This is a genomic window from Pseudomonas sp. LRF_L74 (genome assembly GCF_965644255.1).
Classification (GTDB): domain Bacteria; phylum Pseudomonadota; class Gammaproteobacteria; order Pseudomonadales; family Pseudomonadaceae; genus Aquipseudomonas.
Genome location: NZ_CBFFRH010000001.1, coordinates 311,108 through 368,374 on the forward strand (window position 1 = coordinate 311,108; position 57,267 = coordinate 368,374).

At 65.0% G+C, this 57,267-nt stretch carries 46 protein-coding genes, 1 tRNA gene, 2 pseudogenes and 1 CRISPR repeat array (1 of these 50 running past the window's edge); of the genes and pseudogenes, 31 read left to right on the forward strand and 18 right to left on the reverse strand.

Annotated features, from left to right (window positions below):
* Window positions 1–248 precede the first annotated feature (248 nt).
* A complete protein-coding gene (locus tag ACSZPK_RS01505; RefSeq protein ID WP_437879633.1) occupies window positions 249–794 on the forward strand; it encodes a cytochrome c oxidase assembly protein in 546 nt (181 codons plus the stop codon).
* Window positions 795–804: 10 nt separating this feature from the next.
* A complete protein-coding gene (locus ACSZPK_RS01510) occupies window positions 805–1,692 on the forward strand; it encodes a cytochrome c oxidase subunit 3 (RefSeq protein ID WP_437879634.1) in 888 nt (295 codons plus the stop codon).
* A gap of 9 nt (window positions 1,693–1,701) precedes the next feature.
* Here the strand turns inward: ACSZPK_RS01510 and ACSZPK_RS01515 are convergent, their stop codons facing one another.
* Window positions 1,702–1,905, reverse strand: coding sequence for a twin transmembrane helix small protein (locus ACSZPK_RS01515; RefSeq protein ID WP_437879635.1), 204 nt, complete (start codon window positions 1,903–1,905; stop codon window positions 1,702–1,704).
* Between ACSZPK_RS01515 and ACSZPK_RS01520 the strand changes: the two genes are divergently transcribed.
* The 14 genes from ACSZPK_RS01520 (at window position 1,904) to ACSZPK_RS01585 (ending at window position 18,046) form a co-directional block, all read left to right on the forward strand.
* Entirely contained in the window at window positions 1,904–2,680 is a 777-nt protein-coding gene (locus tag ACSZPK_RS01520; RefSeq protein ID WP_437879636.1) for an SURF1 family protein, read from the forward strand. The two genes, ACSZPK_RS01515 and ACSZPK_RS01520, sit on opposite strands and share 2 nt — an antisense overlap.
* Window positions 2,661–3,227, forward strand: a complete 567-nt coding sequence (locus tag ACSZPK_RS01525) for a hypothetical protein (RefSeq protein WP_437879637.1) — start codon at window positions 2,661–2,663, stop codon at window positions 3,225–3,227. Before ACSZPK_RS01520 ends, ACSZPK_RS01525 begins: the two co-directional genes overlap by 20 nt.
* Before the next feature lie 277 nt (window positions 3,228–3,504).
* Window positions 3,505–4,560: a COX15/CtaA family protein gene (locus ACSZPK_RS01530; RefSeq protein WP_437879638.1), complete on the forward strand. Its 1,056-nt coding sequence runs from the start codon at window positions 3,505–3,507 to the stop codon at window positions 4,558–4,560.
* A gap of 31 nt (window positions 4,561–4,591) precedes the next feature.
* Complete coding sequence (gene cyoE / locus ACSZPK_RS01535) at window positions 4,592–5,479, forward strand: heme o synthase (RefSeq protein WP_437879639.1); 888 nt, start codon at window positions 4,592–4,594, stop codon at window positions 5,477–5,479.
* A gap of 43 nt (window positions 5,480–5,522) precedes the next feature.
* On the forward strand, window positions 5,523–6,158 hold the full coding sequence (locus ACSZPK_RS01540; RefSeq protein ID WP_437879640.1) for an SCO family protein: 636 nt from the start codon (window positions 5,523–5,525) through the stop codon (window positions 6,156–6,158).
* Window positions 6,159–6,292: 134 nt separating this feature from the next.
* Window positions 6,293–6,796, forward strand: a complete 504-nt coding sequence (locus ACSZPK_RS01545) for an RNA polymerase sigma factor (protein WP_437879641.1) — start codon at window positions 6,293–6,295, stop codon at window positions 6,794–6,796.
* A 68-nt stretch (window positions 6,797–6,864) separates the two neighbouring features.
* Window positions 6,865–7,857: a FecR family protein gene (locus ACSZPK_RS01550; protein ID WP_437879642.1), complete on the forward strand. Its 993-nt coding sequence runs from the start codon at window positions 6,865–6,867 to the stop codon at window positions 7,855–7,857.
* Window positions 7,858–8,150: 293 nt separating this feature from the next.
* Window positions 8,151–11,171 carry a TonB-dependent hemoglobin/transferrin/lactoferrin family receptor gene (locus tag ACSZPK_RS01555; protein WP_437879643.1) on the forward strand — a complete coding sequence of 1,007 codons (3,021 nt, stop codon included), beginning with the start codon at window positions 8,151–8,153 and terminating at the stop codon, window positions 11,169–11,171.
* A gap of 106 nt (window positions 11,172–11,277) precedes the next feature.
* Window positions 11,278–11,847, forward strand: a complete 570-nt coding sequence (locus ACSZPK_RS01560; RefSeq protein WP_437879644.1) for a heme acquisition protein HasA — start codon at window positions 11,278–11,280, stop codon at window positions 11,845–11,847.
* A gap of 164 nt (window positions 11,848–12,011) precedes the next feature.
* Window positions 12,012–13,805 carry a type I secretion system permease/ATPase gene (locus ACSZPK_RS01565; RefSeq protein ID WP_437879645.1) on the forward strand — a complete coding sequence of 598 codons (1,794 nt, stop codon included), beginning with the start codon at window positions 12,012–12,014 and terminating at the stop codon, window positions 13,803–13,805.
* 20 nt (window positions 13,806–13,825) lie between these two features.
* Complete coding sequence (locus ACSZPK_RS01570; RefSeq protein WP_437880257.1) at window positions 13,826–15,121, forward strand: HlyD family type I secretion periplasmic adaptor subunit; 1,296 nt, start codon at window positions 13,826–13,828, stop codon at window positions 15,119–15,121.
* The gene (locus ACSZPK_RS01575; RefSeq protein ID WP_437879646.1) at window positions 15,118–16,458 is read left to right on the forward strand and encodes a TolC family outer membrane protein; all 1,341 of its coding nucleotides are present in this window, start codon (window positions 15,118–15,120) and stop codon (window positions 16,456–16,458) included. Before ACSZPK_RS01570 ends, ACSZPK_RS01575 begins: the two co-directional genes overlap by 4 nt.
* 621 nt (window positions 16,459–17,079) lie before the next feature.
* Entirely contained in the window at window positions 17,080–17,673 is a 594-nt protein-coding gene (locus ACSZPK_RS01580; protein ID WP_437879647.1) for a biliverdin-producing heme oxygenase, read from the forward strand.
* A complete protein-coding gene (locus tag ACSZPK_RS01585) occupies window positions 17,666–18,046 on the forward strand; it encodes a YbaN family protein (RefSeq protein ID WP_437879648.1) in 381 nt (126 codons plus the stop codon). The genes ACSZPK_RS01580 and ACSZPK_RS01585 overlap by 8 nt, the downstream gene beginning before the upstream one ends.
* A gap of 13 nt (window positions 18,047–18,059) precedes the next feature.
* Here ACSZPK_RS01585 and ACSZPK_RS01590 read toward each other — a convergent pair whose 3' ends face one another.
* The 3 genes from ACSZPK_RS01590 to ACSZPK_RS01600 form a co-directional block, all read right to left on the reverse strand.
* Entirely contained in the window at window positions 18,060–19,160 is a 1,101-nt protein-coding gene (locus ACSZPK_RS01590; RefSeq protein WP_437879649.1) for a polyamine ABC transporter substrate-binding protein, read from the reverse strand.
* 25 nt (window positions 19,161–19,185) lie between these two features.
* A complete protein-coding gene (locus ACSZPK_RS01595; protein ID WP_437879650.1) occupies window positions 19,186–20,214 on the reverse strand; it encodes a histone deacetylase family protein in 1,029 nt (342 codons plus the stop codon).
* 114 nt (window positions 20,215–20,328) lie between these two features.
* Entirely contained in the window at window positions 20,329–21,315 is a 987-nt protein-coding gene (locus ACSZPK_RS01600) for an AraC family transcriptional regulator ligand-binding domain-containing protein (RefSeq protein ID WP_437879651.1), read from the reverse strand.
* A gap of 124 nt (window positions 21,316–21,439) precedes the next feature.
* Between ACSZPK_RS01600 and ACSZPK_RS01605 the strand changes: the two genes are divergently transcribed.
* Genes ACSZPK_RS01605 through ACSZPK_RS01615 form a run of 3 tightly spaced genes read left to right on the forward strand, consistent with a single transcriptional unit; the run spans window position 21,440 to window position 24,663 of the window.
* On the forward strand, window positions 21,440–22,726 hold the full coding sequence (locus ACSZPK_RS01605; protein WP_437879652.1) for an NAD(P)/FAD-dependent oxidoreductase: 1,287 nt from the start codon (window positions 21,440–21,442) through the stop codon (window positions 22,724–22,726).
* 18 nt (window positions 22,727–22,744) lie between these two features.
* Entirely contained in the window at window positions 22,745–23,302 is a 558-nt protein-coding gene (locus tag ACSZPK_RS01610; RefSeq protein WP_437879653.1) for a helix-turn-helix domain-containing protein, read from the forward strand.
* A gap of 17 nt (window positions 23,303–23,319) precedes the next feature.
* Window positions 23,320–24,663, forward strand: a complete 1,344-nt coding sequence (locus ACSZPK_RS01615) for a glutamine synthetase family protein (protein WP_437879654.1) — start codon at window positions 23,320–23,322, stop codon at window positions 24,661–24,663.
* Window positions 24,664–24,705: 42 nt separating this feature from the next.
* Here the strand turns inward: ACSZPK_RS01615 and ACSZPK_RS01620 are convergent, their stop codons facing one another.
* The 4 genes from ACSZPK_RS01620 to ACSZPK_RS01635 form a co-directional block, all read right to left on the reverse strand.
* Complete coding sequence (locus ACSZPK_RS01620; protein ID WP_437880258.1) at window positions 24,706–25,113, reverse strand: type II toxin-antitoxin system HicB family antitoxin; 408 nt, start codon at window positions 25,111–25,113, stop codon at window positions 24,706–24,708.
* Between the two features lie 65 nt (window positions 25,114–25,178).
* Entirely contained in the window at window positions 25,179–25,361 is a 183-nt protein-coding gene (locus tag ACSZPK_RS01625) for a type II toxin-antitoxin system HicA family toxin (protein WP_437879655.1), read from the reverse strand.
* Between the two features lie 108 nt (window positions 25,362–25,469).
* On the reverse strand, window positions 25,470–26,855 hold the full coding sequence (locus ACSZPK_RS01630) for a sensor histidine kinase (protein WP_437879656.1): 1,386 nt from the start codon (window positions 26,853–26,855) through the stop codon (window positions 25,470–25,472).
* Entirely contained in the window at window positions 26,848–27,519 is a 672-nt protein-coding gene (locus ACSZPK_RS01635) for a response regulator (protein WP_437879657.1), read from the reverse strand. The genes ACSZPK_RS01630 and ACSZPK_RS01635 overlap by 8 nt, the downstream gene beginning before the upstream one ends.
* Window positions 27,520–27,718: 199 nt before the next feature.
* On the opposite strand from ACSZPK_RS01635, the gene ACSZPK_RS01640 reads away from it, so the two are divergent.
* From ACSZPK_RS01640 to ACSZPK_RS01660, 5 genes are all read left to right on the forward strand, one after another.
* Complete coding sequence (locus ACSZPK_RS01640; RefSeq protein WP_437879658.1) at window positions 27,719–28,972, forward strand: OprD family porin; 1,254 nt, start codon at window positions 27,719–27,721, stop codon at window positions 28,970–28,972.
* A 40-nt stretch (window positions 28,973–29,012) separates the two neighbouring features.
* Window positions 29,013–29,984 carry a Bug family tripartite tricarboxylate transporter substrate binding protein gene (locus ACSZPK_RS01645; RefSeq protein ID WP_437879659.1) on the forward strand — a complete coding sequence of 324 codons (972 nt, stop codon included), beginning with the start codon at window positions 29,013–29,015 and terminating at the stop codon, window positions 29,982–29,984.
* Between the two features lie 63 nt (window positions 29,985–30,047).
* Complete coding sequence (locus ACSZPK_RS01650; RefSeq protein ID WP_437879660.1) at window positions 30,048–30,503, forward strand: tripartite tricarboxylate transporter TctB family protein; 456 nt, start codon at window positions 30,048–30,050, stop codon at window positions 30,501–30,503.
* Between the two features lie 4 nt (window positions 30,504–30,507).
* Window positions 30,508–32,022: a tripartite tricarboxylate transporter permease gene (locus ACSZPK_RS01655; protein WP_437879661.1), complete on the forward strand. Its 1,515-nt coding sequence runs from the start codon at window positions 30,508–30,510 to the stop codon at window positions 32,020–32,022.
* Window positions 32,015–33,040, forward strand: a complete 1,026-nt coding sequence (locus ACSZPK_RS01660; RefSeq protein ID WP_437879662.1) for an AbrB family transcriptional regulator — start codon at window positions 32,015–32,017, stop codon at window positions 33,038–33,040. The genes ACSZPK_RS01655 and ACSZPK_RS01660 overlap by 8 nt, the downstream gene beginning before the upstream one ends.
* A 186-nt stretch (window positions 33,041–33,226) precedes the next feature.
* Here ACSZPK_RS01660 and ACSZPK_RS01665 read toward each other — a convergent pair whose 3' ends face one another.
* Window positions 33,227–34,723 (reverse strand): acetyl-CoA hydrolase/transferase family protein, encoded by a 1,497-nt coding sequence (locus ACSZPK_RS01665; RefSeq protein WP_437879663.1) that lies wholly within the window; start codon window positions 34,721–34,723, stop codon window positions 33,227–33,229.
* 197 nt (window positions 34,724–34,920) lie between these two features.
* On the opposite strand from ACSZPK_RS01665, the gene ACSZPK_RS01670 reads away from it, so the two are divergent.
* On the forward strand, window positions 34,921–35,823 hold the full coding sequence (locus ACSZPK_RS01670) for a peptidoglycan DD-metalloendopeptidase family protein (RefSeq protein WP_437879664.1): 903 nt from the start codon (window positions 34,921–34,923) through the stop codon (window positions 35,821–35,823).
* A gap of 153 nt (window positions 35,824–35,976) precedes the next feature.
* Here the strand turns inward: ACSZPK_RS01670 and gabT are convergent, their stop codons facing one another.
* Together gabT and gabD are read right to left on the reverse strand one after the other, a co-directional pair.
* The gene (gene gabT / locus ACSZPK_RS01675; RefSeq protein ID WP_437879665.1) at window positions 35,977–37,257 is read right to left on the reverse strand and encodes a 4-aminobutyrate--2-oxoglutarate transaminase; all 1,281 of its coding nucleotides are present in this window, start codon (window positions 37,255–37,257) and stop codon (window positions 35,977–35,979) included.
* A 230-nt stretch (window positions 37,258–37,487) separates the two neighbouring features.
* Complete coding sequence (gene gabD / locus ACSZPK_RS01680) at window positions 37,488–38,939, reverse strand: NADP-dependent succinate-semialdehyde dehydrogenase (RefSeq protein WP_437879666.1); 1,452 nt, start codon at window positions 38,937–38,939, stop codon at window positions 37,488–37,490.
* Between the two features lie 449 nt (window positions 38,940–39,388).
* On the opposite strand from gabD, the gene ACSZPK_RS01685 reads away from it, so the two are divergent.
* Window positions 39,389–39,465: transfer RNA gene (locus ACSZPK_RS01685), tRNA-Arg, on the forward strand.
* A gap of 68 nt (window positions 39,466–39,533) precedes the next feature.
* On the opposite strand, the pseudogene ACSZPK_RS01690 reads toward ACSZPK_RS01685, so the two are convergent.
* The 7 genes and pseudogenes from ACSZPK_RS01690 to recC all read right to left on the reverse strand — a co-directional run.
* Window positions 39,534–39,693 (reverse strand): annotated as a pseudogene (locus ACSZPK_RS01690) (transposase); the annotation flags it as partial.
* A 30-nt stretch (window positions 39,694–39,723) separates the two neighbouring features.
* Window positions 39,724–40,032: pseudogene (locus tag ACSZPK_RS01695) on the reverse strand (helix-turn-helix domain-containing protein); the annotation flags it as partial.
* A gap of 292 nt (window positions 40,033–40,324) precedes the next feature.
* Window positions 40,325–41,080 (reverse strand): hypothetical protein, encoded by a 756-nt coding sequence (locus ACSZPK_RS01700; RefSeq protein ID WP_437879667.1) that lies wholly within the window; start codon window positions 41,078–41,080, stop codon window positions 40,325–40,327.
* Window positions 41,081–41,249: 169 nt separating this feature from the next.
* Entirely contained in the window at window positions 41,250–43,100 is a 1,851-nt protein-coding gene (gene rmuC, locus ACSZPK_RS01705) for a DNA recombination protein RmuC (protein ID WP_437879668.1), read from the reverse strand.
* A gap of 163 nt (window positions 43,101–43,263) precedes the next feature.
* The gene (gene recD, locus ACSZPK_RS01710) at window positions 43,264–45,297 is read right to left on the reverse strand and encodes an exodeoxyribonuclease V subunit alpha (RefSeq protein WP_437879669.1); all 2,034 of its coding nucleotides are present in this window, start codon (window positions 45,295–45,297) and stop codon (window positions 43,264–43,266) included.
* The gene (recB, locus tag ACSZPK_RS01715; protein ID WP_437879670.1) at window positions 45,294–48,920 is read right to left on the reverse strand and encodes an exodeoxyribonuclease V subunit beta; all 3,627 of its coding nucleotides are present in this window, start codon (window positions 48,918–48,920) and stop codon (window positions 45,294–45,296) included. Before recB ends, recD begins: the two co-directional genes overlap by 4 nt.
* On the reverse strand, window positions 48,917–52,351 hold the full coding sequence (gene recC, locus ACSZPK_RS01720) for an exodeoxyribonuclease V subunit gamma (protein ID WP_437879671.1): 3,435 nt from the start codon (window positions 52,349–52,351) through the stop codon (window positions 48,917–48,919). The genes recB and recC overlap by 4 nt, the downstream gene beginning before the upstream one ends.
* A gap of 240 nt (window positions 52,352–52,591) precedes the next feature.
* Between recC and ACSZPK_RS01725 the strand changes: the two genes are divergently transcribed.
* The 5 genes from ACSZPK_RS01725 to cas1f all read left to right on the forward strand — a co-directional run.
* Complete coding sequence (locus tag ACSZPK_RS01725; protein WP_437879672.1) at window positions 52,592–53,653, forward strand: AIM24 family protein; 1,062 nt, start codon at window positions 52,592–52,594, stop codon at window positions 53,651–53,653.
* Between the two features lie 83 nt (window positions 53,654–53,736).
* Window positions 53,737–54,027, forward strand: coding sequence for a hypothetical protein (locus ACSZPK_RS01730; RefSeq protein WP_437879673.1), 291 nt, complete (start codon window positions 53,737–53,739; stop codon window positions 54,025–54,027).
* A gap of 149 nt (window positions 54,028–54,176) precedes the next feature.
* A CRISPR array of direct repeats spans window positions 54,177–54,624; the repeat unit is 28 nt; unit sequence CTTCACTGCCGGATAGGCAGCTAAGAAA.
* 142 nt (window positions 54,625–54,766) lie between these two features.
* Entirely contained in the window at window positions 54,767–55,648 is an 882-nt protein-coding gene (gene pdxY / locus ACSZPK_RS01735) for a pyridoxal kinase PdxY (RefSeq protein WP_437879674.1), read from the forward strand.
* Between the two features lie 125 nt (window positions 55,649–55,773).
* Window positions 55,774–56,052, forward strand: a complete 279-nt coding sequence (locus tag ACSZPK_RS01740; RefSeq protein WP_437879675.1) for a hypothetical protein — start codon at window positions 55,774–55,776, stop codon at window positions 56,050–56,052.
* A gap of 450 nt (window positions 56,053–56,502) precedes the next feature.
* Window positions 56,503–57,267: the 5' portion of a type I-F CRISPR-associated endonuclease Cas1f gene (cas1f, locus tag ACSZPK_RS01745; protein ID WP_437879676.1), read on the forward strand. 204 nt of this gene lie beyond the right edge of the window; the window shows 765 of its 969 coding nt (coding positions 1–765); it begins with the start codon at window positions 56,503–56,505; its stop codon lies off the right edge, out of view.

Consider the following 57,267-nt stretch of genomic DNA (forward strand, 5'->3'; position numbering starts at 1 on the left):
ACCTCGCGCCTACGAAAAACACGCAATCCAACCCATGCCGCGTATGTAGGGTGGATGACGCTCTTTTCATCCACCATGACGACGTTGCGGTGGACGGGTGAAGCGTCGTCCACCCTACGAACAGCGGCGTTGTCGTGCCCTACCTCGCGCCTACGAAAAACACGCAATCCAACCCATGCCGCGTATGTAGGGTGGATGACGCTCTTTTCATCCACCATCGCGGCGTTGCGGTGGACGGGAGGTGCTCGATGACTGAGCTATCCACCCGCCGCCTGGTCACCCGCCTGCTGCTGGTGGTGGTGACGATGTTCGCCTTCGGCTTCGCCCTGGTGCCGATCTACGACGTGATGTGCCAGGCCTTCGGCATCAACGGCAAGACCGCCGGCGCCTACCAGGGCAGCCAGGCGGAGGACGCCACGCGCCAGGTGCGCGTGCAATTCCTGGCGACCAATGCCGCCGGCATGAACTGGGAATTCCGCCCCGAGGCCGACGACATCACGGTCGCCCCTGGGGCCAGCAACCAGATGCTGTTCGTCGCCGCCAACCCGACCGACAAACCCATGACCGCCCAGGCGATTCCCAGCGTCTCGCCGTCGAAGGCCGCGGCGTTTTTCCACAAGACCGAATGTTTCTGCTTCACCCAGCAGGTGCTGCAACCCGGCGAGCGCATCGAGATGCCGGTGCGCTTCATCGTCGACCGCGACCTGCCGGCCGACGTCCGCCACCTGACCCTGGCCTACACCCTGTTCGACGTCACGGCGCGCATACCGCCCCATGCGCAAGCCAAACGCTGAGGAAACCGCCATGTCCAGCCATCAGCCCTACTACGTTCCCGCCCAGAGCAAGTGGCCGATCATCGCCACCCTCGGCCTGCTGATCACGGTGTACGGCCTGGCAACCTGGTTCAACGACCTCAAGGCCGCGCGCGAAGCATCCCACGGGCCGCTGCTGTTCTTCATCGGCGGTTTGTTTATCGCCTACATGCTGTTCGGCTGGTTCGGCAACGTGATCAAGGAAAGCCACGCCGGCCTGTACAGCCCGCAGATGGATCGCTCGTTCCGCTGGGGCATGAGCTGGTTCATCTTCTCCGAGGTGATGTTCTTCGCCGCCTTCTTCGGCGCGCTGTTCTACATCCGCACCTGGGCCGGCCCCTGGCTCGGCGGCGAGGGCAGCAAGGGCGTGGCGAACATGCTCTGGCCCGGCTTCGAGTACACCTGGCCGCTGATCAACACGCCCGATCCCAAGCTGTTCCCCGGCCCGAAAGAGGTGATCAGCCCCTGGCACCTGCCGCTGATCAATACCCTGCTGCTGGTCACCTCCAGCGTCACCGTGACCCTCGCCCATCACGCGCTGAAAAAGAACCAGCGCGCCGCGCTCAAGCGCTGGCTGGGCCTGACCGTCGCCCTCGGCATCGGCTTCCTGATCCTGCAAGCCTATGAGTACCACGAGGCCTACAGCGAGCTGGGCCTGACCCTCGGTTCGGGCATCTACGGCGCGACCTTCTTCATGCTCACCGGCTTTCACGGCGCCCACGTGACCATGGGCGCGCTGATCCTGACGGTGATGCTGGTGCGCATCGTCAAGGGCCACTTCGATGCGGAAAAACACTTCGGCTTCGAAGCGGCCAGTTGGTATTGGCACTTCGTCGACGTGGTCTGGCTGGGACTGTTCATCTTCGTCTACGTGATTTGAAACGACGCATCACCACGTGACATGCGGCGTCAGTTGGCCGCTGAAAAAGCCCCAGGCGATCAGCGCCAGGGTGATGAGGGTAAGCACCACACGCAGGGTCAACGAGGTGAGCAGGCGCGAACTGCGGCTCTCGTCCCTGACCAGGAACACCAGGCCGCTGAACAGACTGATCAGCGTGGCCAGCAGCATGAGGAGGATAGCGACCTTGAGCATGCGTGACTCCCGTGGGATGGCTCTGCAGAGTGTAGCCAGCGACATCCGCCGCCCGCTGTTCCGCCCGGGCGTGCTGCCGACGCTGGTGGTGCTGGTGCTGCTGCCCGTGCTGGTCAGCCTGGGCGGCTGGCAACTGTCGCGGGCGGAAGAAAAGCGGGCGCTGGAGCAACGCCACGCCACCCGCCAGGCCGCCGCGCCCGTCCCTGTCGAAGCGTTGCAGGACGTCCGAGACCCGGCCGGCATGCGCGTGCATCTGCACGGGCGCCTCGACGCCAGCCACAGCCTGCTATTGGACAACAGCATTCGCGATGGTCAGGCCGGCGTCGAACTGTTGCAACCGTTCCATGACCAGGCCAGCGACCGCTGGGTGCTGGTCAACCGTGGCTGGCTGCCCTGGCCGGACCGGCGCACCTCGCCCGCCTTCGATACGCCCGGCGGCCTGCTGCACCTGACCGGCGAGGTCTACGTGCCACCCGGCAAGAGCCTGCAACTGCGCGCCGATGCGGCCCAGGCTGGCTGGCCGCATCTGGTCACACGGATCGACGCGCCTGCGCTCTGGCAGCAACTCGACCGCGAGGGTCTTGAGCAGGAGGTACGCCTGGAGCCCAGCCCGTTCACCTACCGCGCCGAGTGGGCGCTGATCGCCATGCCGCCGGAGCGCCATATCGGCTACGCCGTGCAGTGGTTCGCCCTGGCCACCACCCTGTTCGCCCTCTACGTCTACCTCGGTTTGCGCAACGCAAGGGAGTCCCGCCATGCACACCCTGACGCCTGAAGCCCCTGCGCGACGCGCCCTCGGGCGCCTGCAACTGCTGCTGATCCTGCTGGTCGCCATCGGCCCGATGCTGCTCGCCACGGCCATGTACAAGCTGCAATTCTGGGTGCCGGAAGGCCGCAACTACGACGGCGAGCTGATCGGCGATGGCCGTACCCTGGCCGACATCGGCGTGCAGGCCCCCGCCGATGCGCGCTGGCAGTTGCTGGTGACCGCGCCGGGGACCTGCGACGACACCTGCCGGCAACTGGTGTACACCGCGCGGCAGATCAACATCGGCCTCAATCGCGATGCCCTGCGCGCCCGCCATGGCCTGGCCAGCAGCGAAGCGTTGCCGGCCGATTACAGAGACCAGTTGCAACGCGAATACCCACAATTGGGCCGCTACGCGCTCGACCGTGCCGCCTATGAAAAAACCGCCCAGGGCACGCAACTGTGGATCGTCGACCCGCACGGCAACCTGGTGCTGCGCTACGACGCCACGGTCAAGGGCAAGGCGATCCTCGAAGATCTGCGCCTGCTGCTGAAGCTGTCGCAGATTGGCTAGGGTCTGTTGCCGTTTCGGCGCAAGCCGCGTTGTCGCGAGAAATAGCCCCCGGTTAGGCGCAGGACGCAGGCAATGGTCGTTCCCTTACCAAGTCCTGCAACGACAGCGGGGGTTATTTCTCGCACAACCCGAAGGGCCGGGCCAGTTTTTACACGATGCAGCGTTACTCGATGGCTCATTTAGCCCACTAAACTTCGCATCTCGCGCCTCGCCTCGTGTAAAAACTGGCTCCGGCGCGGTCGCGACGAAACGGCAACAGACCCTAGGAGGTGCCTGAATGAACCGTCATGCCCTGCCCGGCCACCGCCTGGCCCTGTTCGCCACCCTGCTCGCCTTGGTCGTGATCCTGCTCGGCGCCTACACGCGCCTGACCCACGCCGGCCTCGGCTGCCCCGACTGGCCGGGCTGCTATGGCTTCCTCGGCGTGCCGCAGAGCGAAGCGCAACTGGCCCACGCCGAGGCCAACTTCCCTCACGCCCCCGTCGAGGCGCACAAGGGCTGGAGCGAGATGATCCACCGCTACTTCGCCGGTTGCCTGGCCCTGGTGATCGGCGTCCTGGCGATCCAGGCGCTGCTGCGCAACGGGCGTAATGGCCAGCCGCTCTACCTGCCCCTGCTGGCCTGCGCAGCGGTGGTCGGGCAAGCCGCGTTCGGCATGTGGACGGTGACCTTGCAACTGTGGCCGCAAGTGGTCACCGCCCACCTGCTCGGCGGCTTCACCCTCCTCACGCTGCTGTTCCTGCTGACCCTGCGCCTGTCCGGTAGCAGCCTGCGTTTGCCGATAGTTGCGCCGGGCCTGCGGCCTCTCGCCGGCCTGGCCCTGCTCGTGGTGATCATGCAGATCGCCCTCGGCGGCTGGGTCAGCGCCAACTACGCGGCGGTGGCCTGCGTCGACCTGCCGACCTGCCACGGCGAATGGCTACCGCAGGCCGACTTCGCCAACGGCTTCCACCTGACCCAGCACATCGGCCCCAACTACCTCGGCGGCCAGCTCGACAGCGAAGCGCGCACGGCGATTCACCTGAGCCATCGCATCGGCGCGCTGCTGGTGAGCCTGACCCTGCTCACCCTGGCCTGGCGGTTGTTCGCCTGTGGCCAGCGGCGCCTGGCTGCGCTGCTGCTCGCAGCACTGGCGATGCAGGTCAGCCTGGGGCTCAGCAATATCGTGTTCCACCTGCCGCTGGCGGTCGCCGTGGGGCACAACGTAGGTGGGGCGCTGCTGTTGCTGGCGGTGGTGCTGGTCAACTATCGCTTGCGGGCAGGGCCTGCGCGGCATCGCGCACGGGCGCCGGTGCGCATGCCGGCAAGGGCGCGGCAGATGGCGCGGGTGTAAGGCGTTGCGCGCACGCAACGAAGGAACCGTCATGAACATCACCACACAGATCCAGACGACCGCCACCTGGCGCGACTACCTCGAACTGACCAAACCCAGGGTCGTGCTGCTGATGCTGATCACCTCGCTGGTCGGCATGTTCCTCGCCACCCGCGCCGGCGTGCCCTGGACGGTGTTGCTGTTCGGCAACCTCGGTATCGCCTTGTGTGCCGGCGCGGCGGCGACGGTCAACCATGTAGTGGACCGGCGCATCGACGCGCTGATGGCCCGCACCCACAAACGCCCGGTCAGCGCCGGCCGTGTGTCCCCCGTTGCCGCGCTGGTCTTCGCCCTGATCCTGGCCCTGCTCGGCCAGGCCCTGCTGCTGGCCTTCAGCAACCCGCTGGCCGCCTGGCTGACCCTCGCCTCGCTGCTCGGCTACGCCGTGCTGTACACCGGCTTTCTCAAACGCGCGACGCCGCAGAACATCGTCATCGGCGGCATCGCCGGGGCTGCGCCACCGTTGCTCGGCTGGGTCGCGGTGACCGGCCAACTGAGTGCCGAACCGTTGCTGCTGGTGCTGATCATCTTCGCCTGGACGCCGCCGCATTTCTGGGCCCTGGCCATCCACCGCAAGGCCGACTACGCCAAGGCCGACATCCCCATGCTGCCGGTGACCCACGGCGAGCACTACACCAAGGTGCACATCCTGCTCTACACCGTGATCCTCTTTGCGGTGACCCTGCTGCCCTTCGCCATCCACATGAGCGGCCCGCTCTACCTCGCCTGCGCCGTGGTGCTCGGCGGGCGCTTCCTGTACTGGGCCTGGGTGCTCTACCGCGACAGCCGGCCACAGGCCGCCATCGCCACCTTCACGTACAGTATCTGGTACCTGTTCCTGTTGTTCATTGCGCTGCTGGTCGATCATTACTTCGTCTGAAGGGGGTAGACTGGCGGCCGAATCGCGTGCCCAAGGCCTTCCCATGACCCGTACCCACAAGACCGTCTTCATCCTCATCGCCATCATCGCCCTGGTTCTCGGCCTGGCGGTCAACAAGGTGCTCAACAGCGGCGGCAATGGCACCGACAAGGCCGCGCTGCTCGACGCCGGCATCGTCCTCCTGCCGCAGAGCCGCACGTTGCCGGACATCGGCCTGACCAACCAGGACGCCGCGCCGGTGCAGGTGAATGCGCTCAAGGACCAGTGGAGCCTGTTGTTCTTCGGCTACACCTTCTGCCCGGATATCTGCCCGGCCACCCTGGCCCAGGTGCGCCAGTTGCGCAGCCAGCTCAAGCCCGAGGACCAGGCGCGCCTGCGCGTGGTGCTGGTCAGCGTCGACCCGAGCCGCGACACGCCGACCCAGCTCAAGCAATACCTGGGCTACTTCGACCCGAGCTTCATCGGCCTGACCGGCGAGACCGACAAGATCCAGGCCCTGGCCAGCGCGGTGAGCATCCCCTTCATCCCGGCCGATACCAGCAAGCCCGGCTACACGGTCGATCACAGCGGCAACCTGGTGGTCCTCGGCCCGGACGGCACCCAGCGTGGCTTCATTCGGGCGCCGATCAACGTCGAGAAACTGGCCAGGCAGCTACCGGGGCTGATCTCTGGCTCGTAGAACAGCGTCAAGCGTCAAGACAGGGCGCTTTTTCTGGCCGCTTGAGACTTGCAGCGGCTGGATGATTTTCCAATTGAAAAATATTCTCATCCGAAAATAAGATAGCGCCTCCTTTCCCGCCCGAGGTTCGCGCGTTGTCTGACTCGGACATCAAAGGCCTGTTCCAGAAACACGCCAAGGCGTTGCAAAACATCCTCCTGCGCAAGAGCCGCGACCCCCAGCTGGCCGCCGATCTGGTGCAAGAGAGTTTCCTGCGTCTGGCCGAACAACAGGACCGGGAACACATCGACAACTCCCCGGCCTACCTCTACCGCACCGCGCACAACCTGCTGATCGACCACGTACGCCAGCAATTGCGGCGCAAGACCGACAGCGTGCCCCACGAAGCCATGGCCGAAATCCTCGACGAGCGCCCCAGCGTCGAAGAAGAGACCGCCGTCGAACAGCACCGTCGTCGCCTGCATGCCGCCATCGCCGAACTGCCGGAGAAGACGCGGGAAATCTTCCGCCTCAACCGCCTGGAAGGCCTGACTCACGCCGAAGTGGCCCGCCAGTTGGAGATTTCCGACAGCTCGGTGCAGAAGCATCTGGCCAAGGCCCTGGCCCATGTGATGCAGCGCCTGCAGGAACCACGATGACAGACGGCTTACTGAGTTCGGGGCCGTCAGACGTCAGTATCGACATAACCAAGAACCGAGAGACGACCGTGACCCACCCCGACCCGCGAGAGCAAGCGATTCGCGAGGAGGCCGCCGACTGGGCGGTGCGCCTTGCCGCGGACGACATCAACCCGGAACTCGCCCTCGCCCTGCAGGAGTGGTGCGCACGCGACCCACGGCACACGGCCGCGCTGGACTTCGCCCAGGCCACCTGGGCCGAGCTCGGTCAGCTCGGCCCACTCACGCCGCCGCTGCCGCTCGCCCCGGCGCAGCCAGCGGCACGCCCGCAGCGCGGCCGCCGCCGACCACTCTGGCAGCGTGCAAGCAGGGTGGCCGCTGTGGCGGCGTTCGCCTGGCTGGGCATCACCTTCGCGCCCAACCTGCTGATCGAGCTGAGCGCCGACTACGTCACCCGTACCGAGGTGCGCACTATCCAGTTGCCCGATGGCAGCAGCGTCGAGCTGGACAGCGGCAGCGCCATCGACCTGGCCTACGACGACCGGCAGCGGCGCATCCGCCTGCTGCGCGGCGATGCGGTATTTCGCGTGGCGCCGATGGGCGCCGGCGAATCGCGGCCGTTCATCGTCGAAAGCGCTGGCGGCACCACCCGCGCCCTCGGCACCCGCTTCGTGGTCAGCGAAGCCGACGACGGCGCCTGGGTCGGCGTGCTCGAACACAGCGTCGAACTGGCCCTGCTCGAACCGCCGCACAGCGGTCTCGCCCGCGACGTGCTGCAAGAAGGCGAGAGTGCACGCTACGGCTCCGCAAACGGCATCACCCGCCTCGAACCGCGCGACCTGAACCGGGCGACCAGTTGGCAGCGCGGCCTGCTGATCTTCGACCAGGTGCCACTCGCCACGGTGGTCGACACGCTCAACCGCTACCGCAGCGGCCATATCCTGATCAGCAACCGGCAACTGGCCGAGCGCAAGGTCAGCGGTGTGTTCCGCCTCGACTCACTCGATAGCGCCGTACCGCGCCTGAGCGCCGAACTGCGTGCCCGGCACAAGGAGCTGGCGAGTCTTAGTCTGATCTACTGAAAGCGTCGCCAGCCCAGACCGTGTGAAAACTACTGCGCTCGGCCATGCGGCGTTAAAAAACAGCTGGAATGCCAGCCCAGTCAAAATGCTCATTTACAGCTCGTAAACTGCGCTTTTTCGCTGTTTTTTGCCTTGCCTGACCTTCGCTCGCTACGTTTTCACACGGTCTGAGCCGGGGATGTTGCGAGCCCCGGAAAAATAATTCGCCAATCCCTTACTGAGTTTTCCGCGCTGCATCGTCACTTTTGTCGATAGTGATTTTCATTACCACTAAAAGCGAAAGAGCAGAGTCGATGAGCAACAAGGGAATACGTCATCAAGTCGCCAGGGCCATACCGGCCTGCCGCTCGGTCGGCCTGGCGAGCAGCCTGGTGATCGGCGCGATACTCACCTACAGCGCCACCACTCAGGCCGAACAGGCCACCAGCCCGGCCGTGGCCGCCAGCAGCGAAAGCCAGCAGGTCGAATTCAACATCCCGGCCCAGCCCCTGGGCAGTGCCGTGATCGCCTTCGCCGAACAGGCGGGCATCGAGGTGTTTTTCGACAGTGGCAAGCTGGCTGGGCTGCAGAGTCACGCCGTCAAGGGGCGCTACTCTCCGCGCCAGGCCCTCGACCTGCTGCTCGGCGATTTGCCCGTGAGCTACGGCTTCGCCGGTAACAAACGCGTGAACCTGGAGCGCCTGGCCAGCGGCACCGAGGCTGTCGAGATCGACACGACCCACATCGAGGCCATCCGCGACAAGAGCAACGACTGGATCTACCGCACGCCCCAGGCCGTCAGCGTGATCACCCGCGAGCAACTGGACCGCAACCCACCACGCCATGCCGCCGACATGCTGGTCGAGACACCCGGTGTGTACAGCGCGGTCAGCGCCCAGGACCCCGGCCTGTCGGTGAACATCCGCGGCATGCAGGACTTCGGCCGGGTCAACACGATGATCGATGGCATGCGCCAGAACTTCAACGAGAATGGCCACCAGCAGCGCAATGGCCAGCTCTATGTCGACCCGGAGTTGATCAGCGAAGTCGTCATCGAAAAGGGCCCGAGCTCGGGTGTGCACGGGGCGGGCGCGATAGCCGGCAGCGCCAACTTCGGCACCCTGGGCTATGACGACATCATCCTGCCCGGCAATGACCTCGGCGTGCGCCTGCGCGGCATGACCGGCGTCGGCGGCTACGACAACGGCGTCAAGTTCATCGGCAGCGCAGCGCTGGCCGGACGCCTGGGCGAGGCGCTGGAAGTGCTGGTCGCCAAGAGCCAGCGCAACTTCGGCGACTACGAGCCAGGCCGGCGCAAGGAGAACTTCGACTTCCTGCTCAGCGGCGTGCAGGACGGCGCGAACAACGCGGTGGCGGAACAGGTGGTCGACCGGGTCAAGTTCTCCGACCAGAAGCAGGACTCCGACCTGTTCAAGCTGCGCCTGCACCTCACGCCCGAGCAATCGCTGCAGTTCACCTACATCGGCACCGAGATCAGCTACAACAACGTCTCCGACCGCCGCGTGATCAACCAGTCGACCGCCCAGGCGCTGGATGGCGACGAGGCCTGGATCAAGTACGGCGACGCCCTGGCCGAGTCGAAGTCCTATGGCATCGACTACAGCTTCAACCCCGACTCGGACCTGATCGACCTCAAGGCCAAGCTCTACTACGTCGACACCAGCAACCAGCGGGAAACCGCAGCGGGCCGCCCCGAGTACCGAGGCACCACCAACTGGACCGAGCTGGCCTGGATGATCGGTGTGTGCAACCAGAATCCGATACAGGATGACTACGTCACGGCGTGTGAGCGTGGTTATGGCAACGAAACCGACACCTCGATCAAGACCTACGGCTTCACCCTGGAAAACACCGCGCGTTTCGCCGTGGCAGGCGTCGAGGGATTCTCCTTCAACCATGGCCTGGAGTACTTCCAGGACAAGGGCAGCTCGACGACCACCAAGGTACGCGAGGGCGCGGACATCAGCGGGACGGCGGACAACTCGCTGAACCCCAACGGCAAGCGCAGCATCGCCAGCGCCTTCGGCAACCTGAAGTGGGAAAACGAGACCTACACCATTGCCGGTGGCCTGCGTTACGACCACTACCAGCTCAAGGGCAAGACGCGCTTGCCAGTCACCGAATGGACGTACGTCGATCGCTATAGCCGAGCCCAGGCGGTACTCGCCAACAACCTCAGAAATTATCGCCTATGGTGCTCCCAGGCGACGCGACCGGGCTACCAGACCTATTGCGCGAACATCATCCCGTACGAAGGTTATGTGAACGACCCCACGACCTTCGGCAATTACCTGACCGATTCCCGCTTCCGGCCGCAATGGATGTCGGTCAACAGCATGGACGATTACAACGTCGACAAGCAGGAGCACAAAGTCCTGCCAAGCCTGTCGCTGGCCTACCGCCCAACGGACTGGCTGGAATTGTTCAGCAACTGGGGCAAGTCCTGGCGTCCGCCAGCGCTTACCGAAAGCCTGATGCAGGGCAACCATCCCAGCGATCCGTTCGCCACGATGCTGCCCAACCCGTTCCTGGAAACGGAAACCTCGCGTAGCTGGGATATAGGCTTCAACCTGGCGTTCCAGGATGTCATCAGCAACGGCGACAAACTGAACACCAAGGTCGCTTATTACGACACCCGGGTCGACAACTACATGGTGACGTCCATCGTCAACATCATGCCCGGTTATGTTGCCGGCCTCGGCAACACCATGTTCGTCAACAACCTGCTGGACACCAAGTTCCGCGGGCTGGAATTCGAGCTGGATTATGACGCGGGGCGCTGGTACAGCGGCGTCAACTACACCCACGTCATCGGCGGCAACAACGACTTCTGCCAGAAGACCTACCCGTTGGGCAGCGGCTACAAGCGTGGCGACATGCCTGACGAAAACGGTGTCTACCCGGCCGAGCATCAGGCGGCCATCGCCGCTGGCTACGCCTCATACGAGGCTTATCTGGACAACCAGCAGCTCTGCGGCGACATGGCCGTGTTCGGCATGAACAGCGCGCGCAACGTGCCGATGGATCGCGGCAGTTGGGTGTTCGGTACACGCTGGTTCAACCAGGCCCTCGAAGTGGGCACCCGCCTGAACTACAGCGCAGCCGGTGGCCCGGACGAATACGAGTACGACGTATGGCCCAGCTACATCACCTGGGACCTGTTCGCCAGCTTGCGCATCAACCAGAACGTGATGCTGCGCGCCACGGTGGAGAACCTGCGCGACCGCAGCTACGTCAGCGGTTATTCCGACATTTTTTCCAAGTCCTACGGCACCGGCAGGACCGTGATGGCCGGGCTGGAAGTGAATTTCTGATGCCTGGATTCCAGGCCGGAAAAGGGGGCGCCTTGAGCGCGCCGAAGTAATGGGTACGCATGGTGGCGTACCGGACTATTCAAACCTCTAGTTTATGGAGAAATACATGAGCATTACCTACACCTTCAACTCCACCGAATACTCCGATGACTTCATTGGCCAGAGCCTGCGGACACTGCTGCTGGACTTCGAAACCAATGGTGCCGCAGGCGAGCATGACGACAACAACCCAGGCGGCATCAACACCGGTGGTTTCTACAACAACGGCGTAGCCTCCGGCCTGTCCGGCGACACCTATTCGCAGGCCAACGGCGAAGGCTTTGCCTTCTCCGCCTACGGCAGCCTGTCGTACAACTTCAGCGCCCACTCGCTGACCGGCACCGTGGAGTCGATCTCCCTCGGCTCCTACCTGAACACCGACGGCACCGTGGGCGATCCGTTCATCACCTTCAACTTCGACGACCTGACCTCCGGTAGCGAAACCGGCCGCGACAACGCGGTGCACGACGTGATCTGGGGACTGATGAACGGTTCCGTCCAGGGCGCCGAAGACAGTGCTGGCACGGTGAACGACGGTGGCCTGCTGGCGCTGCTCGACGCCGCGGGCATCAGCAGCGACATCCTCACCAGCGGCTCGTCCTCGTTCACCGAGTCCGAACTGCTGCTCGCCGCCTGATCTTCAGGCAATAAAAAAGCGAACGGAGTGTGCCATCCCGTTCGCCTTTGCTGACGCCGTCGCCACCCGAGTTGTCAAGGCCAGGGTGGTGGCGGCAGCGAATTCTGGGCAGCGCCCGCCCTGGCGTCAATCACGCGGGCGCCGCCTATCGTCGAGGAACCGCCATGGCCGCGCCATCCCCCGTCAACGAGATCCTGCAGGCACTCAAGTCGTGTCGCGCCGGCCTGGTCAACGTCGGCCTGTTCTCCGCCGTGATCAACCTGCTGATGCTGGTGCCGGCCCTGTACATGCTGCAGGTCTACGACCGCGTGCTGGCCTCCGGCAACGCCATGACCCTGCTGATGCTGACCCTGATCGTCATCGGCCTGTTCGTCTTCGCCGCCGTGCTGGAATGGGTGCGCAGCCAACTGGTGATCCGCCTCGGCATGCAGTTGGACATGCGCCTGAACGCACGCGTGTTCGAGGCGACCTTCGACGCCAATCTGCGCAATGGCCGGCAGCCATCGGCCCAGGCCCTCAGCGACCTGGCCAGCCTGCGCCAGTTCGCCACCGGCAACGCGCTGTTCGCCTTCTTCGACGCACCGTGGTTCCCGGTCTACCTGGGGGTCATCAGCCTGTTCAGCCCCTGGCTCGGCCTGCTCGCCCTCGGCGGCGCCGTGACCCTGGTGTTCCTCACCTGGCTCAACCAGCGCCTGACCCGCGCGCCGCTGGCCGAGGCTGGCAACCTGTCGCTCAACGCCAACCAGCAGGCGGCCGCCAACCTGCGCCAGGCCGAGGCGATCGAGTCGATGGGCATGCTCGGCGCCCTGCGCCAGCGCTGGTTCGCCCAGCATTCAGCGTTCCTCGCCCGGCAGAACCACGCCAGCGAGCAGACCGCCTGGGTCAGCGCCACCTCGAAATACCTGCGCCTGGCCCTGCAATCGCTGGTGCTGGGCCTGGGCGCCTGGCTGGCCCTGGACCACCTGATCACCCCCGGCATGATGATCGCCGGCTCGATCCTCATGGGGCGCGTACTGGCGCCCATCGATCAGGTGCTTGGCGTGTGGCGCCAATGGAGCCAGACCCGCCTGGCCTACGAGCGCCTGGTCGCCTTGCTGCAGGCGCAACCCGCGCGCAGCAACGGCATGCCATTGCCAGCCCCCACCGGCGCGCTGCAGGTCGAACAATTGAGTGCCTTCGCGCCGGGTGGCCGCAGCCCCTGCCTGGTCAATGTCGGCTTCAGCCTGGAACGCGGCGAAGTGCTCGGCATCATCGGCCCGTCCGGTTCCGGCAAGTCCTCGCTGGCGCGCCTGCTGGTCGGCGTCGGCGCGCCACAGACCGGCAAGGTGCGCCTCGATGGCGCCGACCTGCAGCAACTGGATCGCCAGGCCCTTGGCCCGCACATCGGCTACCTGCCCCAGGACGTGCAACTGTTCGCCGGCAGCATCGCCGAGAACATCGCCCGCTTCAGCGAGATTGACCCGCAGCGCGTGATCGAAGCCGCGCAAATGGCCGGCGTGCACGAGCTGATCCTGCGCCTGCCCGACGGCTACGACACCCTGCTCGGCGAGAACGGCAGCGGCCTGTCCGGTGGCCAGAAGCAACGCATCGGCCTGGCTCGTGCGCTGTACCGGTTGCCAGCGCTGATCGTGCTCGACGAGCCCAACGCCAACCTCGACGAGGCGGGCGAGCAGGCGCTCCTGGCGGCCATCGCCGAGGCCAAGCGCCAGGGGCGCACGCTGGTGCTGATCGCCCATAAACCCGCATTGCTGGCCGGCACGGATAAATTGCTGGTGCTGCGCGCCGGGCAGATGCAGGCCTTCGGCCCGGCCCAGCGCGTGTTGCAGGAGTTGCAGCACGGTATGGCCAAGCCTGCCTCGCCGACGCCCGTAGCCGCTGCACCGTTGCGCGCGGCACCGAGCTTCAGCATGAGCTATGGCAGCGGCATGCGTGGCAAGGAACAGGAGGCCGCATCGTGAATCCACAGACTGTCCAGCCGATGGCCGAGGTGCTGCCCATCGACGAGCGCCGCTATTCGAGGATGGGCTGGTGGCTGCTGCTCCTGGGCTTCGGTGGCTTCATCGCCTGGGCCGCGCTGGCGCCCCTGGACAAGGGCGTCGCGGTCAGCGGCAACGTAGTCGTCGCCGGCAATCGCCAGGCCGTGCAGCATCCCGGCGGCGGTGTGCTGGAACGCTTGCTGGTGCGCGATGGCGATGCAGTGCAGGCGGGTCAACTGTTGGTCCAGGTCGACGCCACTCAAGCCGCCGCCCAGCGTGAGTCGCTGTTCGTCCAACGCATCGATGCCCTGGCCCGTTCGGCACGGCTGGAGGCCGAGCGCGATGATCTCGCCACCCTCACGCCGCCGCGCGAGCTGGCGGGCGACGACGATCCACGCATCGCCACCAGCCTGGCCTTGCAACAGCAGTTGCTGGACAACCGCCGCGCGGCATTGCGCATGGAACTGGCCAGCATGGACGAAAGCATTGCCGGCAACCGCGCCCTGCTCGACGGCCTGCGCGCGGCCAAGGCGAGCAAGGAGGCGCAGCGCGCCAGCATGCAGGAACAACTGAGCGGCATGCGCGAGCTGGCGCGCGAAGGCTACGTGGCGCGCAATCGTCTGCTGGAAAGCGAACGCCTGTACGCCCAGCTCAACGGCGACATCTCCTCGGACATCGGCAACATCGGCCGCACCGAGCGCCAGGTGCTGGAACTGCGCCTGCGCCTGGGCCAGCGCCACGAGGAATACCAACGCGATGTGCGCCAGCAATTGGCCGAGGCGCGCCTGCAAGCCGACGACCTCGGCAGCCGCCTGCGCAGCGCCGAATTCGAACTGGCCCATACCCAGTTGCGCGCGCCGGTGGATGGCGTGGTGGTCGGTCTCGACGTGTTCACCGAAGGCGGCGTGATCGCCCCCGGCCAGACCCTCATGGAAATCGTGCCCCGGGACGCGCCGCTGCTGGTCGATGCCAAGGTGCCGGTGGAACTGGTCGACAAGCTGCATCCCGGCCTGGACGTGGAGCTGCTGTTCTCGGCCTTCAACCAGAGCAAGACCCCCCGGGTCGATGGCAAGGTCACGCTGGTCTCCGCCGACCGCCTGCTCGACGAGAAGACCGACCAGCCCTACTACAAGCTGCGGGTGCAGGTGGACGAGGAAGGCTTGCGCCAGTTGCAAGGCCAGGTGATTCGTCCCGGCATGCCGGTCGAAGCCTTCGTGCGCACCGGCGAACGCTCGCTGCTCAACTACCTGTTCAAGCCACTCGCCGACCGCACCCACATGGCCCTGGTGGAAGAATGATGCGGCCGCTCGTCTCGCTGTGTTGTGGCACCCTGCTGCTGGGCATGGCCGCCCAAGCCTCGGCACTGGGGGTGATGGACGCCTACGCCCTGGCCCTGCGCAACGACCCGACCTTCCAGGCGGCGACCAAGGAACACGAAGCCGGCCGCGAGAACCTCGCCATCGGCCGCGCCGGCCTGCTGCCGTCGTTGTCGTACAGCTACCGCAAGGCGCAGAACGACTCCAAGGTCAGCTCCGGCAGCACCTCGGTCGAACGTGACTACGACAGCTATTCCTCCGGCCTGACCTTGCAGCAGCCGCTGTTCGACTACGCCGCCTGGGCCGAGTACCAGCAGGGCGTGGCCAAGGCCGCGCTGGCCGACGAGCGCTTGCGCGGGCGCAGCCAGGAGCTGGCGGTGCGCCTGTTCGAGGCCTACAGCCAGGCGCTGCTGGCCGGCGAGCAGATCGAACTGGCGCGCGCCCAGCGCCGTGCCTATAGCGAGCAACTGGAACTCAACCGGCACAGCTTCAAGGCCGGCGAAGGCACCCGCACCGACCTGCTGGAAACCCAGGCCCGCCGCGACCTGGCCCTGGCCCAGGAGATCGAAGCCCAGGACGAGCTGGACGCTGCTTTGCGCGAATTACAGGCGATCACCGGCGAGCCCGTCGACCTGCCGCAACTGGCACCGCTGGCCAATGGCTTCCAGGTCGTGCCACTCGCGCCGACACGCTTCGAGGCCTGGCGCGACCTGGCCATGGCGCACAACGCCGACCTCGCCAGCCAGCGCCACGGCCTGGAAGTGGCCGAGCAGGAAATCGAACGCCAACGCGCCGGCCACCTGCCGACCCTCGGCCTGTACGCGACCACGCGCAAGACCGAATCGGACTCGGAAAGCACCTACAACCAGAAGTACGACACCGACAGCATCGGCATCCAGTTCAGCCTGCCGCTGTTCGCCGGCGGCCGCACCTCGGCGGCGCGGCGCCAGGCCTCGGCCTCCTACGAGCAAGCGCAGTTCGAGCTGGACGCCCAGCGCAACGGCGTGCTCAACGAGCTGCGTCGCCAGTTCAACCTGTGCGCCAGCAGCCAGGCCAAGGTGCGCGCCTATGAACTGGCGGTGAACTCGGCCAGCGCCCTGATCGAAGCCACGCGCAAGAGCGTCAGCGGTGGCGAGCGGGTCAACCTCGACGTGCTCAACGCCGAACAGCAATACCACGGCGCCCGCCGCGACCTGGCCGAAGCCCGCCACGCCTACCTGCGCGCCTGGCTCGATCTGCACTACCTGGCCGGGACGCTGAACGACGCGGACCTGCAGCGCCTGAGTGGCTATTTCCCAGAGCCTAGCGGGCAGCTTTGAGGCAGGAGCGGACGTTCCACGAACACCCTGTCCACACTCAATCGTCATTCCCGCGAAGGCGGGAATCCAGAAGACTCGACGCATTTGGATTCTCGCCTGCGCGGGAATGACGGTTAAAACACACCGCGTATGACTGGTCATCGCACGAACGTCCGCTCCTACCTCGTTTCAGCCACTCAGTTCGTAGGGTGGACAGCGCGAAGCGAGTCCACTGCTCTGCGCCGCCAATGGTGGACAAAAGGAGCGTTGTCCACCCTACGGGCTCAGACAGATTTGAGGCAGTTGCAGACGGTCAAGATCATTTGCCGTCATTCCCGCGCAGGCGGGAATCCAGAAGCGCTTTTCTGGACTCCCGCCTTCGCGGGAGTGACGGCTAAACACACCGAGTAATGATGGCCGCTCCTGCCGCGTGTCAGCCACTCAGACTGAACGAAGGATGCCCTGGAAAACCATTTACCGGCGCACTCAGGAAAGCGGAGGCCAGGTGCTCATACGCTTCTGGAGCGGCTTGCAATCTGTCACTGTTCTTGGAGATTTTTTACCAACTCCGCATCGCTGGTTCGTCATTTAACTGGAAGATCGCCAAGCATCGCTCGCCAGCCCTGAACAGAGAAAATGCCCATGACTGCGCAACCCAACCGACTCAGCGCCCCGCTGCGCTCCCAACGCCTCAACCAGCTGACCCACGAGCCCCACGCGCGCCTCGATGCCCTGGTGAAAAGCTACGACCCGTTCGCCAGCGCGGAGCGGTTCGCCCGTTTCGTCGCCGCCCAGTACCTGTTCCAGTACGACCTGGAAACGCGCTATCGCGAGCCGGCGCTGATCGAATTGGTCGACGACCTGCCGGCGCGTTGCCGGGTCGAGCAGGCGCGCCTGGACCTGATCGATCTTGGCCATGCGATTCCCGAGGGCGATGAAACGATCCGCGAGCAGCAACTGGGAACCGGCGCCGCACTGGCCTGGCTGTTCGTCTCCGAAGGCTCGAAGCTGGGCGCGGCCTTTCTGCTCAAGCGCATGCCGGCCCTGGGCCTGAGCGAAACCTTCGGCGCGCGCCACCTGGGCGAGCCGCAAGGCGGACGCGCCCAGGGCTGGAAACGCTTCGTCGCCGCCCTCGACGGCGTCAGCCTCGATGCCGAGCAGGAGCGTGAGGCCGATGCCGCCGCCATCGCTGCCTTCGAGCGCTTTGCCGTGCATCTGGAACGCTGCTTTGCCTGACACCGGGCGTCTGCGCTGGCTCTGGCTGTTACTGGCCTACCTGAGCATCGGCATGGCGGCGCTCGGCGTGGTAGTGCCTGGCCTGCCGACCACCGAGTTCGTGCTGCTGGCGGCCTGGGCCGCCTCGCGCAGTTCACCACGCCTGTCCGCCTGGCTGGAAAACCATCGCCTGTTCGGCCAACTGCTGCGCGACTGGCGCAACGGCGGGCTGATCGCGCGTCGCACCAAGTGGGTCTCGGCGCTGGGCATGAGCGCCGCGCTGGGCATCATGCTGCTCACCGTCGACCACCTGCCCTCGATCCTGTTCGCCGCCATTGGCATGGGCATCGGCGCGGCCTGGATCTGGTCGCGCCCGGAACGGCCGAAAGGCTGAAAGCCTGAAGGCCTCACTCCCCCGTCTTGATCTTGGTCCAGGCGCGGGTGCGCATGCGCTCGGCCTTCTGCGACAGCGGCTGCACCACGTAGAGTTTCTTCTGCGCCTCGGCGGTCGGGGTCAGGTCGGGGTCGTCACTGATCTCCTTGCTGACCATTGGCATCGAATCCTTGTTCGGGTTCGGGTAGCCGAGGAAGTCACTGATCGGGGCGATGACCTTCGGCTCCAGCAGGTTGTTGAGGAACTCATGGGCCTCGGCGACGTTGCTCGCACTCTTGGGAATGGCGAAGGTGTCGAACCAGATCGGCGCGCCCTCTTTCGGCAGTTTCCATTTCACCACCACGCCATTACCCGCTTCCTTGGCGCGGTTGGCGAACTGGTAGAAGCTGCCGGAGTAGCCGATGGCCACGCAGATGTCGCCGTTGGCGATATCGGTCATGTACTTGGCCGAATGGAAGTAGGCCACGTACGGGCGAATCTTCAGCATCAGCTCGGTGGCTTTCTCGTAGTCCTTGGCCTCGGTGCTGTTCGGATCGAGGCCGAGGTAATGCAGGGCCAGCGGCAAGATTTCCGAAGGCGAGTCGAGCATCGCCACGCCGCACGACTTGAGCTTGGCCATGTTCTGCGGATTGAACACCAGCTCCCAGCTGTCCACCGGTGCGTCGGCGCCGAGGGCGGCCTTGACCTTGTCCGGGTTGTAGCCGATCAGCACGGTGCCATACAGGTAGGGCACGCCGTACTGGTTGCCGGGGTCGTTGGCTTCGAGCAGCTTGAGCAGCGCGGGGTCGAGGTGCTGCCAGTTGGGCAGCTTGGACTTGTCCAGTTTCTGGAACACACCGGCCTTGATCTGGGTTTGCAGGAACTGGTTCGACGGCACCACCAGGTCGTAGCCCGAGTTGCCGGTCAGCAGTTTGGCTTCCAGCGACTCGTTGGTCTCGAAGGTGTCCCAGGTCAGCTTGATGCCGGTGTTCCTGGCGAAATCCTTGGGTACGGAAGGGAGGATGTAATCCGCCCAGTTGTAGACCCGCAACTGGCGCTCGGCGGCATGCGCCACACCAGCGAGCAGGGCGGCGCCGCATAGCGCAGAAACGATCAGGCGTTGCGTCTTGTTCATAGCTTGCTCCTAATGAGTGGCGGGCTCAGCGCCCTTCGAAACCTTCCAGTACGTTCACCGCGTTGATGCCGATTTCCGCCACCGCGTAGCCGCCCTCCATGACGAACAACGTGGGTTTGCCGAGGCGCGCGATACGCTGGCCCATCAGCAGGTAGTCCGCGCTTTCCAGCTTGAACTGGGAAATCGGGTCCGCCTTGAAGGTGTCCACGCCGAGGGACACCAGCACAACGTCGGCGTCGTAGCCGGCGATGCGCTCGCAGGCCGTGTCCAACGCCGCGCCCCACACCGACCAGGGGCTACCGGCGGGCAATGGCAGATTGAGGTTGAAGCCTTCGCCCGCGCCCGCGCCGGTCTCGTCGGCATGGCCGAGGAAGAACGGGAATTCGAAGCTCGGGTCGCCATGGATCGAGGCGAACAGCACGTCGCTGCGGTCGTAGAAAATCGCCTGGGTGCCGTTGCCATGGTGGTAGTCGACATCCAGGATCGCCACCCGCTTGGCACCCTGGTCGAGAAACGCCTGGGCGGCGATGGCGGCGTTGTTCAGGTAGCAGTAGCCGCCCATCACGTCGGCCGCCGCGTGGTGGCCCGGCGGACGGCACAGGGCGAAGGCCACGCGCTCGCCGCCCGCAACCAGGCGCTGGGCCGTCAGGGCGACCTGGGCCGAACTGTAGGCAGCCTGCCAGGTGCCCGCGGTGATCGGCGCGCCGGCGTCGAAGCTGTAGTAGCCAAGCTGGCCGTGCAGGGTGGTCGGCAAGGTGCTGCGCAGGGTGCGTGCCGGCCAGGTATAGGGCAGCAGGTCGGCCGTGTGGCCCTCGGCGGCCCAGCGCGACCAGGCGCTGGCGAAGAAATCCAGGTAGGCCTTGCTGTGTACCCGTTCGATGGGCGCACGGCCGAAATCCTCGGGCTCGCGGACCTCGCCCAGGTGGCGATCCTTGACCCGCTGCAACACATGATCGGCTCGCGACGGCATTTCGAAGCAGGGCTTGAGTTCGCCGTCGATGAGTTCGCAACGGCCATGGTGCAGGCGATGGTCGTCACTGTAGATGGTCAGCATTTTCTCGTTCTCCAGGCATTGCGTGTCTGCATTGTTGGCTGGAGCGACAGCGGCCGGGAACGACAGGAACGGCCAAAAAGGGATCGATGTGGCCAAGTTGCCTGGCCATCGGCATCACGCCCGGAAACGCCTCGGCGACATCCCACTCCAGCGCTGGAACGCATGGCGGAAGCTGGCGGTCTCGCTGTAGCCCATGGCCTCGGCGACCCGGTAGACCGGCAGGCGCTCCTGCTCCAGTAGCTGGCGGGCGCGGGCGAAGCGCAGTTCGTCGAGCAGCGCCTGGTAGCCGCTGCCGGCCTCGTGCAGATGGCGGCGCAAGGTGCGTGGCGAGCAATGCATCTGCCGGGCCAGTGCCTCCAGGCTCGGCGCCTCCGGCAGTTGTGCGCTGAGCAACTGGCGCACGCGTGTGATCAGGGCCTGGCGGCTGACGAACTCGATGTTCTGCTGGCGGCACTGGGCACGCATGTCCAGGTGCGTGACCGGATCGGCCAGGGGCAGCGGCTGGTCGAGCAGCCGCGCCTCGAAACCGATCGCGTTGGTCATCGCGCCGAACTGGCGCTCGCAGGCGAAGCTGTAGTCGTACTGCGCCTCGTAGGCCGGGCGGGGATACTGGAAACGTGCGCCAATCAGGGGCAGCGGGCGCCCGATCAGGTCATCGCAGATCAGCTTGAGCGAGGCCAGGCAGAACTCGGTGTTGAACACCGTCAGCTCGGGCAGGTCGCGATAGCCCACCGCCTGCAACCAGGCGACATCGCCCTCGCGTTGCAGGCTCAGCTCGAAGAAGGTGCCGAGCAGCGCCGGGTATTCCAGTGCCAGGCACAGGGCGTCACCCAGGGTGGCGCTGGACAACAGGGTGTAACCGAGCACCCCATAGGACGACACATGCATGCGCCGGCCCAGCTCCAGGCCAAGGTCATGGTGCACGGCCACGGCGTTGGCGCAGACGTGCATTTCCTGGGCGGTGGTGATCCGGCAATCCGGCCGCTTGAGGTCGTCCCGGCTGATGCCGCTGCCGGCCAGCAAAGCGTCAGGGTCATGACCATCGAGGGTCTGCAGGATCAGCGATACACAGTGCAGGGTGGTCAGGCGTGAATGCAGCATGGCGGTCGTCGACAGTGGCTGGACCGTTGAAGCAGCAAGATGCATGCCTGGCCCAGGCTTGGTCTTGTGAAAAATTATCTGTATATTTTCATGAAATTCACAAATGAAAATTTCATAGCACGCCATGTTCAAGCAATCCGCCCAGCAGATCGGCACCTACTACGCCGGAGTCCATGGCCCGCTGCCGTTGCGCCCGCGCCTGCAAGGCCGCGTGGATGCCGAGGTGCTGCTGATCGGCGCCGGCTTCAGCGGCTTGCACACGGCCCTGCGCCTGGCGCTGGCGGGCAAGCGCGTGGTGCTGCTGGAAGCCAGCCGGGTGGCCTGGGCCGCCTCCGGGCGCAACGGTGGCCAGGCGCTGCTCGGCTGGTCCTGCGACATGCCGCCGTTCGAGAAAGCCCTGGGCCTGGAAGGTGCGCGCGCCCTCTGGGCGAGCATGCGCTGGGCCGCCGAGGAACTGCGCGAGCTGCCCGCACGCCATGGCTTCGAAGTCGACTACCGCAGCGGCAGCCTGTGGACCGCGGTGCTGCCGCGCCGTGTCAAGCTGCTAGGCGAAGCCCAGGGGGAGGCTGCACGAAAATGGGGCTACGACCTGCTGCGCCTGATCGACAAGCACGAACTGCCCGAGTGGATCGACAGCCCGCGTTACCAGGCCGCGCTGTATGACCCGCTCGGCGCCCATCTCAACCCGTTGAAACTGGCCCAGGGCCTGGCGGCGGCCATCGAGCAGGCGGGCGGGCGGATCTTCGAGCAGAGCCAGGCGCTCGACTACCGCGAGACCGATGCGGGCTACGTGACCCGCACCGAGCACGGCGAGGTTCATGCCGATGTGCTGGTGCTGGCCTGCAATGCCTACATCGACCGCCTGGATCGTACCCTCTCGGCACGCCTGCTGCCGGTCGGCTCCTATCAGGTCGCCACCGCGCCGCTCGACCCGGACCTGGCGCGCTCGCTGCTGCCGCGCAACAGCTGCGTGATCGACAACCAGTTCGTCCCCGACTACTTCCGCCTGACCCCGGACCAGCGACTGCTGTTCGGTGGCGCCTGCACCTACCTCGGCGGCCTGCCCAGGGATGTGCCAGCGGCGACCCGACCGGCCCTGGAGCGCGCCTTCCCGCAGTTGCGTGGCGTACAAATCGACTATGGCTGGGGCGGGCATATCGACTGCACCTTGCGTCGCACCCCGGACATCGGCCGCATTGGCCAACGCTACTGGTTGCAAGGATTCTCCGGCCACGGCGTGCTGCCGACCCTCGCCGGCGCCAGGGCAGTGAGCGATGCGATCCTCGGCGACGAGCACCTGCTCGACCTCTACCAGCGCCTGGACAACCCGCGCTTCCCCGGCGGCGAGCTGCTGCGCGCGCCGCTGGAAGCCATCGGCAAGGCCTGGTACCGGCTGCGCGATATCCGCTGACCTGAACGAAGAACAGAGATGAACCAACAGGAAGAAATCCAAGGGCTGGCGGTGTTGGTACGCGACCTGCGCAAGCACAAGAACGTGACCCTGGGCGAGCTGGCCGAACGCATCGGCCGCTCGGTGGGCTTTCTGTCCCAGGTCGAGCGCGGCCTGTCGCGCCCGACCGTGGCCGACCTCACCGCCATCAGCGAAGCCCTCGGCGTGCCGACCACCTACTTCTACAACGACAGCAAGCCACGCGCCCTGCCCTGGGTGACCCGTCCGGACGAGCGCCGCACCCTGTACTACGCCGCTGGTGTCACCGACGTGCTGGTCTCGCCGGGCATGTCCGCCGGTTTCTCCATGCTCGAAAGCATCCTCGATCCTGGCGCCAGCAGCGGCGACGGGCACCTGGACGACAGTTCCGAGCAAGGCGGCTTCGTCCTCGAAGGCGAGCTGACGGTGTGGTACGGCGACGCCGCCGAGCCGGTCATCCTCGGCCCGCGCGACAGCTTCCAGTTGCCGCCCCACGCGCAGTTCCGCTACGCCAACCTGACCGCCAGCCAGACCCGTGTTCTCTGGGTCTTCACCTGACCCACATGGTACCCACGATGACTGAATTTCCCGACCTGCCCAGCGAAGTCCGCGCCTTTCGCCAACGCTACCCCGAGGTGCGCTACGTCGAGCTGATCTGCCTCGACATCCCCGGCCATTTCTACGGCAAGCGCTACCCCATCGACATGCTGGAAAAGGTCGCCGCCGGCGGCCCGCTGAAGCTGCCGCAGAACTGCGTGCTGCTCGGCGCCCAGGGCGGCCTGCATCCGATTGGCGACTACTGCTTCCATGACGGCGACCCCGACGCGCCGCGCCGGCTGATCCCCGGCACCCTCAAACCCGTGCGTTGGGAAAAGCAGTTGATGGGGCAGATGCTGATCAGCTCCGACGGCACCGACGCGCCCATCGAGTTCGAGCCCCGCGAAGTGCTGGCCCGTGTGATGCAGCGCTTGCACGCGCGTGGCATTCGCCCGGTGGTGGCCTTCGAACTGGAGTTCTACCTGTTCGACCGCGCGCTCAAGGACGGCTTGCCGCAGTACCCGCGCGACCCGCTGACCGGCGATGCCGACGACCAGCCTAACCTGCACATCGAACGCCTGACGCGTTATTCCGAGGTCCTTCACGCGATGGTCGACACGGCCCGCGAACAGGGCGTGGACGCCAACGTGATCACCGCCGAGATCGGCCCTGGCCAGTTCGAGATCAACTTCGCCCACTGCGACGACGGCCTGCGTGCTGCCGACCAGGCCGCCCTGTTCTGCCGCAGCACTCGGGGCGTGGCGATGCAGCACGGCTATCGCGCCAGCTTCATGAGCAAACCCTATCTGGATGCGCCGGGCAGCGGCATGCACGTGCACGTCAGCCTGTACGACGCAGCCGGCAACAACCTGCTGAACGATGAAGGCCAGCAGGCGCTGCGCCACGCCGTCGCCGGCTGCCTGGAATTGCTGCCGCACCTCATGCCGGTCTTCGCCCCCAATCACAACGCCTACCGTCGCTACGGCTCGCGGGTCAACGCCGCCAGCCGTGCCAGCTGGGGCTTCGAGGATCGTGACGCGTGTATTCGTATACCTGACTCGGATGGTCGCAACCTGCGTATCGAACACCGCCTGGCTGGCGCCGATGCCAACCCTTATCTTGTCCTGGCGGCGATCCTCAGCGGCATGGAATACGGCCTGGACAACAAACTCCAGCCCATCGCCCCGCTCAACGAGGATCGCCAAAGCGGCATCGACTTCGCCACCGACATGCTCAGTGCCGTCGCGGCGATGGAGTCGCACGCGGTAGTGAAGGAAAAGCTCGGCGCCGAGTTCGTGTTCGTCCTCAGCGAGAACAAACGCCACGACCACCTGGACTTCATGAACGAGGTGAGTGCGCGGGAGTACCGGTGGTTTCTTTGAGTTGACCGAACGCTTCGAAATTACGCGACGGGCAGGAACCCTTCACGCTCGCTCCAACTCTCTGAGCGCAGCCTTGGCCAGGAAGCCGGATCGGCTTTTCTGCTCAGGGTGATTCTTCACGTATTCGTCGATTCGGTTGAGCAGGTAGCCGGGCAGTGTGATGTTCAATTTCTCGGCCTTGCCCATGTACCTGGTCACGTCGATATCGACGACGGCCCAGGTACAGCCTGCGTATTTCTTGTCCGCGCTATGGTGAGTCAGGGACTGCGCTTGCGGGATCGATTCGCCGCTTTCGGCGAGGATTTCCAAGTGTCCTTCAATCGCCTCTCGCGCCATCGCCAACGCATCGTCCAGGTCATCGCCCGCTGAGAAACAGCCTGGGATATCGGGCACCTCGACGCCCCAGGCGTGTTGCTCATCGCCGGGACGGATCGCAATCGGATAAAGCATGGTCATGGCCTCACTTGCGCTACTCGAATCGTGCTGGCGAACGCGATGCTCATCATTTCGCGGGCTCATCGAATCTGCGCCTGTATCAAAATGCTGTTCACCGTCTTGGTCAGCAGGTCCTTCTTCGGATGCGGAATCGTCACCAAACCCTTTTTAGTTGGGTGCTCGTAATGGTGGTGGCTGCCTCTGACCCGGACCAGATACCAACCGTCAGCCTCGATCTCGGCGATCAACTGTCGGCTATTCATGGCTGCCCTTCCTTAGGCGTAATAGTGGTTACTATACCCACCACAATAAAACTGGCAACACGTGCCTGATCTGAAGATGCGAACGCGGAGCGTGGGAACGATCAGGCGCTACGCCGCCGGAAACGTCACCCGCACCCGCAATCCGCCGTTGTCGCCATCTTCCAGGCTGATATCGGCCATGTGCGCACGGCAGATTTCGCCGACGATGGCCAGGCCCAGGCCGGCGCCGCCGCGTTGAGCGTTGAGGCGGAAGAAGCGTTCGAATACGCGGTCGCGCACGTCGGCCGGGATGCCGCTGCCGTCGTCTTCCACTTCCAGCACCGCGGGGGCGAACACGCGCAGGGTCACGCTGCCGCCCGAGGGCGTGTGGCCGAGGGCGTTGTCCACCAGGTTGCTGAGCAGTTCGTGCAACAAGGTCGGTTCGCCCATGACCCAGGCTTCGTCCTCGGCCTCCAGGGCCAGGGCGATGCCACGGGCGTGGGCCAGTGGCGCCAGGGCGATGCCCAGCTCACGGGCCAGGGCGCCCAGTTCGATGCGTTCGGCGCCGCCTTCGGCGATGGCGCGGGCACCGCTCTCGATACGCGCCAGGGACAGCAACTGGTTGGCCAGGTGAGTCAGGCGGTCGGTGTTCTGCGCGGTTTCCACCAGGGTCTGGCGCCAGCGCGCCGGGTCCTGCTCGCGCAGGCCCAGTTCGACCCGCGCCTTGAGCGCGGCCAGCGGCGTGCGCAACTCATGGGCAGCCTCGGCGATGAAGTCGGCCTGGCGCTGGAACAATGCGCGCAGGCGGTCGGTGAACTGGTTCAGCGCATCCACCAGCGGCAGCAGTTCACGCGGGGCGACGACGATGGGCAAGGGCCGCAGGTCATCCAGTTGCCGCTCGGCCACGGCGTCGCGCAGCTCACGCAGGGGGCGCAGCGCCGCGCTCACCGCCAGCCACACCAGCACCAGCGCGGCCACGGACGACAGGGCCAGGCGCCACAGGGTGTCGATCAGCAGACCACGCGCCAGGCGCTCGCGGGCCTCTTCGGTCTCCGCCACGCGAATCTCGGCCATGCCGTTGATGCTGCCCTTGTTCACCGGTTGCGCCAGGCTGACCACGCGCACCTGCTGGTCGCGGTAGTAGCTGTCGTAGAAGCGCGCCAGGGCCGGATAATCGTTGGTCAACGGCGTAGCGGGCGGTGGCGCGGGCAGGTTCTCGTAGCCGGAAACCAGCGCACCCTCGACATCCAGCACCTGGTAGAAAATCCGCCCCTCGCTGTCGTAGGCGAAGGTGTCCAGGGCCACATAGGGCACGTCGGCCTTGAGCCGGCCATCGGCCTCGTAGAGCCCGGCGGAAATCGCCCGTGCCGAGGCCAGCAGGGTGCGGTCGTAGGCGGTGTCCGCCGCCTCGCGCGCGTTCCAGTAGGCGGTGAGACTGCCGATCACCAGGACCATGGCCAACAGCAGCGCCAGGCGCCGCAGCAATCGTCCGCGCAGGCTGGTGGCCTCAGCCATCGTGCTGCTCCAGCAAGTAGCCGAGGCCACGGAAGGTGACGATGCGCACCGTGCTGCCTTCCAGCTTCTTGCGCAGGCGATGGATGTAGATCTCGATGGCGTCGGGGCTGGCCTCCTGATCGAGGCCGAACACCTGGGCGGCCAGTTGCTCCTTGCTCATCACCCGACCGGGACGAGCGATCAATGACTCCAGCACCGCCTGCTCGCGTGAGGTCAGTGTCAGCACTTCGTCATCCAGGCTGAAACGCCGCGTGCCGAGGTCGTAGAGCAACGGCCCGCAATGCTGTTGCTGTTCGCCGCCGAGTACGCTGCGGCGCAGCAGCGCGCGCACCCGTGCCTCCAGCTCGGAGAGTTCGAAGGGCTTGGCCAGGTAGTCGTCGGCACCGAGGTTGAGGCCATGCACGCGGTCCTTCACTTCGCCCCGCGCGGTGAGCATCAGCACCGGTAGGGTCTTGCCCCGCGCGCGCAATTTCGCCAGCACCTCGAAGCCGTCCAGGCGCGGCAGGCCGACATCGAGCACGGCCAGCGCGTAGTCCTCGCTGGCCAGCGCCAGGTCGGCGGCAACGCCGTCGTGCAGCACGTCGACGGTCCAGCCGGCGGCCTTGAACACCTGGGCCACGCTGTCGGCCAGTTGCGGATGATCTTCGACCAGCAGGATGCGCACGGGCAGTCTCCGAAAAGCGATTCGGCCGGCAGTGTGTAACGGCCGAATGGCATCTGGGAAGGCCGGAAAAGTTTCTTTCAGGCTGAAAGCCTGGTGAAAGTTTCGTTTCCTAGGATTTCCGCAGGGTGGCGATGACCACCCGCCAAACGCCGGCTCATGGTCGTTCCGGCGCTTACAAGAACAAGAATTGGAGACCACCATGCCCATGGCATTTTCGCCTGTTCACCGCCTGCCCCTCGTCCTCGCCGGATTGTCCCTCGCGCCTTTGGCGCAGGCTGAATTCATCAAGGACAGCACCCTCGACTTCGAAACCCGCAACATGTATTTCAACCGCGACTTCCGCGACGGCAGCGGCCAGTCCAAGCGCGATGAATGGGCCCAGGGTTTCCTGCTCGATTACCAGTCCGGCTTCACCGAAGGCACCGTCGGCTTCGGCGTCGACGCCCTCGGCATGCTCGGCATCAAGCTCGACTCGAGCCCGGATCGGGCCGGCAGCGGCCTGCTGCCGGTGCACGACGATGGCCGTGCCGCCGACGAGTATTCCAAGCTCGGCGTGACCGCCAAGGTGCGGGTGTCCAAGACCGTGCTCAAGGTCGGCAGCCTGATTCCCGAGTTGCCGACGCTCAACCCCAACGACGGGCGCATCCTGCCGCAGACCTTCGAGGGCGGCCTGCTCACCTCCGAGGAAATCGACGGCCTGACCTTCACCGGCGGGCGCCTGCGCAAGACCAAGGACCGCGACAACAGCGACTTCCTCGACCTCGCGCTGAACAACAAGAACAGCCGCTTCGCCAGCGCCGCCGAGGCCGATCACTTCGACCTGGCCGGCCTCGACTACCAGTTCGCCAAAGGCATCACCGGCAGCTACCACTACGCCGAACTCGACGACGTCTATCGCCAGCACTTCCTCGGCCTGCTGCTCAACCAGCCGGTCGGCCCCGGCAAGTTGTCCGCCGACCTGCGCCTGTCGATCAGCGACGACACCGGCGCGGCCAATGGCGGTCAGGTCGACAACCGCGCCCTCAACGGCCTGGTCAGCTATGGCCTGAGCGGCCACAAGCTGGGCCTCGGCTACCAGCACATGAGCGGCGATACCGGCTTCGCCTACATCGACGGCACCGACCCGTACCTGATCAACTTCGTGCAGATCAACGACTTCGCCAATGCCAAGGAGCGTTCCTGGCAGGCGCGTTACGACTACGATTTCGCCGCCCTCGGCGTGCCCGGCCTGACCTTCATGACCCGCTACATCAGCGGCGATCATGCCGAGGTCGCCGGCAGCAGCGAACACGGCAAGGAATGGGAACGCAACACCGAGCTGAAGTATGTGGTCCAGGACGGCACACTCAAGGGCGTTTCCGTGCGCCTGCGCAACGCCACCTTCCGCTCCAGCTTCGCCCGCGACGCCGATGAATGGCGCCTGCTGGTCAGCTACAAGCTGTCGATCCTGTGATCGCGCCGACTGACAATAAGAACCTTCGGGAGATTTCTTCATGATCCTACGCAAACTGTCCCTCGCCGCTGCCTGCCTGCTGCTCGCCGGCCAAGCCCTGGCCGAACCCAAGCGCCCCGAGTGCATCGCCCCGGCCGCGCCCGGTGGCGGCTTCGACCTGACCTGCAAGCTGGCGCAAAGCGCACTGATGGAAGCCAAGCTGCTGAGCAAACCGATGCGCGTCACCTACATGCCCGGCGGCGTCGGTGCGGTGGCCTACAACGCGGTGGTCGCCCAGCGCCCGGCCGATGCCGGCACCATCACTGCCTGGTCGAGCGGCTCGCTGCTCAACCTGGCTCAAGGCAAGTTCGGTCGCTTCGACGAGAACGCCGTGCGCTGGGTCGCAGGTATCGGCACCAGCTACGGCGCCATCGCGGTGAACAAGGACTCGCCCTACAAGAACCTCGATGACCTGATCAAGGCCCTGCAGGCCGACCCGAGCAAGGTGGTGATCGGCTCCGGTGGCACGGTCGGCAGCCAGGACTGGATGCAGACCGCGATGCTCGCCAAGGCTGCCGGCATCGACCCGCGCAAGCTGCGCTACGTGGCCCTGGAAGGCGGCGGCGAAATCGCCACCGCATTGCTCGGTGGGCACATTCAGGTCGGCAGCACCGACATCTCCGACTCCATGCCACACATCCAGGCCGGCAACATGCGCATCCTCGCCGTGCTCTCGGATGAGCGCCTGCCAGGACCGCTGAAATCGGACATCCCGACCGCCAAGGAGCAGGGTTACGACATCACCTGGCCGGTGGTACGCGGCTTCTACCTCGGGCCGAAGGTCACCGACGAGGAATACGCCTGGTGGAAGGATGCCTTCGACAAGCTGCTGGCCTCCGAAGACTTCGCCAAGCTGCGTGACCAGCGTGAGCTGTACCCCTTCGCCATGACCGGCGAGGAGCTGGACGGCTACGTGAAGAAACGCGTCGGCGAATACAAGCAGATGGCCAAGGACTTCGGCCTCACGCAATAAAAGACCGGTGGCCGGCAAACCTGCCGGCCCTTCCTGCTCGCTCGTCACCGCGAGGAACACACCATGCTTTTTCAACGCCTGTTCAGTCTGGGCTGGCTCGTCGCATGCCTGGCGTTTGCCGTCATGGCCTGGAACTACCATGCCGAGTTCTCTTACGAGCCGGTCGGCCCCCGCGCATTTCCGCTGCTGATGCTCGGCCTGATGGCAGCGGCGCTGCTGTGGATCACCCTGCGTCCCACACCGGTCAAGCACAACCCGGACGAACAGCCGCTGGATGCCAGCGTGCTGGGCAAGGTGGCGGCCTGCATCGCCTTGCTGCTGGTTTATGCCGGCCTGTTCGAGCCGCTGGGCTTCATCGTGTCCAGCGCCCTGGTCGGCCTGTTCATGGCACGCCTGTATGGCGGCCGCTGGCTGCCCTCGGCGATTGCCGCCGTGCTGATCGCCATCGGCATGTACCTGCTGTTCGACAAATCCCTCGACGTGCCTCTGCCGTTGGGCGTCCTCGACTTCCTGGAGTGATGACATGGAAACTCTGAGCTACCTGGGCCAGGGCTTCGGCGTGGCCCTCAACCCGTACAACCTGATCACTGCGCTGATCGGCACCCTGATCGGCACGGTCGTCGGCCTGCTGCCAGGCCTCGGCCCGATCAACGGCGTGGCCCTGCTGATTCCTGTGGCGTTCGCCCTCGGCCTGCCACCGGAAACCGCGCTGATCCTGCTCGCCGCCGTGTACCTGGGCTGCGAATACGGCGGCCGGATCAGTTCGATCCTGCTCAACATCCCTGGCGAAGCCTCCACCGTGATGACCACCCTCGACGGCTACCCGATGGCTCGTCAGGGCCTGGCTGGCGTAGCCCTGTCGCTGTCGGCCTGGAGCTCGTTCATCGGCGCCTTCATCGCCACCTGCGGCATGGTCCTGTTCGCCCCGCTGCTGGCCAAGTGGGCCATCGCCTTCGGCCCGGCGGAATACTTCGTGCTGATGGTGTTCGCCATCGTCGCCCTTGGCGGCATGGCAGGCGACAAGCCGATGAAGACCTTCATCGCCGCCCTGCTCGGCCTGTTCCTCTCGACCATCGGCATCGATGCCAACAGCGGCGTGTACCGCTTCACCTTCGACAGCATCCATGTCGCCGACGGCATCCAGTTCGTGGTCCTCGTGCTGGGTCTGTTCTCGGTCAGCGAAATCCTCCTGCTGCTGGAAAAAACTCACCACGGCCATGTCGCGGTGAAAGCCACCGGGCGCATGTTGTTCAACCTGAAAGAAGCGGCGTCGGTGGCGGTGGTCAACGTGCGTTGCGGCCTGCTCGGCTTCTTCCTCGGCGTGCTGCCGGGCGCTGGTGCGACCCTGGCCAGCGCCGTGGCCTACATGACCGAGAAAAAGATCGCCGGTGAAAAAGGCACGTTCGGCAAAGGTGACATGCGTGGCCTGGCCGCACCGGAAACCGCCATCGGCGCCTCGGCTTGCGGCGCCATGGTGCCGATGCTGACCCTCGGTGTACCCGGCTCCGGCACCACGGCGGTGATGATCGGCGCCCTGACGCTGTACAACATCACCCCCGGCCCGATGCTGTTCCAGAACCAGCCGGACATCGTCTGGGGTCTGATCGCCTCGTTGTTCATCGCCAACATCATGCTGGTGATCCTCAACATCCCGATGATCCGCATCTTCACGCGCATCCTCAACGTGCCGAACTGGACACTGGTGCCGGTGATCGCGATCATCACCTCCATCGGCGTCTATGCGGTGCACGCCACCACTTTCGATCTGTTCCTGATGGTCGCTATCGGTATCTTCGGCTACATCCTGCGCAAACTCGACTTCCCGCTGTCGCCACTGCTGCTGGGCTTCATCCTCGGCGGACTGATGGAGCAGAACCTGCGCCGCGCGCTGTCGATCTCCAGCGGCGAGCTGAGCATCCTCTGGTCGAGCCCGATCACCCTCGGCGTCTGGGCCCTGGTGGCGGTGATGCTGGCCCTGCCGATCGTCCGCATCTGGCGCCGTCGCGCCGCGCAACGCCGGGCCCTGGCCAATGCCTGACGGCTGGCGGTTGTGGTGGCCGACCCCAGTGGTCGGCGCAGTCGGCGGTCTGTTGGCGAGCCTCGCCAACTGGCCGCTGCCATGGATGATCGGCGCGCTGGTGGCGGTCATCCTGTTTCGTTGCAGCACGCCCTGGCAGATCCGCGACCTGCCGGGCGGACGCAAGACCGGCCAGTGGATCATCGGTATCGGCATCGGCCTGCACTTCTCTCCCGAAGTCATCGAACAGGTGGTCGCGCACTTCTGGCCGATCCTGTTCTGCGCGCTGGTCACCACCCTCTCCAGCGCCGCAGCGGTGTGGCTGCTACGGCGCACCGGCGAGGACGCCCCCACCGCGTTCTTTTCCTGCATGCCCGGCGGCTCGGGCGAGATGGTCAACCTCGGCCTGCGCAACGGCGCCGTCTCCAGCCGCGTGGCAGCCGCGCAAAGCCTGCGCGTGGTGGCGGTGGTGCTGTGCGTGCCGGCGGTGTTCAAGCTGCTGATGGGCGATGGCCCGGCCCTGCACCAGCAGGCACCCGCCGACTGGTTTTGGCTGGCCATATTGGTGCCGCTGGGCGGTGCCCTGGCGTGGCTCTGGCAGCGTCTGAAGCAGCCCAATCCCTGGCTGTTCGGGCCACTGTTGGTCAGCGCGGCGGCGAGTATTTTCTATGAGTTGCACGTCGGCCTGCCGCCCGGCGCCAGCCAGCTCGGCCAGTTGCTGATCGGCGGCGGCCTCGGTTGCCACTTCGACCGCGCCTTCTTCCGCCGTGCGCCGTCGTTCCTGGCGCGCACGATGATCGGCACGGCGCTGATGATCGGCGTCGCCAGCCTGTGCGCGCTGGGCATGGGTTGGCTGACCGCACTGGACGTGCGCTCGCTGACGCTGGGCATGATGCCGGGCGGCATCGCCGAGATGAGCCTGACGGCGGAAACCTTGCAGTTGTCGGTGCCGCTGGTCACCGCCTTGCAGGTGTTGCGCCTGCTGCTGGTGCTGTTCCTGGCGGAGCCGATCTATCGGCGATGGAGAAAGCAGCCGTAGGGTGGATGACGCTCTTCTCATCCACCATGACAACGTTGTGGTGGACGGGAAAAGCGTCGTCCCCCTACGAACTGTGGCAGCGGCGAATGATGCCTTAGAAAGCGGAGCGAACCCGCAGGAGCGCGCATGGACTAGGCGTCCCCGCCGCTCCTGCGAAGGTTCGTGCTGGCACGGGTTGGACGGTACTCAGCCCGCCGCCAGCATCCGCCCGGTTTCTTCCAGGTTGATGTGCCACTGCATGGCTTCACGCAGGATGTGCGGGGTATGCCCGCCGCGCTCGCAGGCGCGATCGAAGTAGTCGTTCAGCGCCGCGCGGAAGTCCGGGTGCACGCAGTTGTCGATGATCACCCGTGCGCGTTCGCGTGGCGCCAGGCCACGCAGGTCGGCCAGGCCCTGCTCGGTGACGAGGATGTCGACGTCGTGCTCGGTGTGGTCGACGTGGCTGACCATCGGCACCACGCTGGAAATCGCCCCGCCCTTGGCAATCGACTTGGTGACGAACACCGCCAGGTGCGCGTTGCGGGCGAAGTCGCCGCTGCCGCCGATGCCGTTCATCATCTTGGTGCCGCCGACGTGGGTCGAGTTGACGTTGCCGTACAGGTCGAACTCCAGCGCCGTGTTGATGCCGATGATCCCCAGGCGACGCACCACTTCCGGGTGGTTGGAGATTTCCTGCGGACGCAGCACCAGCCTGTCCTTGTACTTCTCCAGGTTGCCGAACACTTCGGCATTGCGGCGCTCCGACAGGGTGATCGAGCTGCCCGAGGCGAAGCTCAGCTTGCCGGCGTCGAACAGGTCGAAGGTCGAATCCTGCAGCACTTCGGAGTACATGGTCAGGCCTTCGAACGGCGATTCGATCAGGCCGCACATCACCGCGTTGGCGATGCTGCCGATGCCGGCCTGCAGCGGGCCGAGGTTGTTGCTCATGCGCCCGGCGGCGACTTCGCCCTTGAGGAAGTCGATCAGGTGATCGGCGATGGCCTGGGTCTCATGATCAGGCGGCAACACGGTGGACGGCGAGTCCGGCTGGTTGCTGATGACGATGGCGACGATCTTCTCCGGCGGGATCGGAATCGCGGTCGAACCGATGCGATCGTCCACGCGGGTCAGCGGGATCGGCGTGCGGGTCGGCCGGTAGGTCGGGATGTAGATGTCGTGCAGGCCTTCCAGGTTCTGGTTGTGGGCCAGGTTGATCTCGACGATCACACGCTTGGCGAAGATCGCGAAGCTGGCCGAGTTGCCCACCGAGGTGGTCGGCACGATGTGGCCCTGCTCGGTGATGGCAACGGCCTCGATCACCGCGATGTCCGGCAGCTTGAGCTGGTGGTTGCGCAGTTGCTCGACGGTTTCCGACAGGTGCTGGTCGATGAACATCACCTTGCCGTCGTTGATCGCCTTGCGCAGGGTGCTGTCGACCTGGAACGGCATGCGCCGGGCCAGCACGCCGGCCTCGGTGAGTTGCTTGTCGAGATCGTTGCCCAGGCTGGCGCCGGTCATCAGGCTGATCTTCAGCGGCTGGGTCTTGGCCCGCTCGGCCAGTGCGTGGGGCACGGCCTTGGCTTCACCCGCGCGGGTGAAACCGCTCATGCCGACAGTCATGCCGTCTTCGATCAGGGCAGCGGCATCGGCTGCGCTCATCACCTTGTCCAGCAACGACGGCAGGCGCACACGGTCTTGATACATGAATAACCTCGGAAAACACGCGGGATACGGGAGGAGCGCCAGTCTAGGGGCTGCGCCTGCCCGCGCCAGCCCGACCAAGGTCGAATGGAGCCCGTCCTCTAGTGCCGATTGCCGCACAGAGCCGCCGACCGGCGCTCGCACCGTGACGGTGGCGCTGCTAGTCTTGCCGCCCAGCCCCTGCAACTCGTGATCCCGCCATGCCCGTGCGCTCTTTGCTGCTGTTTCTCGCACTGTCGTTGCTGACGAGCCACGCCAATGCGCTGACCATCTACAAGTACGTCGACAAGAATGGCGTGGTCACCTACACCGACAAGGCCACGCCCGGCGCCCAGGTGTTCGTGTTCCGCGACCGCATGGTCGAGCACCTGGAAAAACTGGTGAAGCTGGAGACCAGGAAGCACGCGGCCGGCGAAACCCTGCTGGTGCGCAACGACCTGTACGCGCCGGTGGAAGTCGAACTGAGCCTGAACGACGTCAGCAACGCCAGTGGCGCGCCCGACAAGCCGATCCGCTGGGTACTGCCGGCGCGCAGCAGCATCCGCCTGGCGACCCTGGCACCGCTGGATGCGAGCAAGGCGATGCGCTACACGCCCAGGCTGCGCTACGCCCTCGGCGATCCGCGCCTGCAGCCCTCGCTGTATCGCTACCCGTTGCCCTGGCGCGGCGGTCCGTTCCGCCTGACCCAGGGCGCCAACGGCAAGTACAGCCACTTCACACCCAAGGGGCGCTATGCGCTGGATATCGCCATGCCGGTGGGCACGCCTATCGTCGCGGCGCGCTCGGGCATGGTGGTCAAGGTCGAGAACCAGCAGAGCGGGCGTGGCAACAACCCGTCCGGCAACTTCGTGCGCATCCTGCACGACGACGGCACCATGGGTGTGTACCTGCACCTGACCCGTGGCTCGGTGAGCGTGCGCGAAGGCCAGCACGTCAACGTCGGCGATGCCCTGGCACTGTCCGGCAACACCGGCAACAGCACCGGCCCGCACCTGCACTTCGTGGTCCAGCGCAACGTCGGCCTGGCCCTGGAGTCGATTCCCTACGACTTCGCCCAGCCGGTGGATACGCTGCCGAACTTCGCCGTGGTCGGTAGCAACTAGGCTTCTACCTCACAGTCGCCGGCACGAAATACGCCAGGACAGCCATTTTTCATGGCGCAGCCGCCCGCAGGGAGGCGCACAGGACGTGCTCAATGAAAAATGCCGCTCACCCTTGCAGGTGAGCGGCATTCTTTAGCGTACCAACGCCAGGACTTACGCCAGTTCGTCGAAGCACTCGGCGATGATGGCGATGCCTTTCTCCAGTTGCGCGTCAGGGATGGTGACGGGCATCAGGAAGCGGATGACGTTGTAGTAGGTGCCGCACGACAGCAGGATCAGGCCTTTCTCGCGCGCCTTGGCGACGATCTTGCCGACCAGTTCGGCAGCCGGCTTGTTGTGGTCGCCGCCTTCGAACAGCTCGATGGCGATCATCGAACCCAGGCCACGCACATCGCCGATCACCTTGTGCTTGGCAGCGATGTCGCGCAGACCGGCCTTCAGCTTCTCGCCAACGGCGTTGGAGCGATCCAGCAGCTTCTCTTCGTCGAACACTTTCAGCACGGCCAGGGCCGCGGCGCAGGCAATCGGGCTACCCGCGTAGGTGCCGCCCAGGCCACCGGGAGCGATGGCGTCGACGATCTCGGCCTTGCCGACCACGCCGGAGATCGGGAAACCGCCGCCGACCGATTTGGCGAAGGTGGTCAGGTCCGGAGTCACGTCCAGTTGCTCGGTGGCGAAGAAGGTGCCGGTACGGCCAGCGCCAGTCTGCACCTCGTCGGCAATCAGCAGGATGCCGTGCTGGTCGCACAGGGCGCGCAGGCGTTTCATGAAGGCCGGGGAGTTGACGTAGAAACCGCCTTCGCCCTGTACCGGTTCGATGATGATCGCGGCGATGTCCTGCGGCTGGGCATCGTTCTTGAAGATGCGCTCGATGCTGGCGATGGACTCGTCTTCGCTCACCCCATGCAGCTCGCAAGGCGCCAGGGCGCGGTACACGCCAGCCGGCATCAGGCCCATGCCCGCGGAGTACGGCACCACCTTGCCAGTCAGCGACAGGGTCATCATGGTGCGGCCGTGGTAGGCGCCGGTGAAGGCGATCACGCCGGCGCGGCCGGTGGCGGCACGGGCGATCTTCACGGCGTTCTCCACCGCTTCGGAACCGGAGCTCAGCAGCACGGCTTTCTTGGCGAAGTTACCCGGTACGCGCTTGGCGATTTCTTCGCACAGCTCGATGTAGGGTTCGTAGGCCAGTACCTGGAAGCAGGTGTGGGTCAGCTTGGTCAGTTGTTCCTGGACGGCAGCGATCACTTTCGGATGCACGTGACCGGTGTTCAGTACCGCGATGCCGCCGGCGAAGTCGATGTACTCACGGCCTTCGACGTCCCACACGGTGGCGTTCTCGGCGCGCTCGGCGACGATCGGGTGGATCTGGCCGACGCCACGGGCGACGGCGGCTTGGCGACGTTTCAACAGGGATTCGTTGGTCTTGCTCATGATTTCCTCATTGGCCGCTCAGGCGCGACCGGGTCCAAGGATGATGACGGAGGTAAGGGCCAGACAGCAGCTTGCGATGATCGGACTGCCTCGTACCCACCGACCCGTCGGCAGGGTTCGCCGGTGCTACCACCGGAAACGCCGACGCCGGGTGACGCAGCTCTTGCCTGTCACCCGGCACCCACGGAAACTTGTGCAGCGTCGGCAGGACGTACGCCCTGCCGCTTGAATCAGATACCGCCGAGGCAGAGGTACTTCACTTCAAGGTAGTCCTCGATGCCGTACTTCGAACCTTCACGGCCCAGGCCCGACGCCTTGATGCCGCCGAACGGCGCCACTTCGTTGGAGATCAGACCGGTGTTGATGCCGACCATGCCGTATTCCAGGGCCTCGGCCACACGGAACACCCGGCCCAGGTCACGGGCGTAGAAATACGAGGCCAGGCCGAACTCGGTGTCGTTGGACATGGCGATCACGTCAGCCTCGTCCTTGAAGCGGAACAGCGGCGCCAGCGGACCGAAGGTCTCTTCCTTGGCCACGGCTGCGCTCTTCGGCACGTCGAGCAGGATGGTCGGCTCGAAGAAGCTGCCGCCCAGGGCATGCGGCTTGCCACCGAGGGCGACCTTGGCGCCTTTGCTCACCGCGTCGTCGATGTGCTCCTGGACCTTGGCCACGGCTTTGCCGTCGATCAGCGGGCCGGTGGTGGAACCCTGTTCCAGGCCGTTGCCGATCTTCAGCTTGGCCACGGCGACCTTCAGCTTCTCGGCGAAGGCATCGTAGACGCCGTCCTGTACGTACAGGCGGTTGGCGCAGACGCAGGTCTGGCCGTTGTTGCGGAACTTGGAGATCAGCGCGCCTTCGACGGCCGCGTCCAGATCGGCGTCGTCGAAAACGATGAACGGCGCGTTGCCGCCCAGTTCCAGCGAGACCTTCTTGATGTCCTTGGCGCACTCGGCCATCAGTTGGCGACCGATTTCGGTCGAGCCGGTGAAGCTCAGCTTGCGCACGATCGGGTTGCTGGTCAGCTCGCTGCCGACTTCGCCGGCGCTACCGGTGACCACGCTGAACACGCCTTTGGGAATGCCGGCGCGCTCGGCCAGCTCGGCCAGGGCCAGCGCCGAATAAGGGGTCTGCGAAGCGGGCTTGAGGACCATGGTGCAGCCAGCAGCCAGGGCCGGGCCGGCTTTACGGGTGATCATCGCCGCCGGGAAGTTCCACGGGGTGATGGCCGCGGTCACGCCAATCGGCTGCTTGATCACGATCAGGCGCTTGTCTGGCTGGTGGCCCGGAATCACGTCGCCATAGACACGCTTGGCTTCTTCGGCGAACCACTCGAGGAAGGACGCAGCATAGGCGATCTCGCCCTTGGCCTCGGCCAGCGGCTTGCCCTGCTCCAGGGTCATCAGGCGACCGAGGTCTTCCTGGTTCTCGATCATCAGCTCGAACCAGCGGCGCAGCTTGCCGGCACGCTCCTTGGCGGTCAGCGCACGCCAGGCCGGCAGCGCCTTGTCAGCGGCTTCGATGGCACGGCGGGTTTCAGCGGCGCCCATCTTCGGCACGCTGCCGATGATTTCGCCGGTCGCCGGGTTGTTGACCTTGATGGTCTGGCCGCTGTCGGCGTCCAGCCAGGTGCCATCGACATAGGCTTGCTGGCGGAACAGGGAAGTGTCTTTCAGTTGCATGACTGATCTCCTGGGCGCACACCCGCGTGGGGTAGGCAGTGGAAGGGGTACCGGACAGGCAGGCCGGAGGCGAAAAAATATCCACGAATGCTAGGGCCCGATTGGCTAAAGGGCAATAGCTTCGTTCGATAAAAGCCACGCCTAGTGGGAAAACTGGAACGAACGGTGGCGCCGTCAATTCAATAGAACAAGCGCCCTGCGCAGCCGAACCCGAGGTCACTCCGACACGGATGTTCGTTATATCGAACACTTTTGACAGCCATAAACAGCCGCCGTGCCCACGCCTGGACGAACAGAAGCCGCGCCGGCTGCGGCTCCCAGCGTCATAACAGGCCCCCTGGTCGACGCGCCACAACCTCACTCATGACGCCATGAAAGAGCAAGCGACAGGAAAGCCCTCCAGCGCATGGACGCCCGCTCATCGGATGCGTATGATTGCGCCCCGCAACGCACCAGTAGCTCAGCTGGATAGAGTACTGCCCTCCGAAGGCAGGGGTCGTGGGTTCGAATCCCGCCTGGTGCGCCATCTAAAGAACCTGGCCCGCCTTTGAGCGGGCTTTGTCGTTTCTGGAGGCTGGCAAATAGAAAGGTTCTTTACGGATTACCGGAAAAGTCGCTCTTGATATTCATGAAAAAGAATTCGCTATCCCGGTAGCCATAGGCCATCCGCTTGATCACCTTGATTCGGTATTGATGCCTTCCAATTGACCCGTGGCCATCGCACCTTGCTCAGGATGCCGCGCCAGTAGCCCTCAGCCGTATCAAGCTTAGGCAGCACCTCCACTTGCAACGCGCGTCGCTCCAGGAGGCGTACGCTGTCCCAATGCAACCCGAACAACTCAGCAACATGTAAGGTCGGTAGTCGCCGACACGCCTGAACGACAGCATCGGCCACGCGACGAGTCATTCGCGAATAATGATCGAGCCACCTGACAGCCTCCAGGCGCTTGCCGCAAGTGCTGCACACGACTCATCTAAGCTCGATGTCTAGACGAACCGCCCTCCCGAGAATGGGCAAGTCTCGGATGACTCGCTGACAGTATTCATGGACGCTCGGGCAGAGCGTGTGACAGCCGCCGCAGGTGGGAAATCGGTTGAATCGTGCACAAGAACGCCGATTTGCAGGTGGATTTGCTCGCACGAACACCATCCATCAAACCGGCGTCCTTGTTTCTATTCTTTCCCGGGATTCCGTGAAGAACCAAAAAAGCCAATGCAAACAGCTTCGGCGGCAAAGAAAGTACCAACGTTCAGCCCTTGTACTTCAGCCCACATTTCGCCAGACAGCTAATGTGCAAATCCCGTCTCCAAGCAGTCGCATCAGCGGGAATTTGCACATCTGATTTATGAAGTCTTTCCTATACTGTTTTTCATCTTGGTAATTTTTATTTTCCCAGCAAAGAATGTCCGAACTGATAGCGCATCCACAGCTCAATTCCCAGAGAGACCAAAACTATTAATGCAATAATAGCTATAATGGTTTTTCTGTACTCTTGCTTGTCAAATTCAAAAGTGTCAGGGCGTATGAAAAACTTCGAATAAACAAACGACGAAATATGCAAGTCCGGTCTGAAAAGCTGAATCCCCTGAATGAAATGCGCCCTTAATTCTTTATGATTTCCCGCATAGTATGTAAGGGTGGCATCCATTTTAAAATCAATCATTTTTTTATTTCCGTTCATATGAACGAAAAAAATTATTCCGCCTTTAATTAGTGTTTTGACATACACATCATCAGTATACCGGTCATTGCTGCAATGGAGCTGCGCATATGAAATGGTTTCTGTTTCGCCGTTTGCCTTATGGAAACGGAGCCCTTTCTTGTTTACCGTTATGCCGCCAACATAATTTGCTTTTTTCATCTGGCGAACGATAGCAACATATCCCCAAACAATCAGCGGATAATAAACAACCATAACAACAACTGATATTTCTTCTTCCATGTAAAGCAGAACAGGCACTGCGAAAGAAGACAGAAAGAAAAAAACAAATACTGACCCGAGCAAAATTCGTACAAGCCAAGTGATGAACCAGTTGGCTTGTGATTTTAGTTCCGGGAAATTGCCTTTGGTGTACTTCATAGCTTTATAGAAATTATCTAATCCCTGTTTAATTGCAGTCCTTCTACCTCGACCACCCATCTATTATCGCCGGTCAAAAAAACCGCCAAACAAGCCTGTCAGTTTTTCCAAACAATCATAACAAGCAGCTACTTCGGCAGCGCATTCTTGAGCGAGTCGTCCGCCATCAATCAGGCGATGCCCCGTTCCAACTCTCGTGCGGTTGCCGAGACACGCTGGATAGTCTCGATCAATCCTCCTGCGCGCCCTTTTCATCTTCGATTTCCGCCAGCAAATCGTCCGGTTCAACCGCGTCCACCGCCGCCTCGTTCTCCGGCAGCGCCGGGATGAAGTCGATTTCCAGTGCGGCCTTGTCGACGAAGTATTCCGGCAGCTCGCCTTTGATCGCCGGGGCGAGGTTCTTGAATTCGCCGACCTGCTTGACCAGGTTGCCCTTGCCGCTGACCAGTTGGCCTTCGGCCTTGGCGTAGGCTTCGCTGGCGGTGTCGAGGCCTTTCTTGACCTTCTCGAAGCTGGCCAGGAAGGTATTGAGCTTCTTGAACACCGCCTCGGCCTTGTTGGCCAGGGCGGCGGTGTGTTTGTTCTGGTCTTCGTAGCGCCATAGCTGGCGGACGATGTTGAGGCTGGTCAGCAGGGTGGTCGGGGTGGCCACCAGCACGTTGTTCTCGATGGCTTGCTGGAACAGGGTCTCGTCGGCCTTCAGCGCTTCGACGAAGGCCGACTCGATGGGGATGAACATGAACACCATGTCCGGCGAATTGAGGCCCGGCAGCTTGTAGTAATCGCGGTCGGCCAGTTCCTTGATGCGGCTGCCGACGGCCTGCACGTGCTCCTTCAGCGCGAGGATGCGCTCCGCCTCGCTCTCGCCGTTGACGAAGCGCGTGTAGGCGTTGAGCGAGACCTTGGCATCGATGATCAGGTGCTTGCCCTGAGGCAGGTAGACCACTGCGTCGGGGCGCTGGCGACCTTCCTCGGTGGTGAAGCTGACCTCGCGCGCGTAGTCCTTGCCCAGTTGCAGGCCAGAGCGTTCGAGGACGTTTTCCAGCACCAGTTCGCCCCAGTTGCCTTGCAGCTTTTTCTGCCCGCGCAGGGCGGTGGACAGCTCGTGGGCCTCGGCGGTGATCTGCTGGTTCAGCGCCTTCAGCGACTCCAGTTCCTTGCGCAGCTCGCCCTGCTGGGTGGTCTCGCGGTGGTGGATGTCCTGCACTTCCTTCTTGAAGGTGTCGATGGACTGCTGGAACGGGCTCATCACCGCACTCAGGGTGAGCTTGCTGTTCTCCTGCAACGCCTGGCTCTTGGCTTCGAGGATTTCGTTGGACAGCAGTTTGAACTGCTCTGACAGGCTGGCCTTCTGCTTCTCGAAACTGGCCAATTCGCGCTCATGGCTGGCGGCACGCTCATCCAACTCGGTCTTCAGGCGGGTATGTTCGCGACTGACCTCGGCGAGTCGATGCTGCAGGGCGTCGTGCTTTTCCGTCGCGGCCACCAATTGCGCCTTGAGATCGCCCACCTGCACCCGCGCCTCGCGCTCGGTGGTCTCGAAGCCCTTGGTGCGCTTGCCTTCCTCGGCCAGGGCATCCTTCAACTGGCTGACGGCGATGCGCTCCTGATCCAGCGCAGCCTGCGCCTGTTGCAAACGCGTGCGGTAGTCCTCGATCCGCTCTTTCAAGCTACGGATTTCCGTCAGGGTCGTTTCCTGCTGGGTCTGCGCGGCATGGCGCGCCTGGTTCGCCTGCTCCAGGCGGCTTTCCAGATCGCTCAGGCGTTGCCGGCTCTCCCTGACCTCGTCACCCAGGCGCGCCTCGGTCGCCGCAGCGGCAGCCAGCCGGGCGCTGAGCTTGCCTTCCTCGACCTGCAAGGCGTGGCCACACGCTTCGGCAGCCTTGAGCTGTTCCTGCAATAGCGAGCACTGACGCGCCGCGGCGTCCTGCTCCAGCCGCGCCTGCTCCAACTGAGTGGCGAGCAGGGCGTTCTGCCGTCCCTGGCGCAGCGCCGCGAAGAAGTAGCCCAACAGGGCGAAGACGATAACCAACACCACGCTGATGGCGATGATGTCGGGGGTCCATTGACTGGCTTGCATGATTACTCCTGAGCACTTGTATACCCGCTCGTTTCGCTCTGCCGCACAGGGCCGTGAACGGACTCTGCGGGCGGCCTGACACGCTATGGTCGCGGGCGAAATCGAGCTGACGGCGCAATTGTTCCACATGCACCCGATCCGTGCGCGCCGCGTTGGCGAACCATCAGGCATCGGCGCCGAGCAGCGCGGCGCGCAAACCGCTGCGCCGCACCACGCGACGCTGCACCGCCTGTTCGAACACCCCGGCGCGGCTTTCCACCAGGCTGAAGCAATGCCGGGCGCGGGTGATGCCGGTGTAGATCAGTTCCTTGGTCAGCACCGGGTTGAGGTTTTCCGGCAGCACCAGTGCGCAATGGGCGAACTCCGAGCCCTGGGATTTGTGCACGGTCATGGCGAACACGGTTTCCACCGCGCCGAGGCGGCTGGGCAGGATCGAGCGCAGGCCGCCGGAACCGTCGTTGCGAGGGAACACCACGCGCAGCACCAGACGCGACGCCTCACCCGCCTGCGTCGATGGCTCGGGCAGGCGCAGGGCGATGCCGATGTCGCCGTTCATCAAACCCAGGCCATAGTCGTTGCGCGTCACCAGCACCGGACGGCCTTCGTACCAACCGTGGTCCTGCTCGATCAGCCCGCGCTGCAACAGTGCCTGGGCGATGCGCACATTGAGCGCTTCGACGCCCCAGGCACCCTTGCGCACGGCACAGAGCAACTGGAAGCGGTCGAAGGCAGTCAACACCGCCGCCGCCCAGGCATCCCAGCGCTCGCTGTCGTCGCCCAGGTCGGGGCGCTGTTCGCGCAGGACGTTCAGATAGTCGACGTAGCCCACTGGACGCTGCTCATCGCCCGGCCAGCCATCCAGCAACAGGCGCTCGAAGGCGCGATCCTGCTCGCCTGCCAGACGCAGTGCATGGACATCCGCCGTACCGGCCATGAGCACCGCGCGGGCCTCGGCAGCCGCCCCGCGATTGACCGCCAGGGCCAGGCGACCGATACCGGAGCCACCGGCGAAACGCCGCGAGTGACGCAGCATGACGATGTGCTGGGCCAACGCCTGCTCACCGCCGTGCAACTGCGGGTCTTCGATGCGCTCGCCAGTCTGCTGCGCCAGCCAGTGCAATGTGGCCTGGCTGTAGCCACCGGCTTCGGCATCGCGACAGAGGTCGCCGAGCACCGCCCCAGCCTCCACCGAGGCCAATTGGTCCTTGTCGCCGAGCAGGATCAGCCGTGCATGGGCGGGCAGCGCATCGAGCAGGCTGGCCATCATTTCCAGGTCGATCATCGAGGCTTCGTCCACCACCAGCACGTCCAGCGGCAGCAGGTTGGCGGCGTTGTGGCGGAAGTGGCGGCTGTCCGGACGGCTGCCCAGCAGGCGGTGCAGGGTGGTGACGCTGCTGGGAATCTGCCCGCGCACGGCCTCGCTGACCGGCAGCGACGCGACCTGGGCACCGATGGATTCGGTCAACCGCGCGGCGGCCTTGCCGGTCGGCGCGGCGAGGCTGAGGCGCAGCGGCGCGCCCTGGTCCAGCGCCGCCGCCTGCAACAGCGCCAGCAGGCGCACCACGGTGGTGGTCTTGCCGGTACCGGGGCCGCCGGTGACCAGGGTGAAACGCCCGCGTGCGGCCAGGGCGCAGGCCAGTTTCTGCCAGTCGGTCAGGCGTTGGCCTGCGAGTACCAGAGGTTCGGGAAACAACGCGCTCAGACGCGCGGCGAGGTCAGTGGGGGCGTCGGCCGGAGCACGCAGGCGTGCGCCGATACAATCGGCCACGCTGCGCTCGTAATCGCGATAGCGCCGCAAGTACAGGCAATCGCCACTGAGTACCAGCGGCGCGACCTGGTCTTCGCGCTCCTGCAACAGCGCACTCTTCTCGCAGGCGCTACGCCAGGCTGGCAGGCTCACCCCGGCGAGCACGTGTGACGGCAACAGGCTGACACCTTCGGCACTTTCGCCCTCCGGCGGCAGCGACAAGGCCGAGTCGGGGTCGGCCAGGGTAGTGCGCAAGTCGAGGCACACATGCCCCTGCCCCAGTTGGTGACTGGCCAGGGCGGCGGCCAGCAACAGCAACGGCGAGGCCTCGGCGTCGAGTCCGGCGAAGAACAGCGCCAGGCTGCGGTCCAGCTCACGCAGCCAACCGCGCTCGCTCCAGGCGGCGAGCAGTTCGAACAGTTGCCTGCGATCCGCGAGCATCGGCGTCATGCCAGGGCCTCCATGCTTTCACCGAGGAACAGGGCGTCCAGGCGCTCGATCAGCGCTCGCGCCGGACGCGCCAGGTACTGCCCGGCAGCCGGCGCGCGGAGGAACAGGTACAGCGCGCCGCCCAGGTGGCGGTCGTAGTCGTAGTCCGGCAAACGCAGGCGCAGGTGGCGGTGCAGGGCCAGGACGTAGAGCACGTATTGCAGGTCGTAGCGGTGGCTGGCCACGGTCGCCTCCATGGCCTCAAAGGTATAGGCCTGGTCGTCGGCGCCCAGCCAGTTGGACTTGTAGTCGACCACGTAGTAGCGCCCCTCATGTTCGAACACCAGGTCGATGAAGCCCTTGAACATGCCGTTCAGGGTGTCGGCAGTCAGCGCCGGCCGCGCCACGCCGGGCAGCTCGAAGCGCTGCACCAACTGGTCCAGGCGCTTGACCTCGACCCGCCGCGCTTCGAACCAGAACTCCAGCTCCGCCTGGTACTCGACCAGTTCGGCCAGGCTCGCCGACTGCCCGTCACCCAGGTGCAGCGGCTGCACCAGCAGTGCCTGCAACCAGTGCCAGAGCGGTTCGATCCAGCTTTCCAGGCCGCGCCGCTGGCAACGCCGCGCCAGATGCTCGCGCAGCGCGCCGGGGTCGCCCGCCAGGGGCGCGAAGCCTTCGGCGGCGGCGATTTCCAGCAGGCCGTGGAGGAAGGTGCCGGGGTTGGGACCACGGGGAAAGCGGTGCAGGCCCTGGGCTGAAACCGGGATCTGCTCCAGGGCCAAGGCCGGGCGCTCATCGTCGCTGGCGATCTGTACCGCTGGATTGTCGGGCGACAGGTCGTCGTGGCGATCGATCGTCGCGTCTTCGCCCTCCTCCATGCGCAGGGCGCTGTAGGAGGCGATCCACCAGTGTTCGCGGGCGCTGCGGGCCGGCGTCGGCCAGCTTGGCACGAAGGCGCCGTCGTCCAGCGCACGGTAGCGCTGCTCAGTGGCGACTGGCGCCGGCAACACCGCGCAGCGCGACGGCTGCGCGAGCGGGCTCAGCCAGCCGAGCAGGTCGGCACTTTGCGCCAGCGCCTGGCCACCGCCCAGCAGGTAGCCAAGGGCGCTGTGGTGCAGGCGCGAGCCCCTGGCCTGGCCGATCTTCAGGTCGGCGATGCCCAGCCAGCAGGCGTAGCGGGCACGGGTCAACGCCACGTAGAGCAGGCGCAGGTCTTCGCCCAGGCGCTCCTGCTCGGCCTGGACCAGGCTGGCCTCGTCGGCCTTGAGCAGCAGGCGGCGGCGCTGGCCGTCGTGCACCATCAGCGGCTTCTTGTCGTCGAGCGGACGGAAGGAACAGATGAAGGGCAGGAACACCAGCGGATACTCCAGGCCCTTGGATTTGTGGATGGTCACCACGCGCACCAGGGCATCGTCGCTCTCCAGGCGCAGCACGGTCTCGTCAGCCTGGCCACGTTCGGCGAGCGCCTCGGCCAGATGGCGGATCAGCGCCAGTTCGCCATCCAGTTCAGCGGCAGACTGTTGCAGCAGTTCGGCCAGGTGCAGCAGGTTGGTCAGCACCCGCTCACCGTCCTCGCGGGCCAGCAGTTGTTGCGGCAATTCGAAATCCTGCAGCAACTGCCGCAGCATCGGCAGCACACCCTGGCGCTGCCAGCGCTGGCGATAGCCACGGAATTGCATGACCCGCGCCTCCCAGAAACGCTCATCGAGGTTCAGGCGCTCCAGCTCGGCCAGGCCCAGGTCCAGCGTGGCACTGGCCAATGCGGCGCGCAGCGGGCGCTCCTGATCGGGCTCGGCACAGGCGCGCAGCCACAGCAGCAGGTCGTGGGCTTCGAGGGTGTCGAACACCGAATCCTTGTCCGACAGGTACACGCTGCGCACGCCACGCGCTGCCAATTCGCCACGGATCGCCTGGGCTTCCTTGAAGTCGCGCACCAGTACGGCGATATCGCTGGGCTGCAACGGTTGCAGCGCTGCGCCGTTGGCGAAACCGGCACGCCGCTGCTGGCCGAGGTCGAGCAAACGCACGATCTCGCTGGCCGCGCCGCTCGCCAGCTGTTGCAGGTAGCGGCCCTTGGCCAGGGCCTCGTCGCTCGCCAGGTGCCAGAGCGTCAGGGCTGGCTGGCCTGCGCCATCGACACTCCAGCCATCCTTGCGCCCCTGGGCCCCGACCGGGATGAACGGCAGATCGTCGCGCAACAGGAACGCGCCCTGCCCGCCCTCGCGCCGCTCGGCCTGTTCGAACAACGCATTGACCGCATCGACCATCGTCTGGCTGGAACGGAAGTTGGTGTCGAGGTTGTAGTGCCGCCCCTCGGTGGCACGCCTGGCGCGCAGGTAGGTGTGGATATCCGCGCCACGGAAGGAATAGATCGCCTGCTTGGGGTCGCCGATCATGAACAGCGCGCAATCGTCGCGGTTGGCCTCGACCTGGTAGAGCGTGTCGAAAATGCGGTACTGCAGCGGGTCGGTATCCTGGAACTCGTCGATCATCGCCACCGGGAACTGCTGGCGGATCACCTCGGCCAGGCGCGGCCCGCTGGCGCTTTGCAAGGCGGCGTCCAGGCGCACCAGCATGTCGTCGAAGCCCATCTCGGCGCGCTGGCGTTTTTCGCGGTCGAAGCGCTGGCGAATCCAGGCCGCCGCATGACGCAACGCGGCTTCGGCCGGCGCCGGCAAGGCGTCGAGCCGGGCCTTGAGTTGGCTCATGGCGTCCAGGGCCGGATGATTCGGCGGCGGCCCGGCCTTCCAGGCCTCGGTCAGGCCATCGGCGGTCAGGCGGCTGAAGCCGGTGCCAATGTCCAGCGACTCGTCAGCGCCCAGCGCCCAGGTGCGCAGCTTTTCCAGCCAGGGGCTGTAGTAGCGCGCCTGGATCTTGCGCGCATCCACCTGCTTGGCGGCCACGGCCTGGTCGAGCAGGCGCTGCAATTCATCGGCCCAGGCTGCCCAGGGTTGCTTGAGTTGACTCAAGGCCGCGTGGCGCTCCTGGAGGGAGGCTTCCAACAGATGGCCGAGCGCCTGGCTGGCGTCGCCGTCTTCCCCCAGCAGCGGGCGGATGCGTGCGCCCAATTCATCAGGCGCGCCCCAGTTATCCGCGACCCAGTCCAGGGCCACGCCCTGCAACGGGTAGCAATGCTGGCGCCAGTAGTCGCGCACCACTTCGGCCAGCAGTTCGCTGTGATCGGTCTCCAGGGTCTGGCTGAACAGGCTGCCGCTGTCGAAGGCATGTTCGCGCAGCATGCGCTGGCACCAGCCGTGGATGGTCGACACCGCCGCCTCGTCCATCCATTGCGCGGCCAGCTCCAGGCGCCGTGCGCAATCGTCCCAGGTCGCAGGCGGGAAATCCGCCCGCAGCAAGGCGAGCAATTCGTCGCCCTCGGCGTCACCACGGAACACCGTCGCGGCTTGCACCAGGCGCGCCCGAATGCGCTCGCGCAGCTCGCGGGTGGCGGCGTCGGTGAAGGTCACCACGAGAATCTGCGGCGGCAGCAATGCCTCGCGAAACGCCGCCTCGCCGCCGTGCCCGAGGATCAGCCGCAGGTACAGGGCGGAAATCGTGAACGTCTTGCCGGTGCCGGCGCTGGCCTCGATCAGGCGGCTGCCGTGCAGGGGAAAGCGCAGGGCCAGGGGGCGTTGCTGACTCATGGTTGCGCATCCTCGAGTACGGTGATGCTGGCGTGCAGCAAGGATTGGTAGAACTGCTCGCAGCAGAACGGGAAACGACCGTCGGCGGCCAGCACGGCGAAATCCGGGTAATGACGGAGCAGGCTGGCGCTCTCGCTGACCTCGCCGAACGCCTGGTAGCCATCGCCTTCGTAGGCTTTGCGCGCGGCCTCGGCGGCCTTGTCGACATCGTTCTCGGCGGCGGCCAGGTAAGCCATCGCGGTCTTGATCGCCACTGGCAAGGGTGCCTGCATGCCCTGCGCATAGGCCTCCAGCCACTGCCGCAGGATGCGCTCGCCCTCGGCCTGCTCCAGCGGCACGAACGACAGGCGCACGTCTTCGGCGACCAGCACGGTGGTCAGCGGATGACCGCAGGCCGCCGCGACCACGTGACCGACCCAGGGTCGCAGCACGCGGTGCCATTTCAACGTGCGTTCTTTCTTCAGCCCGCCGGCCTGTAGCTCCAGACGCGCCAACTCGTCGCCGGTACTGCGCAGGTCGCCCAGCCAGTCTTCCAGTTGCAGTCCGGCATGCGCGTAGCTCAGGCGCAGCGGCGAGGTCAGGCGCTGCGACCAGCGTGCGGTCAGCGCCTGGTAATGCAGCAACTGCGCCGGCAAGGGTTCTAGCAAGCGCTCACGCAAGCGCTCACCGAACCCCGCCACCGGCAGCACGCCGCTGCGCTGGATGCGCAGGGCAGCGCGCCGCAGGGCCTGGTCGACATCCTCGTGCTCTTCCAGGGCGCGCTGTGCCGCCTGCAGCAAGCGTTGCTTGAGCTGATGATTGTGCAGGCCATCGAGCGCGAAGGGCTCGGCGTCCAGCTCGGCCTGCTCGGTTTCGTCCAGGTGCACCTTCAGGCGCTGGGTGAAGAAATGCTTCGCCGGATCGCGCAGGAAACGCTGCAACTTCTCCAGGCTCAGCGGCGCATCCGCCAGCCAGTCCGGCAACGCCTGCGCAACCGGCTCGGCGGCCGTCGCCTGATGCGACACCGCCCATTCATGCACATAGCTGAACAACGCGGCATCGCCGCGAAAATAACGGCGGCTGAACGGTTGCAGCGGATGCTCCAGCGTCAGCGCGTGCAGCAGATCGCCGCCGCCAGCCAGGCGCCAGGCGCTGGCCAGGTGGTCGCGCAACTGGCCGATCAGCACCGACGGCGGACGCTCGCTGTTGTCGCGGATGCTACGCCCGACCCAGCTCACATACAGCCGGTCACGCGCCGACAACAAGGCTTCGAGCAACAGGTAACGATCGTCTTCGCGCCGCGAACGGTCGCCCGGACGGTAGTCGCCGGCCATCAGGTCGAAATCCAGGGGCGCCTGGCTGCGCGGGTAATCGCCGTCGTTCATGCCGAGCAGGCAGACATGGCGGAACGGAATGGCGCGCATCGGCATCAGCGTGCAGACGTTCACCGCACCGGCCAGGAAACGCTGGCTGAGCCTGCCCTGGTCGACGCCACTGAGCCACGCCTCGCGCACCACCGCCAAGGGCAGCGCCTCCTCCAGGCTCGCCGCCTCGCACAATCCGAGCCAATCGTCCAGGGCGTCGAGCACCTGGGCGCGCAGCACCTCGTCATGTTCGCTGTGCGGCAGGAAGAAGTCGTCCAGCAACGCCCGCAGACGCTCGCCCCAGGTACTCGGCAAGGCCGGCTCGGCAAGCACCTGGCAATGGATTTCCAGGCTGTCGAGCAAGCGCGTCAGCGGGCCGATCAGCGCCGCATCGAGCCCACCGATTTCGTCATAGGGTTCGATGCCAGCATGGGCGCCAGCGCCGCCCACAGCATAGCCGAGCAGCATGCGCCGCAGGCCGAAGCGCCAGCTGTTCTGCTCCAGACCGTCGCCCAGGCCGAGGCTCGCCCGTTGTTCGGCGTCCAGCCCCCAGCGTACGCCGGCGCCCTCCAGCCAACGGCGCAGCAGCGGCAGGTCGTCTTCGTCGATGGCGAAGCGCCCGCGCACGGCCGCCACGTCGAGCAGGTCGAGAATCTCGCTCACGCTGAAACGGTTCTCCGGCAGGCGCAACAGATGCTCCAGGGCGATCAGCAACGGCGCCTTGCCGCGCAGCCCCTGGTCGGCCAGGGTGAACGGGATGAAACGTGGGTCGTCGTGGGCGAACTGGCCGAACACCGCGCGAATGGAAGCCGCGTAGGCGTTCACGTCCGGGACCATGACGATGATGTCGCGCGGACGCAGCGTCGGGTCCGCACTGAAGGCGGCGAGCAGTTGGTCGTGCAGCACCTCGACCTCGCGCTGGGCGCTGTGGGCGACATGGAAACGCAGCGAACGGTCCGTTTGCGGGTCGACCGCCGGCCAGCGCGCGCGGCTTTCCTTCAGCGGACGCAGGTCGAGGATGTCGTTCTGCAACTGGCCCAGCAGGCTGTCCTCGGCGCCTGGGCTGAACAGGTCGATGCGCTCGAACTGCTCGCGGTAGCGCTGCGGCTCGTCGTACTGGTCGAGCAGGTTGATGTAGTCGCGGCCTTGCTTGCCCCAGGCCGCCAGCAGTGGCTGGCCGTTCTGGTGCAACTCGACCACGTCGAACAGGCCGGGCTGGATCGGCAGGCCGCTGGCCTTGCGCTTGTGCCGGCGGAATTCGTGGCGCAGCAGGTCCTTGTCCTCGACGATGTCGCCCCAGTGGTGCTGGCAGGGGTTGTGCACGTAGAGCATCACCTGGCAGAAGCGCGACATCGCCGCCAGCGCCGCCAGCGCCTGGGCCGGCAACGAGGAAATGCCGAACACGCTGACCCGACGCGGCAGGCCACGCGGGCGTTCATCCAGCTCGGCCAGGCGTTCGACGAAACGCGGATGCACACCCGCCCGGCTCTGCGCCAGGTGCTCCGCGCCGACGTCCGCCAACAGGCTGCGCCACAACAACGGCTGCCATTGCGCGGATTCGTCCAACTGGCGCACGCCGCCACGTGCGTTACGCACCTGGTCGCGGCCCTCGGCCCAGTCCGCCAGCCAGTCGGCACGGTAGACCTGGTACTGGTCGAACAGGTCGGCCAGGCGCTCGGCCAACTGGTAGCGCTTGCGCAGGTCGGCGTCATCGGCCAGGAAGCGCCGCAACGGCGCGAACGTCGGCTCGGCCAGCAGGCTCGGCAACAGGCGCATCAGGCGCCAGGTCAGCGGCGCCTTGTCCAGCGGCGATTGCTGCGGAATCGCCTCGCTGCCCAGCACGCTGCGATAGGCCTGCCAGAGAAAGCGCGCCGGCAGGTCCACGTCGGTGGCCGCGGCGATGCCACAGCCGTCCTGCTCGGCCAGCGCCAGCTTCAGCCATTGGGCGATGCCGTTGCTCTGCACCAGCAGCACTTCGTTCTCCAGCGGCCGCAACGGGTAACGGCGCATCCACTCGACGGCCAGCGCACGCAGCTCTTCGAGGTGGTTGCCGTGGATCACCATCAGACCGGGTTGAAGCTGCTGCATGGATAAGTCCTGAGTCTTTGTTCTGAAAGCGATTCGCCCGGGTGCGGCGGACGGGTCGCCAAACTACCATCGGCATCGGGCGAATGACATTCGCCGCTGTCTCGCTGGCGGGCACAAAGCATATCCGACCCGCGCCTGGTGCATTATCGCCGAGCAGGCGACATCCCGTGTCGTGACCTTTGGCACGCGTCGAGTCGCGCCGGTTAGACTGCCCCTCCGACCTCTTGGGAGTACCTTCGATTGGCAACCTGGATCCTTTCGGTAAACGGCAAGCTCACTGGCCCCATGGACGCCGAACAGGCGAAACGCATCGCCCGCGAATCACCCGGCTCGTGGTGCTGGCGCCAAGGCATGGCCGACTGGCAGCCGGTGCATCAGGTGGCGGAAATCCGGCCGATGAAAAAGGATGGCGTCACGCCGTTCCCGCCGCCATCGCCGGATATGCTGTCGGCCAAGCCGACCCGCCTGCCCGACAGCGCCGGGTCCTCCCGCGCCCCCGTGCCCAGCCCAGCACCCGTGCAGCAGCAGGGCGTGGCGGCTTCCTCGGGCTTCGGCTCGAACCAGCGCACGGATGGCGTGGACTTCAAGATCCATGGCAGCGAGACCCAGTTCGTCGAAATCGAACTGGACCAGGGCGAAAGCGCCGTCGCCGAGGCCGGGGCGATGATGTACAAGACCGCCGGCGTGGACATGCAAACCGTGTTCGGCGACGGCAACAGCCAGGACGACGGCCTGCTCGGCAAGCTGTTCAGCGCCGGCAAGCGCCTGGCCACCGGCGAAGGCGTGTTCACCACGGTGTTCACCCAGCAATCGCCCGGCAAGGGCCGGGTGGCCTTCGCCGCGCCCTACCCCGGCACCATTCTCGCCCTCGACCTGAAACAGTACGCCGGCCGACTGATCTGCCAGAAGGACAGCTTCCTCGCCGGCTCACGGGGCGTCAGCCTGGGCCTGCATTTCCAGCGCAACATCCTTACCGGCCTGTTCGGCGGCGAGGGTTTCATCCTGCAGAAGCTGGAAGGCGACGGCATCGTCTTCGTGCACATGGGCGGCAGCATCCGCAAGGTCGAACTGGCCCCGGGCGAACGCCTGGACGTCGACACCGGCTGCCTGGCGGCGATGACCCGCGAGGTGAACTTCGACATTCGCAGCGCGGGCGGCATCAAGAGCATGCTGTTCGGCGGCGAAGGCATGTTCCTCGCCACCGTGACCGGCCCCGGCACCGTGTGGCTGCAAAGCCTGCCGTTCTCGCGCCTGGCCGGGCGCATGCTGGCGGCGGCGCCGCGAGGCAACAACAGAGGCTGACCAGCGAGTTGCCGTCATCCACCAGTCATCTTTATATTAATCAAGATGTTAGCCTTGTAACTCGATGATCGCCCAGCCCCCCGATGAAGCAGTCCGCCGCACGTCCCAAGTACCAGCAACCGCAACTCGACAACAACCGCTCCCTGGCCGACCAGGCCTCAGCCTCAGCGCCGCCACGTGCCATGCCGAAAACCTCGGCCAAGGTCACCGCCATCAGACCGATGCCAGCGCGACCACAACCATCCGGTTTCTGGAGCCAGGTGCCGGGCGGCAACCTCGCCACGCTGGTCCTGATGCTGGGCATTGCCGCTGTCGGCAGCGCCGTCGGCATACCACTGGGTGCCTGGCTGTTTGCACATGGTGTTCATCTCTAGCCCACCAACGTACCACGACCCTTTTTTCTAGCCATGGAATAGACTCCCCAGAAATCAATGAGTTACTGACCAAGCCGGAAAAAGGGTTACAAACGTCCCAGACCGAGGTAACGCTTTTTCAATCAGAGGGTTAGCGTATCGGGGCTCTACTTCACTGCCGGATAGGCAGCTAAGAAAACGCAGGGCAGGACCATCACCACAGGAGCTCCCTTCACTGCCGGATAGGCAGCTAAGAAAAAGGTCACCAGCATGGCCGAGCGGTACAAGAACTTCACTGCCGGATAGGCAGCTAAGAAATGGGTCACGTCCACCAGGGCGGGCAGCAATACCTTCACTGCCGGATAGGCAGCTAAGAAATTAGCGTACCGGACGGCCGCGCCATGCAAACCCTTCACTGCCGGATAGGCAGCTAAGAAAAGGAAGGCGGCGCGGATGAATCCCGGTTCGCCCTTCACTGCCGGATAGGCAGCTAAGAAAACCTGGCTCAGCAGATGAAGAGCCGCTTCGAGCTTCACTGCCGGATAGGCAGCTAAGAAAAATCGGGGATAACCGGCCATGCACGCGCCGGCCTTCACTGCCGGATAGGCAGCTAAGAAAGTTCCAATGCGGCAAGGCGTGGCTTGGGATCGATAAACTGCCGCACAGGCAGACCTGGAAATTTTGTGCAGGGTTGCCGTGACAGTGGGTTACCGTACCTCGTGCTCGACGGCTCCACTCGCCCATGAGGAATCACCTTTCGATGACCCCACCCCTCGTCCTCTCCATCCAGTCCCACGTCGCCCTCGGCCATGTCGGCAACGATGCCGCGGTATTCCCATTGCAGCGCCTTGGCTTCGAGGTGCTGCCGGTGCATACGGTGCAGTTCTCCAACCACACCGGCTACGGTCAGTTCCGTGGCCAGGTGTTCGATGCCGAGCATATTCGCGAGGTGCTGGCGGGACTGCGGGATCGCGGGGTGTTGTCGCGAGTGACCGCTGTACTCTCTGGCTATCTGGGCGATGCGGCAATCGGCGCGGTGATCCTCGAAGCCGTCGACGAGATCCGTCGCGACAATCCCGCCGTGCGCTACCTGTGCGACCCGGTGATGGGCGATGTCGGCCGTGGAGTGTTCGTCAGCGGAGCGATCCCGGACTTCCTGCGCAACCTGGCGATCCCCTGCGCCAACATCATCACGCCCAACCAGTTCGAGTTCGAACTGCTCACCGGCAGCAAGCCCGGCAGCGTCGCCGAAGCCGTACATATCGCCCGCCAGCTGCGCGGGCGCGGGCCGGACGTGGTGGTCGTCACCAGCCTGGCGACAGCGGACATTCCCGCCGACCAACTCGCCACCCTGGCGGTCAACGGCGAAGGTGCCTGGCTGGTCAACACGCCGCGCCTGGATCTGCACCCGCTGCCCAACGGCATGGGTGACGTCTTCTCGGCCACCCTGCTCGCGCGCCTGCTCGGCGGCCTGCCATTGCCACGCGCCCTGGAACTGGCCACCGCCACGCTCTACGCCCTGGTCCACGCGACCGCCGCCGGCAGCCGCGACCTGCCACTGGTGGCGGCGCAGGAGCAGATCATCGAGCCCGCGCAACACTACCCCGCGAGGGCGGTGAACCCGCTCCAGGGCGAACACTGAATGCGTGCCGCCTGATACAAACTCATTACACAATCGCTACGAACGACGCCCCGAAGCGGCCTAGCATCGCGGCTGTCGTCAAGCACAGCGGCCAGGAATAGGCCGCCCCATCCAAGGAAACCACCATGCAAAAAATCCGACGCCTTTTCGCACCTGCCCTGCTCCTCGGCCTGTTCGCTGTGCAGCCAGGTATCGTCCATGCCGAAAGCACCGCCGAGAAAACCGTCCGCGAAGAGAGCCGCGAGGTACGCCAAGACGCCTCGCAGGCCAGCAAGAAGACTGACAAGGACACCAAGGAAGCCAAGCGCCTGGCCAAGGAACGCCAAGACGCCGCCAAGCGCGTGAAAAAGGAGACCAAGAAAACCGTCAAGCAGGATGACAAGGAAGTGAAGAAAGCGGAGTAACCAAGAGCCCCGAGCTCCGGGCCTGAGTCCAATTGATTGTTCAAGGCCCGGTCGTATCTGTTTCTGGACCGCCTGTGCGGCAGCGCACGTTGCGTCCAGCGCGAACACGTCGGCGCCTGGTTTCTTAGCTGCCTATACGGCAGTGCACTGGCCCATATCTTCTAGCTCGCCACGAATACGTTTCTTAGCTGCCTATACGGCAGTGCACTTGTCGCTGAGGACGCCGGGGACGTTTTCCCATTTCTTAGCTGCCTATACGGCAGTGCACTAGACACAATAATCGCCAATCCCTTGCCAGCAAAGCGCTTCCAAGCCAACCACCAGAAAAACCCTTTTTTCTGCCAGCTCTTAACTCATTGATTTTCATGGGCCGGGCTTCCCTGTAGAAAAATAGGGTCGGCAATTTCGGCAAAAGATGCTAAATCGCCATGACTCATTCCGGGAGCCCTCATGGACGACATCAGCCCCTCCGATCTCAAGTCGATTCTTCACTCCAAGCGCGCCAACCTTTACTACCTGCAGCATTGTCGGGTGCTGGTCAACGGCGGGCGGGTCGAGTACGTCACGGACGCTGGCAAGCAGTCGCTGTACTGGAACATTCCCATCGCCAATACCACCACGATCCTGCTGGGCACCGGCACCTCGATCACCCAGGCGGCGATGCGCGAACTGGCCAAGGCCGGTGTGTTGGTGGGGTTCTGCGGCGGCGGCGGAACGCCATTGTTCTCGGCCAACGAGATGGATGTGGAGGTCGCCTGGTTCTCGCCACAGAGCGAATACCGGCCCACCGAATACCTGCAGAAATGGGTGCGTTTCTGGTTCGATGATGACAAGCGCCTGGAAGCGGCCAAGGCCTTCCAGCAGGCCCGTTTGCAACGCATACGCAGCGGCTGGCTGAATAGCCGAGCGTTGAAGGACGCCGGTTTCCTGGTCGACGCAGCGGCGCTCGAACGCGCCCTGGATGCCTCGCAGTCGGCCATTCGGGCCGCACCGGACAACACCTTTCTGCTCACCGAAGAGGCGCGCCTGAGCAAGCAGTTGTTCGCCCTGGCGGCCCGCGCGGTGAGCTACGGTGACTTCACCCGCGCCAAGAAAGGCAGCGGCAGCGACCCGGCCAACCGCTTTCTCGACCACGGCAACTACCTGGCCTACGGTCTCGCGGCCAGTGCCACCTGGGTACTCGGCATTCCCCACGGGCTAGCCGTATTGCATGGC

What these genes read in the sequence shown, in the direction of transcription:
- ACSZPK_RS01590 (WP_437879649.1), bottom strand. Translation starts at nt 19,160, where the DNA reads ATGAACAAGACGCAACGCCTGATCGTTTCTGCGCTATGCGGCGCCGCC.
- ACSZPK_RS01730 (WP_437879673.1), top strand. Translation starts at nt 53,737, where the DNA reads ATGAAGCAGTCCGCCGCACGTCCCAAGTACCAGCAACCGCAACTCGAC.
- ACSZPK_RS01610 (WP_437879653.1), top strand. Translation starts at nt 22,745, where the DNA reads ATGAACCAACAGGAAGAAATCCAAGGGCTGGCGGTGTTGGTACGCGAC.
- ACSZPK_RS01565 (WP_437879645.1), top strand. Translation starts at nt 12,012, where the DNA reads ATGGCCGCGCCATCCCCCGTCAACGAGATCCTGCAGGCACTCAAGTCG.
- ACSZPK_RS01655 (WP_437879661.1), top strand. Translation starts at nt 30,508, where the DNA reads ATGGAAACTCTGAGCTACCTGGGCCAGGGCTTCGGCGTGGCCCTCAAC.
- ACSZPK_RS01560 (WP_437879644.1), top strand. Translation starts at nt 11,278, where the DNA reads ATGAGCATTACCTACACCTTCAACTCCACCGAATACTCCGATGACTTC.
- ACSZPK_RS01540 (WP_437879640.1), top strand. Translation starts at nt 5,523, where the DNA reads ATGACCCGTACCCACAAGACCGTCTTCATCCTCATCGCCATCATCGCC.
- ACSZPK_RS01595 (WP_437879650.1), bottom strand. Translation starts at nt 20,214, where the DNA reads ATGCTGACCATCTACAGTGACGACCATCGCCTGCACCATGGCCGTTGC.
- ACSZPK_RS01630 (WP_437879656.1), bottom strand. Translation starts at nt 26,855, where the DNA reads ATGGCTGAGGCCACCAGCCTGCGCGGACGATTGCTGCGGCGCCTGGCG.
- recB (WP_437879670.1), bottom strand. Translation starts at nt 48,920, where the DNA reads ATGAGTCAGCAACGCCCCCTGGCCCTGCGCTTTCCCCTGCACGGCAGC.
- ACSZPK_RS01580 (WP_437879647.1), top strand. Translation starts at nt 17,080, where the DNA reads ATGACTGCGCAACCCAACCGACTCAGCGCCCCGCTGCGCTCCCAACGC.
- ACSZPK_RS01605 (WP_437879652.1), top strand. Translation starts at nt 21,440, where the DNA reads ATGTTCAAGCAATCCGCCCAGCAGATCGGCACCTACTACGCCGGAGTC.
- ACSZPK_RS01575 (WP_437879646.1), top strand. Translation starts at nt 15,118, where the DNA reads ATGATGCGGCCGCTCGTCTCGCTGTGTTGTGGCACCCTGCTGCTGGGC.
- recC (WP_437879671.1), bottom strand. Translation starts at nt 52,351, where the DNA reads ATGCAGCAGCTTCAACCCGGTCTGATGGTGATCCACGGCAACCACCTC.
- ACSZPK_RS01510 (WP_437879634.1), top strand. Translation starts at nt 805, where the DNA reads ATGTCCAGCCATCAGCCCTACTACGTTCCCGCCCAGAGCAAGTGGCCG.
- ACSZPK_RS01530 (WP_437879638.1), top strand. Translation starts at nt 3,505, where the DNA reads ATGAACCGTCATGCCCTGCCCGGCCACCGCCTGGCCCTGTTCGCCACC.
- ACSZPK_RS01650 (WP_437879660.1), top strand. Translation starts at nt 30,048, where the DNA reads ATGCTTTTTCAACGCCTGTTCAGTCTGGGCTGGCTCGTCGCATGCCTG.
- ACSZPK_RS01505 (WP_437879633.1), top strand. Translation starts at nt 249, where the DNA reads ATGACTGAGCTATCCACCCGCCGCCTGGTCACCCGCCTGCTGCTGGTG.
- ACSZPK_RS01600 (WP_437879651.1), bottom strand. Translation starts at nt 21,315, where the DNA reads ATGCTGCATTCACGCCTGACCACCCTGCACTGTGTATCGCTGATCCTG.
- gabD (WP_437879666.1), bottom strand. Translation starts at nt 38,939, where the DNA reads ATGCAACTGAAAGACACTTCCCTGTTCCGCCAGCAAGCCTATGTCGAT.
- ACSZPK_RS01515 (WP_437879635.1), bottom strand. Translation starts at nt 1,905, where the DNA reads ATGCTCAAGGTCGCTATCCTCCTCATGCTGCTGGCCACGCTGATCAGT.
- ACSZPK_RS01620 (WP_437880258.1), bottom strand. Translation starts at nt 25,113, where the DNA reads ATGCTTTATCCGATTGCGATCCGTCCCGGCGATGAGCAACACGCCTGG.
- pdxY (WP_437879674.1), top strand. Translation starts at nt 54,767, where the DNA reads ATGACCCCACCCCTCGTCCTCTCCATCCAGTCCCACGTCGCCCTCGGC.
- ACSZPK_RS01520 (WP_437879636.1), top strand. Translation starts at nt 1,904, where the DNA reads ATGCGTGACTCCCGTGGGATGGCTCTGCAGAGTGTAGCCAGCGACATC.
- recD (WP_437879669.1), bottom strand. Translation starts at nt 45,297, where the DNA reads ATGACGCCGATGCTCGCGGATCGCAGGCAACTGTTCGAACTGCTCGCC.
- ACSZPK_RS01665 (WP_437879663.1), bottom strand. Translation starts at nt 34,723, where the DNA reads ATGTATCAAGACCGTGTGCGCCTGCCGTCGTTGCTGGACAAGGTGATG.
- ACSZPK_RS01555 (WP_437879643.1), top strand. Translation starts at nt 8,151, where the DNA reads ATGAGCAACAAGGGAATACGTCATCAAGTCGCCAGGGCCATACCGGCC.
- ACSZPK_RS01700 (WP_437879667.1), bottom strand. Translation starts at nt 41,080, where the DNA reads ATGGGTGGTCGAGGTAGAAGGACTGCAATTAAACAGGGATTAGATAAT.
- ACSZPK_RS01570 (WP_437880257.1), top strand. Translation starts at nt 13,826, where the DNA reads ATGGCCGAGGTGCTGCCCATCGACGAGCGCCGCTATTCGAGGATGGGC.
- ACSZPK_RS01640 (WP_437879658.1), top strand. Translation starts at nt 27,719, where the DNA reads ATGCCCATGGCATTTTCGCCTGTTCACCGCCTGCCCCTCGTCCTCGCC.
- cyoE (WP_437879639.1), top strand. Translation starts at nt 4,592, where the DNA reads ATGAACATCACCACACAGATCCAGACGACCGCCACCTGGCGCGACTAC.
- ACSZPK_RS01615 (WP_437879654.1), top strand. Translation starts at nt 23,320, where the DNA reads ATGACTGAATTTCCCGACCTGCCCAGCGAAGTCCGCGCCTTTCGCCAA.
- ACSZPK_RS01740 (WP_437879675.1), top strand. Translation starts at nt 55,774, where the DNA reads ATGCAAAAAATCCGACGCCTTTTCGCACCTGCCCTGCTCCTCGGCCTG.
- ACSZPK_RS01625 (WP_437879655.1), bottom strand. Translation starts at nt 25,361, where the DNA reads ATGAATAGCCGACAGTTGATCGCCGAGATCGAGGCTGACGGTTGGTAT.
- ACSZPK_RS01660 (WP_437879662.1), top strand. Translation starts at nt 32,015, where the DNA reads ATGCCTGACGGCTGGCGGTTGTGGTGGCCGACCCCAGTGGTCGGCGCA.
- ACSZPK_RS01525 (WP_437879637.1), top strand. Translation starts at nt 2,661, where the DNA reads ATGCACACCCTGACGCCTGAAGCCCCTGCGCGACGCGCCCTCGGGCGC.
- ACSZPK_RS01645 (WP_437879659.1), top strand. Translation starts at nt 29,013, where the DNA reads ATGATCCTACGCAAACTGTCCCTCGCCGCTGCCTGCCTGCTGCTCGCC.
- rmuC (WP_437879668.1), bottom strand. Translation starts at nt 43,100, where the DNA reads ATGCAAGCCAGTCAATGGACCCCCGACATCATCGCCATCAGCGTGGTG.
- ACSZPK_RS01670 (WP_437879664.1), top strand. Translation starts at nt 34,921, where the DNA reads ATGCCCGTGCGCTCTTTGCTGCTGTTTCTCGCACTGTCGTTGCTGACG.
- gabT (WP_437879665.1), bottom strand. Translation starts at nt 37,257, where the DNA reads ATGAGCAAGACCAACGAATCCCTGTTGAAACGTCGCCAAGCCGCCGTC.